The sequence below is a fragment of the Roseateles sp. genome (genome assembly GCF_039929605.1).
GTDB lineage: Bacteria > Pseudomonadota > Gammaproteobacteria > Burkholderiales > Burkholderiaceae_C > Pelomonas.
This window is the reverse complement of sequence record NZ_JBDSQX010000033.1, coordinates 55,790-100,477: the sequence shown is the minus strand read 5'-3', so window position 1 is coordinate 100,477 and position 44,688 is coordinate 55,790. Positions and strand designations below refer to the sequence as shown.

The following is a 44,688-nucleotide window of genomic DNA, read 5'->3' as shown; positions in this document are numbered from 1 at the left end:
CGAGACGTCCCTCGTCTTCAGCATCAGCAAGACGTTCGGGCTGATCAAGTAGGAGTACCACCCATGAAACTCATTACCGCCATCATCAAGCCGTTCAAGCTCGACGAGGTGCGTGAGGCCCTGAGCGCCATCGGCGTGCAGGGACTGACGGTCACCGAAGTCAAGGGCTTCGGCCGCCAGAAGGGCCACACGGAGCTGTACCGCGGCGCCGAGTACGTCGTGGACTTCCTGCCCAAGGTCAAGATCGAAGCCGCCGTGAACGACGACGTCGTCGACCGCGTCATCGAGGCGATCGAGTCTTCGGCCCGCACCGGCAAGATCGGCGACGGCAAGATCTTCGTGTCGCCGCTCGACCAGGTCGTTCGCATCCGTACCGGCGAAACCGGCAACGACGCGCTCTGAGCGCGTCCATAACAACCGTTTGGAGAACACTCAAATGAAGAAACTCCTTGCCGGCCTCGCCCTTGCGGCGGGTCTGCTCGCGCCGGCCGCCTGGGCGCAGGACGCTGCCTCGGCACCGACCGCCGCTGTCGCGGCCACTGCCACGGCCGATGCGGCCTCCGCGCCTGCCGCCACTGCTCCGGCTTCTCCGGCTGAAGCGGCTTCTGCTCCCGCAGCTCCCGTTCCGCAGCCCAACAAGGGCGACACCTCGTGGATGATGTTGTCCACGTTGCTCGTCATCCTGATGACGGTGCCTGGCCTCGCGCTGTTCTACGGCGGCCTGGTGCGCAGCAAGAACATGCTGTCGGTGCTCATGCAGGTCACGGTCGGCTTCTCGCTGATCATCGTGCTGTGGGTGCTGTACGGCTACAGCTTTGCGTTCACCGAGGGCAACAAGTTCATCGGTGGCACGGATCGCTTGTTCATGAAGGGGCTGTGGGACAACGTCGCCGGGACCTTCGCCCTGGGCGCGACCTTCAGCAAGGGCACGCCGATGTACGAGATCGTGTTCGCGGGCTTCCAGGCGACCTTCGCCGGCATCACCGCCTGCCTGATCATCGGCGCCTTCGCCGAGCGCATGAAGTTCTCCGCCGTGCTCGCCTTCCTGACGCTGTGGTTCACCTTCAGCTACCTGCCCATGGCTCACATGGTCTGGTTCTGGATGGGCCCGGATGCCTACGCCAGCGCCGCCGTAGCGGACGAGATGAACAGCAAGGCCGGCATGCTCTGGCAATGGGGTGCGCTGGACTTCGCCGGCGGCACGGTGGTGCACATCAACGCGGCCGTCGCCGGCCTGGTGGGTGCGTACATGGTCGGCAAGCGCGTCGGCTACGGCAAGGAGCAGTTCACGCCGCACAGCCTGACGCTGACGATGGTTGGCGCTGCGCTGCTGTGGGTGGGCTGGTTCGGCTTCAACGCCGGCTCCGCGCTGGAAGCCAACGGCTTCGCGGCTCTCGCCTTCTTCAACACGATGGCTGCCACGGCTGCTGCCGTGCTGGCCTGGTGCGTGGGTGAAGCGCTGCTGAAGGGCAAGGCCTCGATGCTGGGTGCTGCGTCGGGTGCCGTCGCCGGCCTCGTCGCCATCACGCCGGCTGCCGGCAACGTCGGCATCGGCGGTGGCCTGGTCATCGGTCTGGTGGCTGGCTTCGCCTGCCTGTGGGGTGTGTCGGGCCTGAAGAAGTTGCTGGGTGCGGACGACTCGCTGGACGTCTTCGGCGTCCACGGTGTCGGCGGCATCGTCGGCGCGCTGCTGACGGGTGTGTTCGCCTCGCCCAATCTGGGTGGCCCCAGCGCCATGGGCGACTGGGTCACGGCAACCATGGTCACGCCGGATGCCTACTCCATCGCCGGTCAAGTCTGGATCCAGGCCAAGGCTGTCGCTGTGACGCTGCTCTGGTCGGGTGTCGTCTCCGTCATCGCCTACAAGCTGGTCGACCTGACCATCGGCCTGCGCGTTACCGAAGAGGAAGAGCGCGAAGGCCTGGACATCTCGTCGCACGGCGAGACGGCCTACCACAAGTGATCTGATTCACTGCAACCGCAGTGCCGAGCCGCCCTCCGGGGCGGCTTTTTACTGGGCGCTGCGACGTCTGAATAATCGCCCGCCATGAACCTCCGCTCTCCCGCATGACCGACCCCGAGGTGCTGGAGTTCCGCTTCCCCGTCCGGCTGAACAGCTGCGTCATCCGCCCCGGCACCGGCGGCGCCGGGCGAGGACGGCGTCTTGTGATCCCCGCAGCAGCCCCCAAGTGGCCGGCCTCTGTCGAGTTTGAGATCATTCGGTCATGGTTCCCCATCTGATCACCGCCCTGAACGGCCCCATCAACGAGCTGGAGGCCCGCGTGCTGGAATCCATGCCGGCCACCGAACGCTGGTTCAGGCTCGAATGGATGGAGCACACGCCCACCTTCTACGCCTCGGTCGACCTGCGCAACGCCGGCTTCAAGCTGGCGCCGGTGGACACCAACCTCTTCCCCAGCGGCTTCAACCACCTGACGCCGCAGATGCTGCCGCAGGCCGTGCAGGCGGCCATGGCGGCCATCGAGAAGATCTGCCCCGAGGCGCGCAACCTGCTGCTCATCCCCGAGCCCGGCGCGCGCTGCAGCTTCTACCTGGACCACCTCGCCACGCTGGTGCGCATCTTCACGCAGGCCGGCCTGAACGTGCGCCTGGGCGCGCTGGACCCGGCTCAGACCGAGCCCGTCGAGCTTCCCCTGGCCGGCGGCGGCAGCCTCGTCATCGAGCCCCTGCTGCGCAAGCGTGGCCGGCTCATGCTCAAGGGCTTCGACCCCTGCACCATCCTGCTCAACAGCGACCTCGCCAGCGGCACGCCGCCGCAGCTGATGGGCCTGCACGAGCAATACCTGCTGCCGCCGCTGCATGCCGGCTGGAGCGTGCGGCGCAAGAGCCAGCATTTCCGCGCCTACGAGGAAGTGGCCAAGCGCTTCGGCAAGCTGCTCGGCATGGACCCGTGGCTGGTGACGCCGATGTTCCAGAGCGTCGACCTGCGCGGCAGCAAGGGCCTGGAGGCGCTGCAGACGGCTGCCGACGCCCAGCTCACCAAGGTGCGCCGCAAGTACAAGGAATATGGCATCAACGAGAAGCCCTTCGTCGTCGTCAAGAGCGACATCGGCAGCTATGGCCGCAGCGTGCTGACGCTGCGCGACGCCAAGGACATCGAGGCCCTGGCCGGCCGCCTGCCCGAGGACCTGGGCCAGGAGGTCATCGTGCAGGAAGGCGTGCCCACCCACGAGCGCGTGCACGAAGCGGTGGCCGAGCCGGTCGTCTACATGATGGACCGCTACGTCGTCGGCGGCTTCTACCGCGTGCACGCCAGCCGCGGCATCGACGAGAACCTCAATGCTCCCGGCGCCAGCTACGTGCCGCTGGCGTTTGCCGAGTCGCTGAGCCTGCCGCGCCCCGGCGAAAAGCCCGGCGCCAGCGCGCCCAATCGCTTCTACATGTATGGCGTCATCGGCCGGCTGGCGATGCTGGCGGCCAGCTACGAGCTGGAAGCGACCGACCCGCAGGCCGAAGCGGAGGCGGCCTGACCGCGCAGGCTTCGGCAATACGCCGAGGCCCGAGGGGCGTCAAGCCTTTGAGTTGCGGGTTTGCTGCACTGCACAAAAACCCAAAACCGAGCGCAGAATCCCCACTTTCGAACAAACGCCACCCCAAGCCGGTGGCCCTCACGCAGTGAGTTCTTCCCACGCGGCTCGCAGCCCCTCGGCAATGGCGGGCCTCACCCTCGGCGCGCTCGGGGTGGTTTATGGCGACATCGGCACCAGCCCGCTGTACGCCCTCAAAGAAGTCTTCCACGGCGGCCATGTCGCCACCACGCCGGACAACATCCTCGGTGTGCTGTCGCTGCTGTTCTGGACGATGACCGTCATCGTCTCGGTCAAGTACGTGCTGCTCATCCTGCGCGCCGACAACAACGGCGAGGGCGGCCTCATCGCCATGCTGGCGCTGGCCACCAACGCGGTGAACGACAAGCCGAGGTTGCGTCGGGTGCTGATGGTGGTGGGCCTGTTCGGCACGGCCATCTTCTTTGGCGACGCCGTCATCACGCCGGCCATGACGGTGCTGGGCGCCATCGAGGGCATCGAGGTCTACGCACCGCAGTACCACGACGCCGTGCTGCCCCTGACGCTGGTCGTGTTGGCCGGCTTGTTCGCCGTGCAGCGCTTCGGCACCGGTGGCATCGGCAAGGCCTTCGGCCCCGTCATGCTGCTGTGGTTCGCCAGCCTGACGGTGCTGGGCCTGCCGCACATCATCGAGAACCCGCGCGTGCTGGCGGCCGTCAACCCGATCTATGCGCTGCATTTCTGCCTGGAGTACGGCTGGGTCGCCTTCATCGCCTTGGGTGCCGTCGTGCTCGTCGTCACCGGCGGCGAGGCGCTCTACGCCGACCTGGGCCATTTCGGCAAGAAGCCCATCCGCATCGCCTGGTACGGCATCGTCATGCCGTCGCTGGTCATGAACTATTTCGGCCAGGGCGCGATGCTGCTGGACAACCCGGCAGGCATCAGGAACCCGTTCTACCTGCTGGCGCCGTCCTGGGCCGAGATCCCGCTGTTCCTGCTCGCCATGGCGGCGGCCACCGTGGCCTCGCAGGCCCTCATCACGGCGGCCTTCTCCGTCACCAAGCAGGCCATCCAGCTGGGCATCATGCCGCGCCTGCGCATCGTGCACACCAGCGTGCGCGACACCGGCCAGATCTACGTGCCCTTCATCAACTGGAGCCTGTTCGCGCTGGTCATCGTCGCGGTCGTGTTCTTCGGCTCATCCACCAAGCTGGCCGGCGCCTACGGTGTGGCCGTCACCATCGACATGACGATCACGACGGTGATGACCTTCTTCGTCATCCGCTTCGGCTGGAAGTACCCGCTGGTGCTGTGCATCGCCGCGACGGGCATCTTCTTCGTCATCGACGCGACCTTCCTCGCGTCCAACCTGCTCAAGCTGATACACGGCGGCTGGTTCCCGCTGCTGATCGGTGTCTGTGTGTTCACGCTGATGCTGACGTGGAAGCAGGGCCGCAAGCTGCTGTCCGACAAGCTGCGCGAGGACGCCATCGAGCTGCCTGTCTTCCTGGAAGCCGTCTTCATCAACCCGCCCACGCGCGTATCCGGCACGGCCGTCTTCCTGTCGTCCGAGAAGGGCTCGACGCCCAATGCGCTGCTGCACAACCTCAAGCACAACAAGGTGCTGCACGAGCAGAACCTCTTCGTCACCGTCAAGCACCACGAGGTGCCTTGGGTCGCCGCCGAGAAGCGCTGCGAGGTCGAGGCCCTGGGCCACAACTGCTGGCAGGTGGCGCTGCATTTCGGCTTCAAGAACGAGCCCGACGTGCCCGAGGCGCTGGAGCAGTTGAAGAAGCAGGGCGTGCAGCTGGAGGAGATGGAGACCAGCTATTTCCTCAGCCGCGACATCGTCATCCCCACCATCGGTTCGGGCATGGCGCTGTGGCGCGAGAAGCTGTTCGCCAGCATGCACCGCAACGCCGCCGCGGCGGCCGACTTCCTGCATCTGCCGACCAATCGCATCGTCGAGCTGGGCAGCAAGGTCGAGATTTGAGCCCGCACCGATGAAAGAGAAAACGGCCCCGCAGGGCCGTTTTCCGTGAGCGCGTTCTTGATCAGACCGTCGAGACAAACTGCTCGGTTGAGCGGCGCACCTTCTTCAGGTTGACCAGCCAGTCGCCATCAGGCTGGCGGTAGCCCAGCGGCAGCAGCAGCACCGAGCGCAGGCCGCGCGCCTTCAGCCCCAGGACCTCGTCGACCTCGGCGGGCGAGAAGCCTTCCATCGGCGTGGCGTCCACCTGCTCCTCGGCGGCGGCGATCAGCGCCGTGCCCAGGCCGATGTAGGCCTGGCGGGCGGCGTGCTGGTAGTTCACTTCGGTGCCGCGCGGCGGGTAGGTGGCCAGTACCTGCTGGCGGTAGGCCTCCCAGCCTTCGTTGCGCGCGCTGCGCTGCTCGTTGACGAGGTCGAACGCAGCGTTGATGCGCTCGGCCGTGTAGTCGTCCCAGGCCGCGAACACCAGCAGGTGCGAGGCTTCGGTGACCTGCGCCTGGTTCCACGCGTGCACACGGATGCGCTCGCGCAGCGCGGCGTCGTTGACGACCAACACCTCGTACGGCTGCAGGCCGCTGGAGCTGGCGGTCAGGCGCACGGCCTCGAGGATGCGGTCCACCTTGTCCTGCGGCACCGGCAGGGCGGGGTTCATCTTCTTGGTGGCGTAGCGCCACTGGAGCTTGTCGATCAGTGTGGTCATGGGTGAGGGCAAAGAGAAAGTGGCGACATGGTGCGGATTTATCCCCAGGCGTGCTTGCCGTCGCTGCGGTGCCCTTGCGACGCGCCGGCTTTTGGCGGCCTCCAACCTCAGACGGGCGCAGGCGTAGTAGCCCGCTAAGCCGAGCCGCGAGCGCCTGGCGCACCCGCTGCCCATGCGCGCTGATGGCTATGCTGGCCGCATGCGCCCATTGCTGAAGGATTTCGCCCCCTCCACCCTCGTCGCCGGCTTCGTCGCCGTGCTGGTGGGCTACACCAGCTCGGTGGCCATCATCTTCCAGGCGACCGTCGCATTAGGTGCCACGCCCGCGCAAACGGCCTCGTGGCTGTGGGCCCTGGGCCTGGGCATGGGTATCACCACGCTGGCCCTGAGCCTGTGGACGCGCCAGCCCATCCTGACGGCCTGGTCCACGCCCGGCGCCGCGCTGCTGGCGTCCAGCTCCGGGCTGGACATGCCCGAGGCCATTGGCGCCTTCATCGTCTGCGGCGGGCTCATGGCCTGGGCCGGCGCCAGCGGCTGGTTCGAGAAATTGATGGACCGCATCCCCGTGGCCATCGCCTCGGCGCTGCTGGCCGGCGTGCTGGCGCGCTTCGGGCTGGACGCCGTGGCCAGCGTGAAAACCGACCCCGGCCTCGTGCTCGTGATGGCCGTGGCCTACCTGCTCGGCCGGCGCTGGTGGCCGCGCTATGCCGTGCCCGGCGTGCTGCTCGTTGGCATCGCCTACGCGCTGGGCGAGGGGCGGCTGAGCTTTGTCGGCCTGGACACCCGCCAGGTCTGGGCGCACCCGGTCTGGACGACGCCCACCTTCACCTGGCATGCGGCAATAGGGGTGGCGCTGCCGCTGTTCATCGTCACCATGGCCTCGCAGAACCTGCCCGGCGTGGCGGCCCAGCGCGCCAGCGGCTACACCACGCCGGTGTCCGCTTCCATTGCCGTCACCGGCGCCGCGACAACGCTGCTGGCGCCCTTCGGCGGCTACGCCTTCAATCTCGCCGCCATCACTGCCGCCATCTGCATGGGCCGCGAGGCGCACGAGGACCCGGCGCGGCGCTACATGGCGGCCATCGCTGCGGGCCTGTTCTACGTGCTCATCGGCCTGGCAGGCGGCGCCGTCGCGATGCTGTTGACCGCCTTCCCGCCCGAGCTCGTCAAGGCCATCGCCGGCCTGGCCCTGCTGGGCACCATCGCCGGCGCGCTGGCTGCAGCGCTCAAGGACGAGGCCAACCGCGACGCCGCGCTGCTCACCTTCCTCGTCTGCCTGTCGGGCTTCGCCCTGTTCGGCATCGGCGCTGCCTTCTGGGGCGCGGTGGCCGGTGGGGCGGCAAGTTTGGTTGCGACCTGGCGGCGGCGCGTGTCGTAACCGCGCGTCTGAGCGGGTGGTTGTGATTTCTCAGGCGCGGGCGCGGCTATTGCTAGCTTGTTCGGCAGCTGTCGACAACGACGTCGACAGCCTTGCCTCGGGAGCCCCCTGTGAATCCCACCGCCGTTTTCGAGTACGCCCGCACCCCGCCACCCAGCAGCCTGCAGCTGCTGGGCCGCGTGGCGGGCCATGCCTGGCAGCAGACCCGCACCGAAGGCCTGGCCGACGGCGTGCGTGCGCTGTGGGGCGCCGGCCGCATGCTGGGCGAGCGGTCGGTGCTGGCCGAGCTCTTCGCCATCCCCGCCTTTGCGCAGCTGATGGCTGCCCAGCCGCAGGCCGACGCGCTCTTCTTCATCAGCCACCGGCACTTCCTGTCGCGCGAGTTCGACACCGCCGCGCGCGTGGCCAGCGTGCTGGCGCACTTCAACTTCGAGCAGGCGCATTTCACGCCCGCGCTGCTGCAGGCCCTGCACGGCGACGGCCTGCGCCTGTGGGGGCAGGCCGCCGGCTGCGAGATCCGCCTGCGCGCCAATGCCACCGCGCGCCACGAAGGCCCGCTCAGCCTGGTGCTGCGCCGAGGCGGCCAGACGGTGCACGAACTCTCCTTCGCCTGCATCGACGCACAACAGCTGGGCGCCGAGATGGGCAGCGGCCCGGTGCTGTTCGCCACGCGCAACCAGTCCCTGCCGCCAGACGCACCCGAGGCGGCGGGATTTCGCGCTGACTTCCCGCAGAACTCGCCGGCCTGTTTCGCGCTGGCGGCGTTGCAGGGCGTGGCCGCCGCCCTCGGCCAGCAGCGCATCGTCGGCGTACAGGGCGACCGCCAGATCGCCTTCGAGCCCTGCCACGAGGCCAGCTTCAAGCGCGCCTATGACGACCTCTGGCGTGGCTTGGGCGGGCGCCCCGTCGGCGGCCACGGGCTGGAAATGGCGATGCCCGCCGCCCTCGCGCCGGTGGAGCAGCTGCAGGCCAAGCATCGCGCCCGCGCACACCAACGGCGCGAGCACTGGCGGCAGATTGCCGAGGTTGCCGAGGCGGCACTGAGCCCCTATCTGAAACGCTGAAAGCAGCCCTGTGCAACACTGGCCGATGCCTTCCCAGACATCGCCCAGACCATGAAGCTGCTCTTCGTCTCCGACCCGCTCGCCACCTTCAAGACCTACAAGGACTCGACCTTCGCGATGATGCGCGAGGCTGCGCGGCGCGGGCACAGCATCCTCGTCTGCGAGCCGCAGCAGCTCGTCTGGCTGCGCGGCGGCCGCGTCACCGCGCGTGCTGCCGTCGAGATCACGCTGACCGGTGACGCCGTGGACTGGTTCAAGGTCGAGTCCACGGCCGACCTGGCGCTCGCCGACGTCGACGCCGTGCTGATGCGCAAGGACCCGCCCTTCGACAGCGAGTTCTTCTACACGACCCACCTGCTCAGCCAGGCCGAGCGCGAAGGCGCCCGCGTCTTCAACCGTGCCAGCAGCCTGCGCGAGCACCCCGAGAAGCTGGCCATCCTCGAGTTCCCCGAGTTCATCTCGCCGACCCTCGTCACGCGCGACCCGGCCGAGATCCGCGCCTTCCACGCCGAGCAGCGCGACATCATCCTCAAGCCGCTGGACGGCATGGGCGGCATGGGCATCTTCCGCGTCAAGGACGATGGGCTGAACCTCGGCAGCATCATCGAGACGCTGAACAAGGAGGGCACGCAGACGGTGATGGTGCAGCGCTTCATCCCGGCCATCACCGAGGGCGACAAGCGAATCCTCATCATCGGCGGCAAGCCCGTGCCGCACTGCCTGGCGCGCATCCCGCAGGGCAATGAGGTGCGCGGCAATCTCGCCGCCGGCGGCAAGGGCGTGGCCCGCCCGCTGACCGCACGGGACCGCGAGATCGCCGACTACCTGGGCCCCATCCTCGCCGCGCGCGGCCTGCTGCTGGTGGGCCTGGACATCATTGGCGAGAACGTCACCGAGATCAACGTGACCAGCCCGACCTGCTTCCAGGAGATCACCGACCAGAGCGGCTTCGACGTGGCGAAGATGTTTGTGGATGCGTTGGAAGAGGCGCTGGCGGCGGCGCTGGCATGAGGCGCCGGGACTTCGCTGCAGCTGGCCTGGCCGGCCTGACCCTGCCCGCCTTCGCCCAGGACGCTGGCTTCGACCGCCAGGCCGAGGCCTTCATCGAGGCGCTGTGGCAGCTCGACCCCGATGCGGCCATCGCGGCCGGGCGGTTCGAGTTCGCGCAGCGGCTCACGCCGCCCAGCGCCGCGCAGCGCGACAAGCGCCGCGCCTTTATGAAAGGCTGGCAGTCGCGGCTGGAGGCGGTGTCGGACGCAGGCCTGTCACCCGCTCAGCAGATGGACCGCGCCATGCTGCTCGCCAAGGTCCGCAGCGACCTGTGGCGCCTGGACGTGCTGCGCGAATGGGCCTGGAACCCCGCCGAGCACAACCCGGCCGGCGCCATCGACCTCATCCTCACCACCGACTGGGCGCCCGAGCAGCAGCGCGTGAAGGCGCTGCACCACCGCATCAAGCGCCTGCCGGCCTTTTACGCCGCAGCGCGCGCCAGCCTGGCCGACGTGACACGCGAGCACACCGAACTGGCGCTGCAGCAGGCGCCGGGCGTGCTGGCGGTGCTGGACGATGTCGAGTCTCACGCGCAGCAACTGGGCCTGGGCTCGCTGATGCGGCCCGACCTGCACGCCGCCCGCCAGGCCGTGGCCGGCTACCAGGCGCACCTGAAGCTGCTGCTGCCCACGGCCAGGCGACCGTGGCGGCTCGGCGCCTTGTACGAGGCCAAGTTCGGCCACGACATCCAGTCCGCCGCGACCGGCCGCCAGACCTACGAGCTGGCGCTGGCGCGCCGCGAGGAGGTGCTGGCCAGCATGCAGACGCAGGCGGCGGCGCTGTGGTCCGCCGTCATCGGCGCCGAGGCGCAACCCGCCGACCGCTTTGCGCTGATCGGCCGCGTCATCGCCAAGCTCAGCGAAAGGCACGTCGCCCGCGAGAAGTTCGTCGACGAGATCCGCGCACAGATCCCGCAACTCGAAGCCTGGGTGCGCGACAAGGACCTGCTGACGCAGGATGCGAGCAAGCCGCTCGCCGTGCGCGAGACGCCGGCCTACCAGCGCGGCGTGGCCGGTGCCAGCATCGATGCGCCCGGCCCCTACCGGCCGCAGGACCGCACCTTCTACAACGTCACGCCGCTGGACGAGCTCACGCCCGAGGAGGCCGAGAGCACGCTGCGCGAGTACAACCACTGGATCCTGCAGATCCTCAACATCCACGAGGCGATTCCCGGCCACTACACCCAGCTCGTCTACGCGAACAAGTCGCCGAGCAAGGTGAAGGCGCTGTTCGGCAGCGGCTCCATGGTGGAAGGCTGGGCCGTCTACGGCGAGCGCGTGATGATCGAGAGCGGCTACGAGGCCTCGCCGGAGATGACGTTGATGTGGGGCAAGTGGCATCTGCGCTCGGTCACCAACACCGTGCTCGACTACAGCGTGCATGTGCTCGGCATGGCCGAGAAGGATGCGCTGGACCTGCTGGTTAGGCAAGCCTTCCAGACCGAGCGCGAGGCCAAGGAAAAGTGGCGCCGCGTGCAGCTCACGTCGGTGCAGCTGACGAGCTATTTCAGTGGCTATAGCGAGATCTTTGCGCTGCGCGAGCAGTTGAAGTCAAAGCCCGGCTTTCAGCTCAAGGCCTTCCACGAGCAGTTCCTCAGCTACGGCAGCGCGCCGGTGAGGCTGATTGCGGCGGAGATGGGCAGGTAGCTATCTCAAATCACTCGATTGCCGCAGCGAGTTGCTGGATGTTCGGGACTTGCTTATCAAGTTGGCTCTGATTCACTACGACTTGTTTTCCTAGCACCATTCGCTTTCCTGAAGTCAGGCTTGCAATCGGTATTCCGCTGGCGCCAGAGACTACCGAGGCCGTGTTGGCATCGTTGACCTCGTACTGAAACATTTGCTTGAATGCGCGCTTGTTGGCGGGCACAGGCGCTCCATTTGGATGGATGCAAAACAATCCTGCATTGGATTGCCAAACGGCATGAATCTCATCACCGATCTCGTTCACGACACTCTTGAACGCCGCAGCAGACGATCCGCTTGCCTGGGTAAGACGGTTGCCTACGTACATGTAGAGCTGCGGTGACGACATGCGGTACCGCTGAGTGTTCAAGAAGAATTCAGATTGAGCTTGGCCGGGGTAGCGCTGTACGCCGTAAACGAGCGAAAGAACAGCTCGCACGGCTCGCTTCGATGAACCGTCAGCCGAGAAGGGAACGATCAGGCGATCCGATGCAGACAAAGCCAGCTCGGTGTAGATGGAGAAGCTTGGATTGCAGTCAATGAAGACGGTGATCTGCTCCTGATCCCAGGCATGCTGGATATCAGCGATCAGATCGCTAATCCAAGTGTGAACAATCCGCCATGCGTCCTGTGGGCCGGGATTCGTCGCAGCAGTAATCCGGGACGCCTGTATTTCGAGCTGCTCATCGCCAACAACCAAATACAAGTTGTCAGGCACCATGTTGTTGAAGTCATGGACCCGCGTTGAAAAACGACCGCCAGAGCGCGGATTTGCATAGGGGCTGAAGATTCGCTCTTCCATGTAGCCCGAGATCGTCGAGCGCTGGTTCCCTTGGTGTATTTGGCTCAGATGATGCTCACCTGCCAATATGCCGCCTAGCAACATGGACGAGGAGTTCGCCTGAGGGCACAGGTCGATCACGAGCACTCGCTGGCCTCGATGAGTCCTTGCGTACTCGGACGCTACTTGAAAGGTGAGATAGCTTTTGCCAACGCCACCTTTGTTGTTCCAGACCGAGTAGATGGCCATGTGAATGCGCTCCAACAGTTGAACGGCGCGGATCGTAGCCGACAGCTATGCCTTACTGGTAAGGCGCGTTTGCCCAGCAGCCGAATCCGCTCGCGCATGACCCGAAGCTCTGCATCACAGGCCGAACTTGTCCCGCACCCTCGGCGCCGTCGCCTCCTCGTCATCCGCCACCCACACCGGCCCCGACCCCTCATTGCGCCGCCACTTTCGAGGCACCCGGTCCAGCGCAATGAACCACGCTGTCAGCCCGCCGTCCTTGTCGATGCGAAAGCGCAGGAAGCCCTTGTGGTCCTGCCCGTCCAGCGCCGAGTAGCCGTTGTTGGTCAGGTAGCCCAGCCGCGACATCAGCGCGAGGTAGGCGCCGAAGACGCCCGCGCCCACCAGGCCGCCAATGCTGAACACGCCCAGGCCCACCAGGCAGGAGTGCACGATGAGGCCGGCGGGCTCGGTGCGGTCCCCTATCCAGCCCAGTTCGCCCACCAGTTGGTGGCCCCAGAACTCCAGGCTGTAGACGGCCAGCACATGCACCGCCGCGTGCAGTGCGCCGATGCCCCACATGATGATCCAGCGGCAGATGGGGTTCACTGTCGGCGGCAGCTCGTCGACCGTCTCGCGACCCATGACCATGCAGCCGAAGGCCATCAGCAGGTTGATCAGAAAGCCCAGCGGGCTGAACACCATGGCCTTGAGCCAGAGCATGAAGACATGCCAGTAGTCGCCCATATCGAAGCGCCACATCGCCTTGAAGCCGTCGGGCTCGAACGAGTCGACGAAAGGCATGGAATTCAGATAGGCGTTGAACCAATACAGCGCGCCCAGCAGCACAGCGAACCAGGCATTGCCGCCGCCGCCGCTGGCGTCGCGACGGAACAGCGCCAGCAGGTTGCCGATGCAGCCGGCCCGTGAGGTCTCGATGTCCGGGTAGGCGGTGGCCTCGATGCGCTCGAACTCGCAGCCCGCATGCGCCTTCTCCGTCAGGCCGATGGCCAGCGCCGGCTGAGATGTGAAGGGCTCGGGCGGAATGCAGTCCTGCGTGTCGAACTCCTGCAGCCGCACGGGGCGCTTCGTCGGCTTGGTGTGCGTGGGGTGCGTGAACGCGCCGCCCGTGCCGCAGATGACGGCGCGGCCCCAGTTCACAGAATCCCAGCGCAGGTAGTGGTGCAGGTCGCCGGCCAGGCGCAGCTTCACGCGGCCACGCAGCAGGCCTTCCAGCGTCTGGTAGCGCTTGGGGTGGCTGTCGTCGGCACCGTCGCCGATGGGCCGCGTCCAGTAGGGCTCGGGGTAGATCAGCAGCACGCGGTCTTCGGGCTCGATGTGATATTCGTGCCCGTCGTCGGTGACGAGGCCGCGCTCGCTCAGCAAGGCTTCGAACTGCTCGTACTGGTCACGGTCGATGTCGTGGTCCAGCGCAAAGTCCAGCCCCAGCGCCCACCAACCGCCGGGCAGCCTGATGCAGAAATAGGTCTGGCGCTGGGGGATCTTGGCGCCCAGCAGCGGCGCGGAGTCATTGCGGCGCGTGAAGTAGCGGCTGAAGGTGGAGGCCGAGTCCATCCAGTCGTGGTTCTGCGGAATGGCGGCCAGCGTCAGCCGCCGGCCCCGCACGATGGTCGGCTCATGGCTGTTGCGCACGGCCTCGAACATCTCGACGAAGCGGTAGCGGTAGTCGTGCGTGCTGGCGGCCGGGTAGGCCAGGTCGCCGCCGAACATCAGCAGGCTGCCGCGCGGCAGCGTCTGGCCGCTCAGCTGCAATTCGTCCGCCAGCGCCGCGTTCGCAACGGCGTAGCAGGCGTTGCCGCCATCGCCCGTGTCGGCGATGAAGTCGAACCAGCACTGCCCCTTGAAATCACCGCCTGCCTCGGGTTCGCTGCGGTCGATGACCTTCATCGGCAGCGGCTGGCTCTCGCGGCCGTCGCGGTTGCGCAGCTCGTCCAGCGACGACAGCGCCTGTCGCGCCGCCGTCCACAGCACGTCGGGCTGATACCAGGCGACGGGATGGCGTTCGTGCGGCGGGACGGAGCGGCCGAGCTTGGGTAGTGGCATGGGCCGGGATGATCGTCGGCTGGGCGGCGGCGTCAATAGGCCACGACAGGGGCCGACCTAGTTCAGCGTTGCCTTAGCATCCGCGCTCCACTTCACGGAGCCCGAATGCCCTGGCGCCGACTGGCCATTGGCCTGGTTCTCAGCCTGACCCTGGCCGCGCAAGCGTCTGCCGATGCGACCCGCCTGCAGGCCCTGCTGACCGAGCAGCAATACGCCGCCGCCCGCCCTGCGCTCGATGTGCTGCTGCGTGCGCCCAAGCCGAGTGCCGACGAGCGCGCCGTCATCTACCAATGGCTGTTCGCCCGCGACGACGGCGCCGCCGTTGACCGCCGCACGCTTGGGGTGTTGAAGGCCACCGAGGTGGACGCCGTCGACCTGCTGGCCGCCGGCCGCCTGGCGCTGGACCGGCGTGATTTCGAGCGCGCGAAGCAATGTTTCGAGCGCGCACTGCGCAAGGCCGTTCGGCCCATCGACCAGACCCATGCCCTGCGTGGCCTCGGCCAACGTCACTACCAACTGCGCGAGTTCGACGCCTCGCTGCAGAAGCTGGAGCAAGGCCTCGCCGCCGAGCGCACCGCCGACGGCCTTTCGGCCCTGGCCGACACGCTGATCCGCCTCGGCCGCACCGAGGACGCCATCGCTGCGGCCGAAGCTGCCATCGCGCTGAACCCCCACCACGAGGCGGCCCACTACCTGCTCGGCAACGGCTACGCCCGCGAGAACTACACCCAGCTCGCCGCGCGGCTGGGCCCCGCATTCGCGCCGCTGCTGGCCGACGTGCGGCGCGCGTCCGATGCCTTCGAGCAAGGCGACTTCGACCACGCGCTGGCCGTCAGTCTGGCCGTGCTGGAACGCTGCCCGCAGCTCGGCCGGGCGCATGCCATCGCCGCCAAGGCGCTGGAGTCGCAACGCTTCACGGTGGACGTGCACCGCGCCGCCTATGAGCGCCGCTTTGCCGCCACGCCCATGCCCGCCGTGCCCGGCATCGAGCGCTATGTGCTGAACTGGCAAGACCTGTCGCCGCGCCACCGCAAGCGCGTGGCGCTGTCCGTCGCGCCGTGGCGGGCCTTCATCCCGGTGCTGGTGGAAGGCGGCGCGAGGCACTTCATCAAGCCGATGTGGATGCGCCTGTCCGAGACGCCCGAGGCCCACGCGCTGAAGGACGCACGCATCGACTACGACTCGCGCCTGTGGGACGACGTGCGCGGCATGGGCGGCCACTTCACCGTGACCGGCATCGAGGATGTCGAGCGCAGCATCTTCGACAAATACAACACCGTGCTGCACGAGCTGACCCACCAGGTGCACGGCGTGCTGACGGCCGATCAGTCGAGGGGAATCGAGGCGCTGTACCAACAGGCCAAGGCGCGAGACGCGAAGACGGCTGACAAGGCCAATGCGGGCTTTTTGTCGCGCTACGCGGGCGGCTCGGTGTGGGAGTACTTCGCCGAGGGTGCCAACGCCGAGATGTCGCCACGGCGCGATGCCTACGACGGCCGCGAGATCGTGCGCGAGCGCCTCATCGCGATGGACCCGGCGCTGCGTGCATCGGTCAAGCGCTTCTTCGCCCAGCGCGACACGCGTGCCAGCCTGCCGATTGCCCTCGTCAAGGCCGGCCAGCAGAAGCTGGAAGACGGCAAGCTGGCGGACGCCGCGCCGCTGTTCGAGCGCGCGCTGGCTCTGGCGCCCGATGACGAAAGCGCGCTGGCCGCGCGGCTGAGCGCGCTGGCGCTGGAAGGCAACGGCGCCGCCGCCCGCGAGCTGGCCGGCCGTGCGCTGGCCAGCCACCCGCACAGCGGTGCGCTGCGGGTGGCGGCGGCCGATGCGCTGTGGCATGGCGGCAGCCCGCTGGCCACCGAGGTGCTGCCGGGCCTGTCGCGCGGCATCGCGCAGTTGAAGGGCGAAGACCGCTTCCGTGTCGACCTCGCACTGGCCGACCACCACCGGCGACTGGGCGATGTGCCGCGCGCACTCGCCAGCTACGACGCCGTGCTGGCCTACCAGGGCGATCAGCCCGACGCGCTCTGGGGCCGCGCCGCCACGCTGGCGCTGGACGGCCGCTGGGACGAAGCCTTCACGCAGTACGAGGCCGTGCTGCGCCTGCGCACCGGCCTGCTGGCGCTGCGCCGCGACTACGCGCTGGACCTGCTGCGCGCCGGCCGCCGCGAGCCGGCGCGGGCGCAGATCAAGGCCGCGTTGCTGCTGGACCCGCGTGACCCCGACACCCTAGCCCTGCAGGCCTGGCTGGGCCTGGCCGATGGCGACGCCGCTGCCGCCCAGCGCGCTGCCACCGAGGCGCTGGCGCTGGGCCCCTGGAGCGACCTCGCCCTCATCGTGCAAGCCGGCGCGCTGCGGGCGCAAGGGCAGGGTGATTCCGCTCAGGCCGCCCAGGCCGCACTCGCGCCGCTACGCCAGCGCATCGCCGCTGGAACGCCGCCGGGCTATGTCTACCGGGCCGACAAATCAGAGTGGCTGTCGGTGCACGAACTGCCGGCGGTGCAGCGCCGCGTCATGGAGATGTTGCTCAAGTGAGAGCCTTGCTGCGCCGCCTGGAGGCGACCCATCTGAACGGCTTGGGCGTGGCGCTGGGCGTCGCGACGACGCACCTCGTCATCAGCGCGCTGTTTGGCGAGACGGCCGGCCTCGCGGCGGTGGGCGGGGCCGTCTGCGCCAGCCTGCCCGACGTACCCAACCCGCCGCAGCGCGTGCTGCCCCGGGTGCTGCCGGCCGCGTTCGCTGCCGCCCTCGTCACGCTGCTGGTGGGGTTGGTGGACGGCTCGCTGGCCTTGACCGTGGCGCTGGTCGCCTTGGTGACCTTCCTGTCGCTGATGACGCTGGCCTGGGGGGCGCGCGCCGGGCCGATGTCGTTTTCGCCGGTGCTGGCCATGGTGTTCGCCATGGCCTGGGACCGCACGGCCGGCAGCACCTCGCCGGTCGAGCATGCGCTGTGGGTGGGCCTGGGCGGCTGCGTCTACGCCGGCTGGGCGCGCGGCGCGGCCGTCGTGCTGCGCCACCGGCTGCGTGAGCTGGCCCTCGTGGAGGCCTTGCGCGCCAGCGAGCGGCGCGTGCGTTCGCGCGCCCAGCGCATCGCGCTGGCCGTGGGCGCCAACGAAGCCCGCATCCGCGCCTCCATCGCCGATGACGTCGTGCTGGCCGACGCCCTGCAGGCCGCGCGCGACCAGGTCTTCGCCGCTCGCCGCTCGCCGCGCAGCCGCCGCCAGACCGACCTCGTGCTCGGCCTCATCGAGCTGCGCGACCTGTTGCTCGCCAGCCGCCTGGACACCGAACTGCTGGGCCAGGACTTCCCCGGCCGCCAGTGGCGCGCCGCGTTGGCCGACTCGCTGCGCCTGCTGGCCGATGTGCTCGGGGCCCTGGCCGACACCCTGGCCTCGGGCGCGCCGCTGCCCGAGGTTTCGGCCGAAGCCTGGCGCAGCCAGCTCGCCGACCGCCTGGCCGCCATCCGCGTGCCGGCCGGTGACTCGCGCAGCCACCTCGTGTCGGCGCTGGAATCGCGGGTCGGCCACATGCTGGACGACGTCTGCGCCATGGTTGCCCGCCAGGCCCGGCGCGACGACGTCGACAGCCCCTGGACGCCGCAAAGGCTCGCCCCCTTCATGTCGCCCGAGGGCTGGCCGCTGGCCGCGCTCAGGCCTCACTTGAGGCTGCAGTCCAGCGTCATGCGGCATGCGCTGCGCTCGGCGCTGGCACTGTCGTTCGCCTACGCGCTGGGTGCCGCGCTGCCGTGGGCGGCCCATCCGTTCTGGCTGATGCTGAGCGTGGCCGTCGTGCTGCGCGGCAACCTGGAGCAGACGCTGGCGCGCCGCAACAACCGCATCATCGGCACCGTGCAGGGCTGCCTGCTGGTGCTGCTGCTGGCCCATGTGGAATGGGTGCCGGCGCTCAGCGTCATCTTCATCGCGGCGGTCGGCACGGCGCACGCCTACGTGAACCGCCGCTACCGCGTCGCCGCCACGGCCGCCACGCTGATGGCCCTGCTGCAGCCACTGATGCTGGACCCGACCAGCAGCCCGGCCATCGGCGAGCGCCTGGCCGACACCTTCATCGGCGCCGGTCTCGCGTGGCTGTTCAGCTTCGTGTTGCCGAGCTGGGAGCGGGCCGCCGTGCCGCGCCTGGGCACGCAGTTGCGCGGCGCGCTGGCGCGGCACGCGGCCAGCATGCTGCGCTGGGCGCCCGATGCCGACGCGCAGCTCGCCCAGCGCGTGTCGCGCCAGCAGGCCTACAGCGCGCTGGCGGCCCTGGCCGGCGCCGGCCAGCGCACGCGTGTCGAGCCCGAGCGCGTGCGCCTGCCCGACGCCCAGATCGAGGCCGCCCTGAGCCACGGCTACCGCCTGATGGCGCTGCTCGGCGCCGTGCAGCAGCAGGTGCAGCGCCGCGCCGGCAGGCTGGACGCCAGCAAGGCCGAAACCGCGCTGCCGATGGCCCTCAAGGCCTGCGTGGACGTGCTCAATGGCGAGCCCGCCACGGGCACCGACCCCGCCGAAATCCCCGACGCCGATGCCGGCGCCTGGCCCGAGCATCTCGGCCAGCAAGACCTGACGCCGTGGCTGCTGCGCCGCCTCAGGCTGTGTCGCATCGAGGCGCGCGAATTCGTCACCGCGCTCGACGGACTGTCAGCCCCTCGCCCAGTCTCGCCCCGCTGAACGCGGGCGAGTCTGGGCGGTCCCCCGTGGGGACGGCGATGCTCGCGGCATTGAGCCGCGAGCACATCGCCCGCGGTCCGGCTTGGGGCGGCCCGGCGCGCGGCTCGCGGTTTAATGCATCGCAAGTCATCGCGTAGGAGTAATTGACATGAGCATTCAGACCCGCGCGGCCGTTGCCTGGAAGGCCGGCCAGCCGCTGAGCATCGAAACGCTAGACCTCGAAGGCCCAGCCGATGGCGAAGTTCTCGTCGAGATCAAGGCCACCGGCATCTGCCACACCGACGACTTCACGCTGTCGGGTGCCGACCCCGAAGGCCTCTTCCCCGCCGTGCTGGGCCATGAGGGCGCCGGTGTCGTGCTGGAGAGCAAGGTGCCCTGGCTGAAGCCCGGCGACCACGTCATCCCGCTCTACACGCCCGAATGCCGCGAGTGCAAGTTCTGCCTGAGCCGCAAGACCAACCTCTGCCAGGCGATCCGCTCGACGCAAGGCAAGGGCCTGATGCCCAACGGCACCTCGCGCTTCTCGCTGAACGGCGAGCCGATCTTTCACTACATGGGCACCAGCACCTTCGCCAACCACATCGTCGTGCCGGGCATCGCGCTGGCCAAGATCCGGCCGGACGCGCCCTTCGACAAGGTCTGCTACATCGGCTGCGGCGTGACGACCGGCGTGGGCGCCGTGCTGTTCACGGCCAAGGTGGAGGCGGGTGCGACGGTGGTGGTGTTCGGCCTTGGGGGCATCGGTTTGAATGTGATTCAAGGCGCCAAGATGGTGGGCGCCGGCAAGATCATTGGCGTGGACATCAACCCGGCGCGCGAGGCGATGGCGCGGCGCTTCGGTATGACGGATTTTGTGAATCCGAAGGACCATGCCAACGTCGTCGACCACATCGTTCAGCTCACCGATGGCGGCGCGGACTATTCGTTCGAATGCGTCGGCAACGTGCAGCTGATGCGCCAGGCGCTGGAGTGCACGCACAAGGGCTGGGGGCGTAGCATCATCATCGGCGTGGCACCGGCGGGGGCTGAGATCTCGACTCGTCCTTTCCAGCTCGTGACCGGCCGCAAGTGGGAAGGCTCGGCGTTCGGTGGGGCGCGTGGGCGCACGGATGTGCCAAAGATCGTCGACTGGTACATGGAGGGCAAGGTGCACATCGACGAGCTGATCACGCACAAGCTGAAGCTGGAGCAGATCAATGAGGGGTTTGAATTGATGAGGCGAGGGGAGTCGATCCGGTCGGTCGTGGAGTTCTAAGGTTGCTTTGGCGGCTGTCCTGATGGACTCGGTGCATTGCCGGGAGTCCGCCCCGGCGGCCGGGTAACTTTGGCTTCGTCGAAACCTTCGGTTTTCTTCTGCGGGGCCAGAAGAAAGTCACCAAAGAAGAGGCCCTGAATCCGCACTCCAGCGGGGTGGCGGGCTTGGCACTGGATTGCGCTTAGACGCGACCCGCTGCTGTCCTTGTGAAGAGTGTTACTGCCCGCGCCAGCACGCCGCTTAACGCCGGCTGCACGCCGAGCTCACCAGGAATGCAAACTGCCGCGTTCCCGTCGAGTTCTGCCTTGCATGTGCAAACCGGAAGCGCGCGCACAAGCCACCCGCCAAGCCCTGGCTTGGGGCAAGAAGCCGTGCTCCGAGAAAGACCGGGCACGGCAGCTGATCACGTCAAGCCGAGGGAGCTTCGCAGCGCGGGTCCCAGCGGCGGTCGACGTTGGTCAAGTCGGTCTTGGCCTCGCCAGTCTCGGTGAAGCGCCACGCGCAGTAGCCGTACTGGAACCAGCGCCTCGCCGGGACACGCGTCATAGACGAGAGTTCCTCCGGAGTGTGGTGCCAGTGCGGGGGTATGAGCGCGAAGAAGACGTCGTTGGACACGCGCCGGAATCTCAGGCGCATGGACAGCAGCGCATGCCGCATCGAGCCTCGTGGCGCAAGCCGATCGCAATCTGGGTGCGAAGCGAAGTAGCGAATGCCCTGCAGCGCTTGGCCGAGGTTAAGGATGGTGTGCTTGAAGTATTCCTCTAGGAATTGAATCATGTGAGGTATGGAGGTCGAGGTCGTCGTAGACCGCCTGGCGCAGCTTGTGCGTGGCGGCCGGCTCTTGGGGGCTATGGATGGCGTACCTCATGATTCGTTCCTTACCGCGTGCAAATGGGCGCGTGGTCTGCATTGTGCGGACACGCTACGGTGCCCGCTGCGGCCGGCCGCGCTAAACCGTTGCAGCCGCCTCGCGAACCAGCCCGTGAACCGCATCAGCCCCTTGCGCTGGGGCAGCAGAACTGGCTGTTCGCCGGCAGCTTGCGCAGGGGCAAGCTTGCTGTGGCCGTGATGACTTTGATCCACTCGGCCAAGCTCAACGGCCCGGAGCCTTACGCCTACCTTCGCGACGTGCCGCAGCGCTGGTCGCCACCAGCTTAGCGCCGTCATCCACGGCCGTGTCTGTCAAGGTGAGTTGGGCAGACGCTTACGCCGCGTCGCCCGAGCGACGCTGTCTTGGGCTGTTCTCGTGAGCACGGCGTGCAGCCGGCGTTAAGCGGGCTAACGGTGCGATGGATGGTGCTCTTCACAAGGACAGCAGCGAGAGCGCAGCGGGTCGCGTCTAGGCGCAATGGCACCGGTCGTTTTCGCGCGCCGCTGATGGCAGCGCCGCGCTCGAGTGCGGTTCAGGGCCTCTTCTTTGACTTTCTTCTGGCCCCGCAGAAGAAAACCGAAGGTTGCGGCGAAGCCAAAGTTACCCCGCCGCCGGGCGGGACTCCCGGCAATGCAGCGAGCAGACGCACTGCCTGCAAAACGCGGCACCCCCCACGTTTGCAATTCATGTGGGAAGCCACACCCCCACGCCACACGATCAAGCCTAAGCTGCCGCCCAACCCAGCCACTCGCAGAACTGCCCGGAGACGCGCATGCAAGCCATAGCTACAACCACCGGCAAACAGCCCATCTACAAATCGCTGTACGCCCAGGTCATCATCGCCATCGTCATCGGCGTCCTCGTCGGCCATTTCTGGCCCCAGACCGGCGAGGCGCTCAAGCCGCTGGGTGACGGCTTCATCAAGCTGATCAAGATGATCATCGCGCCCATCATCTTCTGCACGGTGGTGGTGGGCATCGCCGGCATGGAGGACATGAAACGCGTCGGCAAGACCGGCGGCTACGCGCTGCTGTACTTCGAAGTCGTGTCGACCATCGCCCTCATCGTCGGCCTCGTCGTCGTCAACCTGCTGCAGCCGGGCGAGGGCATGCATGTCGACCCCAAGACGCTGGACACCAAGGGCATCGCTGCCTACACCGGGCCCGGCAAGCTGCAGGACACGGTGAGCTTCCTGCTGGCCATCATCCCGACGACGGTGGTGGACGCCTTCGCCAAGGGCGAGATGCTGCAGGTGCTGCTGATTGCGCTGCTGTTTGGCTTTGCGTTGCACCGCTTCGGCGGCCGCGGCACGCTGGTGTTCGACGGCATCGAGAAGACCTCGCACGTGCTGTTCGCCATCGTCGGCATGATCATGAAGGTCGCCCCCATCGGTGCCTTCGGCGCCATGGCCTTCACCATCGGCAAGTACGGCCTGGGCTCGCTGGTGTCGCTGGCCAAGCTGATGGGCGCGTTCTACGCCACCTGCCTGATCTTCATCTTCATCGTGCTCGGCACCATCGCCAAGGCGCATGGCTTCTCGGTGTGGAAGTTCATCAAGTACATCAAGGAAGAGCTCTTCATCGTGCTGGGCACCTCGTCCAGCGAGTCGGTGCTGCCGCGCATGATGGCCAAGCTGGAGAACCTGGGCGTGCGCAAGTCCACGGTGGGCCTGGTCATCCCGACCGGCTACTCCTTCAACCTCGACGGCACCTCCATCTACCTGACGATGGCCGCCGTCTTCATCGCGCAGGCCACCGACACGCCGATGACGCTGATGCAGCAGATCACGCTGCTCGGCGTGCTGCTGCTGACCAGCAAGGGCGCTGCGGGCGTGACGGGCAGCGGCTTCATCGTGCTGGCGGCCACGCTGTCGGCCGTCGGCCACGTGCCGGTCGAGGGGCTGGCGCTGATCCTGGGCATCGACCGCTTCATGTCCGAGGCGCGCGCGCTGACCAACCTGATCGGCAACGGCGTGGCCACGGTCGTCGTCGGCAAGTGGACGGGCGACCTGGACACGGCCCGCCTGCAGGCCGTGCTGAACAACGAAACGCCCGCCGAGGCGGAAGAGCCCGAGGAAGTCCTGGATAAAGTCGACCGACACATGGCGACTTGAGGGTTGGAATGGAACTGTTGTCGGAACATGGCTGCTTTGGCGGCACCCAGCGGTTCCACCGCCACGAATCGGCCGAGATCGGCCTGCCGATGCGCTTTGCGCTGTTCCTGCCGCCGCAGCCGAAGGCGTTGCTCGTCTTCCTCGCCGGGCTGACGTGCAACGAGGAAACCTTCACCACCAAGGCCGGCGCGCAGCGCCTCGCAGCCGAACTGGGCCTGGCGCTGCTGATGCCCGACACCAGCCCGCGCGGCGCGAATGTGGCTGGCGAGAGCGAATCATGGGACTTCGGCGTTGGCGCCGGCTTCTACCTCGACGCGACGCAGGAGCCCTGGGCCAAGCACTGGCGCATGGAGAGCTATCTGCTCAACGAGCTCCTGCCGCTGGTGCAGCGCGAGACCGGCCTCACCAAGACGGGCCTGTTCGGCCACTCCATGGGCGGCCACGGCGCGCTGACGCTGGCGCTGCGCCACCCGGGCCGCTTCGCGTCGCTGTCCGCCTTCGCCCCCATCGCCGCGCCCATGCGCTGCCCCTGGGGCCGTAAGGCCTTCGCCGGCTACCTGGGCGAGGACCGCGCCGCCTGGGCGGGCCACGACGCCAGCGAGCTGATGAAGGCCCGACACGCACCGCCCTACCCAGGCGGCATCCTCATCGACCAGGGCCTGGCCGACAAGTTCCTGGCCGAACAACTGCACCCCGAGGCCTTCGAAGCCGCCTGCGCCGCCGCCGGCCAGCCGCTCAACGTCCGCCGCCACGCCGGCTACGACCACGGCTATTACTTCATCGCCAGCTTTGTCGACGACCACCTGCGCCACCACGCCAGCGCCCTGATTTGACGAGTCCTGCGGAGCCGTCGGGGACAATCGCCCGATGGCAGTCCTCTCCCTCACCAACGCCCACCTCGCTTTTGGCCATGTCGCCTTGCTCGACGGTGCCGGTTTCTCGCTCGAAGTCGGCGAACGCGTCGGCCTCATCGGCCGCAACGGCACCGGCAAATCCTCGCTGCTGAAGATCCTCGCCGGCCTCGAGAAGCTCGACGACGGCCTGCTGCAGCAGCAACAGGGCCTCACCAACGTCTACGTGCCGCAGGAACCCATCCTGCGTGGCGACGCGACCATCTTCGACGTCATCAGCGAGGGCGTGGCCGAGGCCAAGGCGCTGCGCGAGCGCTACGAGATCCACGACGAGAACGACGACCTGGCCTGGGTGCAGGAGCGCATCGAGCACATCGGCGCCTGGAACTGGGAGCAGCGCGTCGAAGAAACGCTGCACCGCCTGGACCTGGACGGCGAGCGCCTCGTCGGCAGCCTCTCCGGCGGCCTGAAGAAGCGCGTGGCGCTCGGCCGCGCGCTGGTGGCCCAGCCCGACGTGCTGCTGCTGGACGAGCCGACCAACCACCTGGATCTGGACGCCATCACCTGGCTGGAAGGCCTGCTGAACGACTTCAAGGGCTCGCTGCTGCTGATCACCCACGATCGCGCGTTTCTCGACAACGTCGCCAACCGCATCGTCGAGCTGGACCGCGGCCAGCTGCGCGGCTACCCCGGCAACTACGCCGCCTTCCAGGCCGCCAAGGCCTACGAGCTGGAGAACGAGGCGCTGTTCAACGCCCGCTTCGACAAGCTGCTGGCGCAGGAAGAGATCTGGATCCGCAAGGGCGTGGAAGCCCGCCGCACGCGCTCCGTCGCGCGCATCCAGCGTCTGGACGTGATGCGCCAGGCCCACGCGGCGCGGCGCGACGTGCAGGGCAAGGTCAGGCTGGACATCGACACCGGCGGCGCCAGCGGCAAGATCGTGGCCGAGCTGGAAGACGTGTGCAAGAGCTACGGCGACCGCGCCATCGTGCGCGACTTCACCGCCACCATCCTGCGCGGTGACAAGGTCGGCCTGATTGGCCCCAACGGCGCCGGCAAGACGACGCTGCTGAAGATGATCCTCGGCGAGCTGGCGCCCGACAGTGGCTCGGTGCGCCAGGGCTCGAAGCTGACGGTCGCCTATTTCGACCAGATGCGCGACACGCTCAACCTCGACGCGACGCTGGCCGACACCATCAGCCCCGGCTCGGAGTGGATCGAGATCGGCAACCAGAAGAAGCACGTCAAGAGCTACCTCGGCGACTTCCTGTTCTCGCCGGCACGGGCTAACTCGCCCGTGCGCACGCTGAGCGGCGGCGAGCGCAACCGCCTGCTGCTGGCGCGCCTGTTCGCGCGGCCGGCCAACGTGCTGGTGCTGGACGAACCCACCAACGACCTCGACATCGAGACGCTGGAACTGCTGGAGGAGCTGCTGGCCGAGTACGACGGCACCGTCTTCCTCGTCAGCCATGACCGGCGCTTCCTGGACAACGTCGTCACGTCCACGCTCGTCTACGAGGGCGATGCGCGCTGGCGCGAGTACGAGGGCAGCGTGCAGGACTGGCTGACGCAGTCCAAGCGTGCTGCGGCCCTGCAGGCCCAGCAGCCCAAGGCCGCCGCGCCCACGCCTCCGCCGGCTGCGCCTGCGCCCGCGCCGGTCGTCGCCAGCAAGCGCAAGCTCAGCTACAAGGAGCAGCGCGAGCTGGAGGAGATCCCCAAGGCCATTGCCGCTCTGGAGGCCGAGCAGAAGCAGCTCCACGCGCTGCTGGCCGGCAGCGAGCTCTACGCGCAGGGCGCCGCCCGCATCGCCGAGGTGACCGACCGCGCCGCCGATATCGACGGCGAGTTGCTGGAGCTGATGGCGCGCTGGGAAGTGCTCGAAGCGAAGTGAGGCTGCACCTCGCCCAGTCTCGCCTCGCTGAACGCGGGCAAGCCTGGTCGGTCCCCCAGGGGGGCGGCGATGCTCGCGGGGAAGGCCCCGCTCGCACATCGCCCGTGGGCCGGCTTGGGAGCGGCCCAGCGCTCGGCCCGCGCGCAAGTCGTCAACGCACCATGGAACACTGACATGAACGCCTTGCATCACGAATGGCTGGCGCTGCAGAGCCAGCACGAGCGCTACGAGGCCTTGGCGCTGGGCGTGAAGCTCAGCGGCTTTGCTGCCGTGGTGCTGGTGCCGGACCCGCGCGTCACGCTGCCGCTGCTGGCCCTGCTGTGGCTGCAGGAGGGCGTGCTCAAGACCTTCCAGGGCCGCCTTGGCGACCGCCTGCTGGCTATCGAACCGGCGTTGAAGTCAGGGGCTGCCGACGCCGCAGCCATGCAGTTGCACAGTGACTGGGCCGCCCGCCGTCCGCGTGGCCTGGGCTTGGTGGCCCAGTACCTGAAGAGCGCGCTGCGGCCGACGGTGGCGCTGCCGTATCCGCTGTTGATGGCGGTCAGTCTCTGGGCCTGATCAGGCCGGCTGGAGCTGGTCCAGCGGGATCAACGCCGCCATGCCCTTGAGCTGCACGACGGTCTCGCCGGGACGGTGCACGACGTACTGCGCCACATGGCGCTGGCCCTTGTAGCGCACGCTGTCGCCGGGCTTGATGACGGGCAGCGGCGCGATGGCGGGCAGGGCCACACGCGGCGCCGGGCGGGCCTGGCGCATCACGTCGCGAACCTGGCCGTGCAGGCCGGGTGAGTTCTTGGCCAGCGCTTCGAGCGAGCGCGTCATCTGCGCCTTCAACTGCTCGGCCGTGAAGGGTTTCTTCAGCAGGAAATGCGCACCGTGGGCCTCGGCTTGCAGCTCATGCTCGGGCGTGACCTCGAAGCTGAGCAACGACAGATGCAGGCGCGGCTGCGATTCCTTCAGGCGTTGGAACAGCTGGATGCCGGTCAAGGGCGCCCTAGGGAACCAGTCGGTGATGAGGAAGTCGGGTTTGAACAGCAGGCCTTGCGCGAGGGCGCTGTCTGTGTCGGCGCAGCACAGGATGCTGTCGGCGGAGAAGCCCTGGCTTTGCAGCAGCTGGCGGGCGAAAGACTGGACACCGGAGAGCGGGTCGACAACAAGAAATTTCAAAGGTTCGGTCATGGCCAGATCGGATCGCCGCCCGTGGCGATCAACGCGCATTCTGCGGGCGGCCGCAGTGCCGCCCGGCCAGCAAAGGCGCGCCGGCGTGACCTATTCGTCAGCCTTGCAGGCGACAGAAATCGGCGCGCAGGCCGAGTGGCGTTCGGGCCAGATAAAGCTGCACCGCGTCGGTGCCGGCACGGCTCAATGTGTGCAGGCCGTCGCCCAGACTGGGCGGTAGCACGCCGGTGAACGCGAGGCTGAACTGCTCGCCCGGCTGGTGGCTCGCCAGCGGCTGCACCGCCTGCAGCGTGACGGCGTGGCCGTCCACTTCGAAGGCCTGGCCGAGGTGGGCTTGCCAGCTGGCTTGGCCGGACAGATCCCCCAGGCTGGGGCGCACGGCGGCCAGCGCGGCGGTCGTGCCGGCCGCAGCGACGACGGCGGTCGCACCGCTCTTCAGGAAATTGCGCTTGTTCATCATGGCAGGCACTCCTCGGGCTGCAGGGCGGGTCGCAACATGGCCTGGTAGAGGCCTTGGGGCTCGCCCTCGGGAACAAAGCCCAGCCGCTCGTAGAGCCGCCGGGCGGGGTTGTGGGTCTCGACCTGGATGCTCAGGCGCCGGCCACCCTCGGCCAGCGCCCGCAGGCAGCGCGTGCCCAGGCCCTGGCCGCGCCAGGCGGGCAGCAGCGCGATGTCGAGGATGTGCAGGCGGTCGCCGCGTTCGTCCAGCCAGAGGCGGCCGGCCACGTCCTCGCCATTGACGACGATGAGCTGGCAGACCGAGCGCGGGAAATGCCGTGCGTAGTGCTGCTGTTGAGCGCCGTGCTGCTGGCGCACGAAGGCTTCGCATTGCTCGGCCGGCCAGCCCGTCAACGCCAGCTCGTCGGCCCGCGTGCTGGCGTAGATGGCGAGCTGCCGGCCGTCGTCCGCCGGTGTCGCCACGCGCAAGCGGTAGTCCATTCGCGACCTCAGTTACGGGAGGGGAAGATGCCCTGCAGCGCGATGCAGAACGTCAGCGCCAGATAGGGCTGGCGGTTCTCATGCGGCTGGCCGGCGCCCGCCACGCCGATTGCCGAGGCGGCCATGGGCGCGGGCGCGCCCGGTGCGCGGTAGGCGTTGCCGCCACCGATGGCCGTCGGCGCCATCATGTTGCCGACCGGGCTGGTCGATGCGGGCGTGACGCTGGCCATCAGCGCATGGTTGTGGCCGGGCATTTCGCTGGGCTGCAGCGCGACGCTGGCCTGGCCGATGGCCTCGCCCAGGTAGCGCTCGCTGAGGCCGGGACCCTGGCCCGCGCCCATCGCGAAGCGGCCGCCCAGGTTGGGCAGGCCGAAGGTGCTTTTGCCGTCGCCGCCGTAGTAGGTGCCGATCAGCGAGAAGAGGGCGGTGTTCTGGCTGATGGGCATCAGCTGGCCATCGCAGCTCGCCCAGCCCGTGGGCGCGAAGTTGAAGGGCAGCACGCGGATCTCGGCGACGAAGGGGTCGGACATGGTGTGCTCCTCAGAACTGTGACGGGTAGATGCCGTACAGCGAAATGATGTAGTTCACCGCCAGCGTCGGCGCCATGTTCTGGTGCGGCTGGCCGCCACCGGCGCTGCCCACGGCACTCGCCGTCATGGCCGTTGTGGCGGGCGCCGGGCCGTAGCTGGCCACGGTGGTGGCCGCCAGCACGGCGCCGCCGGGTGCCGTGCCGCTGGCCGTTGCCGCGCTGGCCTGCAATGCGTGGGTGTGGGCGGGCATTTCGTTGCGCACCAGCGTGATGGTCTCGGTGCCGCCAAGCTCGCCGAGCGTGCGCGCCGACGTGGCCGGTCCCAGCCCCTGGTGCACCGGCACGCGGCCGCGCAGGTCGGGCAGCGCGAACGTGTTCTGGCCGTCGCCGCCATAGGTCGTGCCGATCAGTTGGAACAGCACGTCGTTCTCGGCGATGGACACGAGCTGGCCCTGGCAGAGCATCCAGCCGGTGGGCGAGAAGCTGCCGGCAAACAGGCGAATTTCGCCCACGTAGGGGTTGGACATGGCAGCTCTCTCCTCGTTCAGTTGCGGCTGGGGAAGATGCCCTGCAGCGCGATGACCCAGCTCAGCACCGTGAACGGCTGCATGTTGAGGTGGGGCTGGTTGCCGCCGCTGAGCGCTAGCGAGGCACCGGCCATCGCCGTGCCGCTGCCGGCCGGGGCATAGCGGCTCATGCCGCCGCGCGCCTTGGCGGCCGGCACGGCGCCGGCTGGCACGCTGGCATTGGCCAGGTCGCTGGTGGCCGTCAGCGTGTGTGTGTGCGAAGGCATCTGCGCCGCCGTCAGCGTCACGGCCTCCTGCCCGGCCTTGTCGCCCAGGGCGACGCCATCACCGCTGTGCAGCGGCGCGCGGCCACGCAGGTCGGGCAGCGCGAATGTGGTCTGGCCGTTGCCGCCGTAAGTGGTGCCGAGTAGCGCGAACAGCGCCTGGTTCTGGTTGATGGGCAGCAGCCGGCCGTCGCACAGCGCCCAGCCCTTGGGTGGGTAGGCGAAGCTCATCAACTTGAGTTCGCCGAGGAAGGGGTCCGACATGGTGGCTCCTAGTTGAAGACGGCTTCGTACTGCAGGCCGGTGGCGGTGCGGCCCACGGGCACGAGGAAGATGTCCATCGCGTCGAGCTGCGGGTGTTCGAGGCGGTAGATGCGCTGCGGCAGCGCCGGCTCGGGCGAGGCCGCGAAGGTGAGGCTGAAGGGCTGGCGGCCGCCCGGCGCAGCACTGCGGCCGGCGCGGGCGTCGATGAGTTCGGCGGGCAACTCGGCCGCGTCGTCCAGCCGCAGCGTGAAGCGGCTGCCGACCAGCGGCTCGAAGCGGGCCAGCGTGGCCTCGCTCATGATTTGCGGCTCCGGCGCAGCACAGCCAACAGGCCGCCGGACAGCAGCAGCCAGGTCGCAGGCTCGGGCACAGGCGTGGTCAGCAGATCGATGCGGAACTCGGCGTAGTTGTCGGTGTCGCCCGCAAAGCGGCGCGCGAAGACGATGCTGCTGACGTCGAAACTGATGGTGCTGGCGTTCACCCACTGCACCAGGCTGCCCGCGCTGGCCGGGCTTTGCAGGCCTGTCGCGCTGCTCGTGCCTGAGGTGGCAAAGCCGTCGAAGGCATAGGCCATGAAGCCGGTGATGGTTTGGCCGGTGACGCTCAGGCCGCTGATCTCGTAGCGGGCCGGGCTGCCACCGGCGCCGAGATAACCGGTCACCAGATCGCCGCCGATCACGTCGCCGGCGGCGGCGCGGATGAGGATGGAGTTGCCCGAGAAGAACACCCGCTCGTTGTCCAGCATGAAGTCGCTCACTTCGCCCGAGCCGCCCAGGTTGCCGGCGAGCACGCCACTGGCGAGGTCAGCCGACGCGACGGTCTGCGACAGGCTGATGGGCGTGGCATCGCCGGTCAGCCCACCGGGGGCGATCAGCTTGACCGTGATGTCGCTGGCGAAATCGGCCTGGGCCGACAGCGAGGCCAGGGCCAGACACAGCGCGCCGATCTGTTGACCGAGGCGCAAACGAAAACTGGACATGACCTTCTCCCCCGTGCGTTGAGCGGGGCCCAGTGGACGCCCGCCGACCCCCCGGCGCCAGAGGGTTTTCAAGAACGTCGGGGGTGCGAAGCTAGGGGGTCACCGCAGGGCCGCGAATGGCGTCCACGCTCGCGCGCAACTGGCGCCAGAAGGCGGGGTCCTGCGATGTGGCCACGTTGACGCGCATCAGCGAGCCGGGGCAGCGGGTGGCGCTGAAGAGGGCGCCGGGCGCCGTCAGCCAGCCGGCGTCCAGCAGCGGCTGAGCCAGGCGCTCGGTGTCGACGCCGGCATCCAGCCAGCCGAACAGGCCGTCCGGCGGCGCGGCCCATTTGAAGCCCTGCTTGGCGGCCAACGTGGCCACGCGTTGACGAGCCTGGGCGAGGCGCTCGCGCAGGCGCTGGGCGTGGCGGCGCAGGCGGCCCTGCTCCAGGCACAGCGCGACGGCGCGCTCCAGCACGGCCGAACTGGTCAGGCCGTCCAGCAGCTTGGTGTCGGTCAGCGCGGCCAGCCGCTCGGGCGCGGCGGCCAGGTAGCCCACGCGCCAGGCTGGCGTCAGCACCTTGGAAAAACCGCTGACGTAGACAACGCGGCGCAGCCCGTCCAGCGCGGCCAGGCGCGGCAGATGCTCGGGTGCGAGGAAGCCGTAGCTGTCGTCCTCGACGATCATGAAGTCGTGCTCGTCGGCCAGCCGCAGCAGGCGGTGGGCGGTGGCGAGGTCGATGCTGTGACCGGTCGGGTTGTGCAGCACCGAGACGGTCAGATAGGCGCGCGGCGCGTGTTCCTTGGCGAGGGCGGCCAGCACGCCGAGATCGGGCCCGTGGGCATTGCGTGGCACGGGCAGCAGCCGGATGCCGGCCTGCGTCAGGCGCGCAAAGATGACGGCCCAGCCCGGGTCGTCGACGAGCACGGCGTCGCCGGGCTGCATGTGGGTGCGGATGAGCAGGTCCAGCGCGTGCGTGGCACCGTTGGTGGTCAGGATCTGCGCCGGGCTGGCGTGGATGCCGAGGTCGGCCAGGCGCTGCGACAGCGCCTCGCGCAGGCGCTCGTCGCCGCTGGGGTCGCCATAGCTGACCTGCAGCGGCAGCGAATCCGCCAGGCTCAGCCGGCGCAGGGCCGACTGCAGCAGCACCGGGTCCAGCCAGTCGGCCGGCAGCGTGCCCAGGCCCGGCGAGCGCGCGGCATCGGCCTCGAACATGCCGCGGATGAGCGCCGTCGCGTCCACTGGCGCCTGGCGCGGCATCGTGCCGGCCGGGCGGCGCGCGGTGGCCGGTGCGGGCCGCGTGTCGCGCACGAAGAAGCCACGCTGGCGGCGCGCCTCCAGCATGCCGGCGGCCTGCAACTGGTCGTAGGCGGCAACGACGGTGTGCGGGCTGACGCCGTGCTGGCGCGCGCAGTCACGCACCGAGGGCAGGCGGGCGCCGGGCAGCAGCAGGCGTTCACGGATGCGCTGGGCGTAGCGCTCGGCCAGTTGGCCGGCCAGCGGTTGGCTGGCATCGCGCTGCAGCGGTGGGTGTGTACCGGTGGGCATGGCAGTACAGATTCAAAGTGTGAGCGGGCTGACTGTACTGGTTCTGTATCGGCGTCTGTCCCTAGACTGAGCTCATGCAAGGGTCTTCCATCTCCACCACCACGACGTCTGACGCCACGCGTGGCCTGTTGCTCGGCCTGGCCGGCGTCGTCATGTTCGCGCTCAGCCTGCCGATGACGCGGCTGGCCGGCGGCAGCGTCGAGGCGCCGCAGCTTGACCCGGCCTTTGTTGCCTTTGGGCGGGCCGCCGTCGCCGGGCTGCTGTCGCTGATCTATCTGGTCGCTACCGCCGCACGTCGGCCGCGCGGCGAGGAATGGCGCTGGCTGGCCTTCACGGCGGGCGGCGTCGTCTTCGGCTGGCCGCTGCTGTCGGGCCTGGCCGTGCGGCAGGTGGACGCGGTGCATGCGGCCGTCATCTCCGGCGTGCTGCCGCTGGCCACTGCCGTCATCGCGGCGCTGGCGTTGCGGCAGCGGCCCAGCCCGGCCTTCTGGGCCTGCGCCTTTGCCGGGCTGGGCCTGGTTGTCGGCTTCGCCGCTTGGCGCGGCGCGGGCGGGCTGGAGATGGCGGACGGCCTGCTGCTGGGCGCCGTGGTCTGCGCGTCAGCGGGTTATGTCAGCGGGGCGCGCTTGTCCAAAGACCTGTCTGCCGAGCAAGTGATCTGCTGGGTGCTGGTGCTGAGCCTGCCCATCACCGTGCCGCTGACCGTCATGACGCAGCCGACCGCGCCGGTCGCGCCTTCCGCCTGGGCCGGCTTTGCCTACGTGTCGCTGTTCTCGATGTGGATCGGCTTCTTCGCCTGGTACCGCGGCCTGGCGCTGGGCGGCACGTTGCGTGTCAGCCAGGTTCAGGTGTTGCAGCCTTTCCTGTCCATGCTGCTGGCGGTGCCCTTGCTGGGCGAGACGCTGGACGCGATGACGCTGGTCTTCGCCGTCGCGGTGCTCGCGGTCGTCTGGCTGGGCAAGCGGCAACCGATCAACACCCGGGAGGCGACATGAAGGACCGATTCACCACCCAACTGAGCGCCGGCCAGGCGCTGACGCTGGCCGCCGTGCGCGGGCCGCGTCGCCTCGTCGTGATCAGCGGGCGGCTGTGGCTGACGGTGAGCGGCGGGGTCGACGATCACTGGCTGTGCGCCGGCGAAGGCCTGACGCTGGCGGCCGGTCATGAGGCTGTGGTCGAAGCCTGGCCCGAGGCCGCTTTCCAGGTGCTGCAGCCCGTTGCACAGCGCCGCACAGCGCGGGCTGATGCCGGCCGTCGTCTGGCGTTGGCGGGCGCATGAGAACGCTGGGCATCCTCGGCGGCATGAGTTGGGAGTCCACCCAGCATCTGTACGCACTCATCAACCGCGGTGTCGCGGCGCGGCTGGGCGGCCTGCACAGCGCGCAGTTGCTGCTGCACAGTGTGGACTTCGCACAGATCGTGGCGCTGCAGTCGGCCGGCGACTGGGCCGAGGCCGCGCGCGTGCTGGGCGAGGCCGGTGCGGGGCTGAAGCGGGCCGGCGCCGAGGCGCTGCTGATCGCGACGAACACCATGCACCTCGTCGCCACAGAGATCGAGCAGGCGGCCGGCCTGCCGGTGCTGCACATCGTCGATGTGACGGCCGAGGCCCTGCGCGCTGCCGGCGTGAAGCGCGCCGGGTTGTTGGCCACGCGCTTCACGATGGAGCAGGGGTTCTACCGCGAGCGCATGAAGACGCGCTTCGGCATCGACGTCATCACGCCCGACGAGGCGGGTCGCGCCGAGGTGCACCGCCTGATCTACGACGAACTGTGCCGTGGCCGCTTCGAGCCTGCGTCGCGCGAGCTGCTGCGCGCCCAGGTGGCGCAGCTCGCCGACCGCGGCGCGCAAGCGGCCATCCTCGGCTGCACGGAGCTTGGCCTGTCGCTCCCGCCCGGTTCGCCGGCCGCGCTGCCGCTGTTCGATTCCACCGACTTGCAGGCCCGCGCCGCAGTCGACTGGATGCTAGGCTGACTCCTTTGAAATCCACCATCACCACCATGAGCAGTGTCTGGACCCAGGCGCGCCGCGCCGCGCGCATGAACCCGTCCATCATTCGCGAGATCCTCAAGGTCACCGAGAAACCGGGCGTGCTGTCCATGGCCGGCGGCCTGCCGAGCCCGGACACCTTTCCCGTCGACGAGATCAAGGCCGCCTGCGACCGCGTGCTGACCGACACGCCGCGCGAGGCCCTGCAATACGCGGCCAGCGAGGGCTTTGCGCCGCTGCGCGAGTGGGTGGCGGCGCGCGTCGCCACGCTGGGCATGACCGTCAGGCCCGATCAGGTGCTGATCACCACCGGCTCCCAGCAGGGGCTGGACCTTGTCGGCAAGATCCTCTGCGACGCCGGTGCGCCGGTGGCCGTCGAGACGCCCACCTATCTCGGCGCGCTGCAGGCCTTCACGCCCTTCGAGCCGCTGTTCGCCAGCCTCGCCAGCGACCACGAGGGCCCGCGCCCCGAGGCCATTGCCGCACTGCCGCATGACGCCCCCGGCACGCGCTTCAGCTATCTGCTGCCCAACTACCAGAACCCGACGGGCCGAGTCATGGGCGCCCAGCGCCGCATCGATGTGGTCGAGGCCTCGCGCCGTGCCGGCGTGCCCATCGTTGAGGACAACCCCTACGGCGACCTCTGGTTCGACGAGCCGCCACCGCCCGCGCTGAGCAGCCTGTGGCCGGAGGGCTCGCTCTACCTGGGCTCCTTCTCCAAGGTGCTGACGCCGGGCTTCCGCCTCGGCTACGTCATCGCGCCGCCCGAGCTCTACCCCAAGCTGCTGCAGGCCAAGCAGGCCGCCGACCTGCACACGCCGGGCTTCAACCAGCGCGTCGTGCACGAGGTCATCCGCAACGGTTTCCTGGACGGCCACGTGCCCAAGATCCGCGCCCTCTACAAAGCCAACCGCGACGCGATGGCCGTGGCGCTGCGCGAGCACATGCCGCCGGGCTGCGAATGGCAGAACCCGCAAGGCGGCATGTTCTTCTGGATCCGCCTGCCCGCGGGCCTGGACGCGATGGCCCTGCTGCCCCGCGCGGTGGATGCCGGCATCGCCTTCGTGCCCGGCGCCGCCTTCTATGCCCACCAGCCCGACCCGCGCACCCTGCGCCTGTCCTTCGTCACGCTGACGCCGGGCCTCATCGTTGAGGGCGTCGAGAAGCTCGGCCGCCTGCTGCACGAGGCGCTGGAGCCGGCGGCGGAGCACGCGCCCTGATGACGCGGGAAGGCTACCGGCTCAGCTTCGCACCTGCGGACATCGACGCTCGCGCCGCGCATGCCTTCCTGACCGACGCCTATTGGTGCGAAGGCATCCCGCTGGCCACGGTGGAGCGTGCGATTGCCGGCTCGCTGTGCATCGCGCTTCATGCTGGCAGTGAAGGCCAGGTCGGCTTCGCGCGAGTGGTGACCGACCGCGCGACCTTCGCCTATCTCTGCGATGTCTACGTGCTCGGCGCCCACCGCAGCCGTGGGCTGGCGACGTGGATGCTGGAGGCGCTGTTCGCCCACCCCGACCTGACCGGCCTGCGCCGCTTCATGCTCTTCACCCGCGACGCCCAGGCGCTCTACACCGGCCACGGCTTCGGGCCGCTGGCCACGCCGAAGCGCGGCATGGAGATCGTGCGGCCCGGGCTCTACCTTCAACCTGCCGCTTCACCATGACCCAACTGCGCCGTTTTGCCCAGGTCGATGTCTTCACCGCCACGCCGCTGAAGGGCAACCCCTTGGCCGTCGTCATCGACGCGGGCGGCCTGTCCGACGACGAGATGGCCGCGTTCGCACGCTGGACCAATCTGTCCGAGACCACCTTCCTGCTGCCGCCCACGGACCAAGGATCGGCACAAGGGGCCGACTACCGCGTGCGCATCTTCACGCCCGGTGGCGAGCTGCCCTTTGCCGGCCACCCGACGTTGGGCAGCGCCCACGCCTTCCTGGCCAGCGGCGGCGATGCGAAGAAGCCCGGCGAGGTCGTGCAGGAGTGCGGCATCGGGTTGGTGCGGGTGAAGCGCGACGGCCCGCGCCTGGCCTTCGCCGCGCCGCCGCTCAAGCGCAGCGGGCCTGTCGATGTCGCTACGCGCGCGCAGGCCATCGCGTCATTGCGCATCGCGCCTGAGGCGGTGCTCGATGTCGTCTGGTGCGACAACGGCCCCGGCTGGCTTGCCGCCCGCCTGTCCGATGCGGCCAGCGTGCTCACCTTGCAACCCGACTTCGCGGTGATGGGCAAACTCAAGCTCGGCGTCGTCGGCGCCTACCCCGATGGCAGCGAGTGCCAGTTCGAAGTGCGCGCCTTTGTGCCCGACATCGGCGTGCCGGAAGACCCCGTCACCGGGAGCCTCAACGCCGGCCTGGCGCTGTGGCTGCAGGAGAGCGGGCTGGCGGGCGACAGCTACGTCGCCGCCCAAGGCGCCGCCCTCGGCCGCGCCGGCCGCGTGCACGTCAGCCGCGACGCCGAGGCGACGTGGATCGGTGGCGACGTGACGCCGTTGATCCATGGCCAGGTGAGGCTTTGATGAGGACTGACGACCTGTTTGTCGCAACACCGCCGAGACCGGCGCCGTGGTCGTGACGAAGCTTGAGGAGAAGAGCGCCAGGACCCGCCGCGTGGTCTTGGGGTTTGCCAGCTGAAACGGCTAGCTAAACTGCGCCGCCTATGGTCGGTCCCGACATCCAGCTCATCACACCCGAGTCCGCCGAGGACTGGCAGGAAACCCGCCTTGTGCTGCGCGACTACGCCAACAGCCTCAACTTCGATCTCTGCTTCCAGGGTTTCGAGGAAGAACTGGCCGGCCTGCCCGGCGCCTACGCCCAGCCCGGCGGCCTGATGTTGTTGGCGATCGTCGACGGCGCCGTGGCCGGCAGCGGTGCCTTCCGCCCGCTGCCCGATGCCGACTACCCCAACGCCTGCGAGATGAAACGCCTTTTCGTGCGCCCGGCATTCCGCCGCTTCGGCCTGGGCCGCATGCTGGCCCAGGCGCTGATGGACCGCGCCACCGAGGCCGGCTACTCGTCCATGCTGCTCGACACGCTGGACGATATGGAAGCGGCACGCGGGCTCTACGAAAGCCTGGGCTTCGTCAACGTGCCGCCGTTCTACTTCAACCCCATCCCCGGCGCTCACTACCTGAAGGCTGAACTTGGCGCCTTCCGGCCGAGTTACTTCGGATAACCGCCTAGAGTGGGCGGATGCCTCAAGACATCCAGCCCCTCGGCTCCCACCGCTGCCTGCTCGGCGAATCGCCGCTCTGGCATCCCACGGAACAAGTGCTCTACGCGGTCGACATCCCAGGTCGCCAGGTGCTGCGCTGGCGCGCGGGTGTCGATGCGCCGGACGTGTGGCCGCAGGCGGCCGAGCCCGGCTGCATCGCCGCCCGCGCGAGCGGCGGCCTGCTCGTGGCGAGGCGTGACGGCTTGTGGACGCTCGACACCGCGACCGGCGCGCAGGCGTTGGTCAGCGCACCGCCTTACGACACGACGCGGCTGCGCTTCAACGACGGCAAGGTCGACCCCGCCGGCCGGCTCTGGATCGGCAGCATCTCCGACGCACGTGAGCCGGAGGCCGCGCTCTACCGCTTCGACGGCGCCGCCTTCGCCGCGCAAGTGCCAGGGCTGACGACGTCCAACGGTCTGGCCTGGAGCCCCGATGGCCGCCGCGTGCATTGGTCGGATACCAAGGCCCACCGCATCTACGCCGCTGATTTCGATGCAGCGACGGGCACGCTGTCTGCGCCACGCGTCTTTGCCGAGTTCAAGCCCCGCACACCCGGCGAGGCCTACGGCGGCCGGCCCGACGGCGCCGCCATGGACGCAGAAGGCCACTACTGGGCCGCCATGTTCGAAGGCGGCTGCCTGCTGCGCATCGCGCCGACCGGCGAGGTCGTGCAGCGCGTCGAACTGCCCGTGACCTGCCCGACGATGCCCACTTTCGGCGGCGCCGACCTGCGCACCCTCTTCATCACCACGGCCCGCGAGAAGCGCCCCGCCGAAGAGCGTGCACGCGAGCCTCTGGCCGGTGCCGTGCTGCAGCTGCGCGTCGATGTGCCGGGCTTGCCCGCGACCCTGACAAGCGCCTGAATGCCGTTTGATCGAGGGGACAGGTTTACCCAGGTGTGACTCGTCACATATAATGACTGGCTTTGTGGATGGCGCTCATGCGTCATCTTGGTGCAACCAACGCCTGTCACTTTGAAGGGGTTGAGCCGCCCACCCCAGGATCTGGCGCCATGACCGACACCGGCCCCCGAAAGACCTGGCCCCCCGCGCTTGTCGCGACCGGCGGCTGGGACGACGAAAACGAGGAGCCGCCCGTCAAGGCGCTGAGCCCGGAGCAGGCGGCGGTGGTCAAGTCGGCATTGCCAATGCTGTCGCCCTGGCGTGTGCTGGGGATGCAGCTGGTGGTGGGTTTGCTGTGCGTGGCCGTGATCTGGCTGTGGACGGCATCCGGCGTGGCCATGGCCTCGGCGCTTTACGGCGTCGCGGCAGTGGTGCTGCCCAACATGCTGCTTGCGCGGGGTATGACAAAGCGAGTGAGCTCTGCAACCGGTGCGGCGGCAAGGTTCATGGGTTGGGAATTTTTAAAAATCGGTGCATCAATCGCGATGCTGGTGCTGGCGCCAAAGGTGGTGCCGGGCCTCAGTTGGCCAGCCTTGCTGGTCACCCTCGCGGTCTGCATCAAAGTGAACTGGCTTGCGCTTGCATGGCGCGGCCGCAGATTGAACTGACGAGGCAGAAAGAAACATGGCAGCAGAAGGCCACGAAACAGCAGCCCCGACCGCTGGTGAATACATCATTCACCACTTGAACCACGCGCAGAGTGGCAAGCAGCAGGGCATCGTCGACTTCTCCGTCGTCAACCTCGACTCCATCTTCTTCAGCGTGCTGCTGGGCTTGGTGGGCAGCTTCCTGCTCTGGCGCGCTGCGAAGTCCGCCACGTCGGGCGTCCCGGGGCGGTTTCAAGCCGCTGTCGAAATCCTCGTCGAGATCGTTGCCGATCAAGCCAAGGGCATCGTGCACAACGCCAACAGCCGCAAGCTGGTGGCTCCGCTGGCCCTGACCGTGTTCGTCTGGATCTTCCTGATGAATGCGATGGACCTCTTCCCGGTCGACCTGTTCCCCTGGATCTGGCAGAACATCACCGGCGATCACCACGCCTACCTGCGTGTCGTGCCCACCGCTGACCTATCCATGACCATGGGCTTGTCGCTGGGCGTACTGGTCACCTGCCTGATCTACAACGTCAAGATGAAGGGCGCTGGCGGCTGGGCTCACGAGCTCGTCGCGGCACCGTTCGGCGACAAGGTCTACCTTTACCCGATCAACCTCGCGATGCAGCTGATCGAGTTCGTCGCCAAGACCGTGTCTCACGGCATGCGACTGTTCGGCAACATGTATGCCGGCGAACTGATCTTCATGCTGATCGCCCTGATGGGCGGCGCCTGGAGCCTGTCGGCCACCGGCATCGGCCTGGCTATCGGCCACATCATTGCGGGCTCGGTGTGGGCGATCTTCCACATCCTGATCATCACGTTGCAAGCCTTCGTGTTCATGATGTTGACGCTGGTCTACATCGGCCAAGCCCACGACGCGCACTGATCTCGATCAGGCGTCACCCGTTTCCCCAAGCAGTTTTCCTCAACCGTTTCTCTCTCTAAATCTCTCAAGGAGTCATCGTGGAAGTTATTAGCTTTGTTGCTCTCGCCGCTGGTCTGATCATTGGTCTGGGCGCTTTCGGTGCTTGTATCGGTATCGGCATCATGGGCAGCAAGTACCTTGAGTCCGCCGCTCGTCAGCCTGAGCTGATGAACGAACTGCAGACCAAGATGTTCCTGCTGGCCGGCCTGATCGACGCGGCCTTCATCATCGGCACGGGTATCGCCCTGTGGTTCGCGACTGCCAACCCCTTCCTGGGTCAGATCGCCACCGCCCTGGCTGCTGGCGCCAAGTAATTCGGTGCTGTCGACCCGCCGTGGCCATGGTTGCCCCGGCGGTTTCCGCACTCGAAACTTTGTGAGGCACCAAGGTGTTTATTAACGCATCGCTCATCGTTCAGATGATCGTGTTCCTGATCCTGGTCGGGTTCACGATGAAGTATGTGTGGCCGCCGATCACCAAGGCGCTCGATGAGCGCGCCGAGAAGATCCGTGCAGGCCTGTCCGCAGCCGACAAGGCCAAGGCCGAGCTGGCCGGTGCCGAGGCGCAGATCGCCCAGGAACTGGCTGCGACCAAGGCCGAGTCCGGCAAGCTGATCTCGGACGCTGAAAAGCGTGCCGCGGCCATCGTCGACGCCGCCAAGGGCCGCGCCGAGGAAGAAGGCGCCAAGATCCTGGCCGCCGCCAAGGCCGATGCCGAGCAGCAGGTCTCCCGCGCTCGCGAAACCCTGCGCGAGCAGGTCGCTTCGCTGGCCGTCAAGGGCGCCGAGCAGATCCTGCACAAGGAAGTCAACGCCGGCGTTCACGCCGAGTTGCTGGCTCGCCTGAAGACGGAGCTGTAAATGGCTGAACTCGCCACCATCGCCCGGCCCTACGCCGAAGCCCTGTTCCAGGTTGCGAAGCAGCACGATCTCGCGGCCTGGGGCCGTCAGCTCGACGCGCTGGCCCAGGTGGCGCAGGACGCCGATCTGCGCCAGTTCGCCGATCACCCCAAGGTCCAGTCCGAGCAGGTGCTCGCGGTCATCGCCGCCGCCACCAAGCAGGACCTGGCCCCGGGCGTGCAGAACTTTCTGCGCGCCGTGATCGAGAACGGCCGTCTCGCCGCGCTGCCTGAAGTCGTTGCCCAGTACCACGTGCTGGCCAATGCCGCTTCCGGCGTGTCCGACGCGCACATCTACAGCGCCTACGAAATCAACGACGCCCAACTGGCCGAGCTGAAGACGACGCTGGAAAAGCGCTTCGGCCGCAAGCTCGATACGCATGTGCAGATCGAGCCGGCGCTGATTGGCGGCGTGCGCGTGGTGGTCGGCGACGAGGTGCTGGACACCTCCGTCAAGGCCCGCCTTGAGCGCATGAAGGTCGCCCTGACTGCCTGACGGCTGCCCGAGCCACCGCAAGACATCCCACCGATTCACCCTGCGACTGACCCGCCACATGGCTGTGGTTTGGCGCTGACGGGTACTGGAGACCCAGCATGCAACTCAATCCCGCTGAAATTTCCGAACTGATCAAGAGCCGCATCGAGGGTCTTGGTGTTGGCTCGGACATTCGCAACCAGGGCACCGTCGTGTCCGTTTCCGACGGCATCGTCCGCGTCCACGGCCTGTCCGACGTGATGCAGGGCGAGATGCTCGAATTCCCCGTCGCCAAGGACGGCAGCCAGACCTTCGGCCTGGCGCTGAACCTCGAGCGCGACTCCGTCGGCGCCGTGATTCTGGGTGCCTACGAGCACATCTCGGAAGGCGACACCGTCAAGTGCACGGGCCGCATCCTGGAAGTGCCGGTCGGCCCCGAACTGATTGGCCGCGTCGTCAACGCGCTCGGCGAGCCGATCGACGGCAAGGGCCCGATCAACGCCAAGATGACCGACGTCATCGAGAAGGTCGCGCCGGGCGTGATCGCCCGCAAGTCGGTCGACCAGCCGGTGCAGACCGGCCTGAAGTCCATCGACTCGATGGTTCCCGTCGGCCGTGGCCAGCGCGAACTGATCATTGGTGACCGTCAGACGGGCAAGACCGCCGTCGCCATCGACGCGATCATCAACCAGAAGGGTCAGAACATGACCTGCGTCTACGTCGCGATCGGCCAGAAGGCCTCGTCGATCAAGAACGTGGTGCGTGCTCTGGAGCAAGCCGGCGCGATGGAATACACCATCGTCGTGGCCGCCTCGGCGTCTGAATCCGCAGCGATGCAATACGTGTCGGCCTACTCGGGCTGCACGATGGGCGAGTACTTCCGCGACCGCGGCCAGGACGCGCTGATCGTTTATGACGACCTGTCCAAGCAAGCCGTGGCCTACCGCCAGGTCTCGCTGCTGCTGCGCCGCCCGCCGGGCCGCGAAGCCTTCCCCGGCGACGTGTTCTATCTCCACAGCCGCCTGCTGGAGCGCGCCGCGCGCGTGAACGCCGACTACGTCGAAGCGTTCACCAAGGGTGAAGTCAAGGGCAAGACCGGTTCGCTGACGGCCCTGCCGATCATCGAAACGCAAGCCGGTGACGTGTCCGCCTTCGTGCCGACCAACGTGATCTCGATCACCGACGGCCAGATCTTCCTGGAAACCAGCCTGTTCAACGCCGGTATCCGCCCCGCCATCAACGCCGGTATCTCGGTGTCGCGCGTCGGTGGTGCTGCTCAGACCAAGCTGATCAAGTCGCTGTCCGGCGGTATCCGTACCGACCTGGCGCAATACCGTGAGCTGGCTGCGTTCGCGCAGTTCGCTTCCGACCTGGACGAAGCCACCCGCAAGCAGCTGGACCGCGGTGCCCGCGTGACCGAACTGCTGAAGCAGGCCCAGTACTCGCCGCAGCCCATCTCGCTGATGGGCGCGTCGCTGTACGCCGCCAACAAGGGCTTCATGGACAGCATCGAAGTGAAGAAGGTCCTGGCCTTCGAACACGGCCTGCATCAGTACCTGAAGACCAGCCACGCTGCCCTCCTTGCCAAGCTCGAAAACGACAAGGCGATGGACAAGGACGCGGAAGCTGAGTTGAACGCCGCGATCACTTCTTTCAAGAAGTCCTTCGCTTAAGCCACGGAACACGCGGGTCTGAGCTTCAACTTAGCCCTGCACTGACTAGGAGTTCGAATGGCTTCAAGCAAAGAAATCCGCGGCAAGATCAAGTCGGTCGAGAACACCAAGAAGATCACCAAGGCGATGGAGATGGTCGCCGCGTCCAAGATGCGCAAGGCGCAGGAGCGGATGCGGTCGGCTCGCCCGTACGCCGAGAAGATCGGCAACATCGCCGCTGAGCTCGCCAAGGCCAACCCCGAGTACCGCCATCCCTTCCTCGTGAAGAACGAGGGCGTGAAGACGGTCGGCATGGTCGTCGTCACGACGGACAAGGGTCTGTGCGGTGGTCTCAACACCAACCTGCTGCGCGCGGCCACGGCCAAGCTCAAGGAAGTCGAAGCGGCGGGGCACAAGGCCGAAGTCGTTGCCATCGGCGGCAAGGGCCTGGGCTTCATGAACCGCATTGGCGCCCGCGTTGTTGCTCATGCAACGCAGCTCGGCGACCAGCCGCACATCGAGGCCCTCATCGGCCCCGTCAAGGTGCTGCTCGACCAGTACGCCGAAGGCAAGCTGTCCGCTGTCTACCTCTGCTACACGCAGTTCATCAACACGATGAAGCAAGAGGTGAAGGTGCACCAGCTGCTGCCGCTCAAGGCGAGCGACATGGCAACGGACAAGGCCGGCCACTCGTGGGACTACATCTACGAGCCCGACGCCGCCACCGTCATCAACGAGCTGTTGGTCCGTTACACGGAAGCGCTGGTCTTCCAGGCCGTAGCCGAGAACATGGCCAGCGAGCAGTCTGCCCGCATGGTGGCCATGAAGGCAGCGACCGATAACGCCGGCACGCTGATCGGTGAATTGAAGCTGGTCTACAACAAGACCCGCCAGGCAGCCATCACCAAAGAGTTGTCCGAGATCGTCAGCGGCGCGGCCGCGGTGGGCTGATCAAGCCTGCGCATTGCGGACATCAAGAGTCAAGTGGAATGGAGAAATCAATGTTTGTGGCATTTCAACGCGCCTGCGCAGTTCTGGTGGCCGTAATGCTGACCGCATGCGCGTCTGGCGTTACCCGCATGGATTCCGACCTCAAGGAATCAATGCCGCTTGAGCGCAACGTCAGTTCGGTCACTCTGCGTCTTTCCGACGAAGCCAAGAAGTTGGTCGCTGACAACCTCAAGTTCAATCAGGAAACACTGAAGGGCACGATCGAGCGGTCGATGAATGCACAGAACCTCGTCCAGCCCGGTAGCAAGCAAACGCTTGAAGTGGAAATCACCAGCTTTCGCGTTCGCTCTGCGTTCACCGCGGTGATGTTCGGTTTCATGGCCGGCAACGACAACGTCGAAGGCGTCGTGACGCTCAAACGTGCTGACGGTTCAGTTGCCAAGAAGGCCAAGGTCAGCGCGTCATACGCGCTTGGCGGCCTAGCCGGTGGACAAGACGAGAGCCGTATGTCGTGGCTGTACGAAGAGTTCGCGAAGCTGACTGTCGCCGAACTGACTGGCACTCCCATCAAGAAATAAGCGACGCTCAATAGGACGACCAACATGACTCAAGCAACTGGCAAGATCGTTCAGTGCATCGGCGCTGTCGTTGACGTGGAATTCCCGCGCGACCGCATGCCCAACATCTATGACGCACTGAAGATGGAAGGCACCGCCCTGACATTGGAAGTCCAGCAGCAGCTGGGCGACGGCGTTGTCCGCACCATCGCGCTGGGCTCGTC

Annotated in this window: 45 protein-coding genes and 3 pseudogenes (1 of these 48 running past the window's edge); 35 read left to right on the top strand and 13 right to left on the bottom strand. The window is 67.8% G+C overall.

The genetic code is table 11. The features are described 5' to 3' along the window. Positions 1 to 63: 63 nt before the first annotated feature. The 5 genes and pseudogenes from glnK to ABIS05_RS05240 all read left to right on the top strand — a co-directional run bounded on the left by glnK (position 64) and on the right by ABIS05_RS05240 (position 5,520). Positions 64 to 402, top strand: a complete 339-nt coding sequence (glnK, locus tag ABIS05_RS05260) for a P-II family nitrogen regulator (protein WP_348013291.1) — start codon at positions 64 to 66, stop codon at positions 400 to 402. 34 nt (positions 403 to 436) lie between these two features. Then, entirely contained in the window at positions 437 to 1,963 is a 1,527-nt protein-coding gene (amt, locus tag ABIS05_RS05255) for an ammonium transporter (RefSeq protein ID WP_348013290.1), read from the top strand. 98 nt (positions 1,964 to 2,061) lie between these two features. Next, positions 2,062 to 2,160 (top strand): annotated as a pseudogene (locus ABIS05_RS28175) (hydantoinase B/oxoprolinase family protein); the annotation flags it as partial. A gap of 65 nt (positions 2,161 to 2,225) precedes the next feature. Then, the gene (gene gshA / locus ABIS05_RS05245) at positions 2,226 to 3,491 is read left to right on the top strand and encodes a glutamate--cysteine ligase (RefSeq protein ID WP_348013288.1); all 1,266 of its coding nucleotides are present in this window, start codon (positions 2,226 to 2,228) and stop codon (positions 3,489 to 3,491) included. 181 nt (positions 3,492 to 3,672) lie between these two features. Continuing rightward, on the top strand, positions 3,673 to 5,520 hold the full coding sequence (locus tag ABIS05_RS05240) for a potassium transporter Kup (RefSeq protein WP_348013287.1): 1,848 nt from the start codon (positions 3,673 to 3,675) through the stop codon (positions 5,518 to 5,520). A 61-nt stretch (positions 5,521 to 5,581) separates the two neighbouring features. Here the strand turns inward: ABIS05_RS05240 and ABIS05_RS05235 are convergent, their stop codons facing one another. Further along, complete coding sequence (locus ABIS05_RS05235; protein ID WP_348013286.1) at positions 5,582 to 6,217, bottom strand: NAD(P)H-dependent oxidoreductase; 636 nt, start codon at positions 6,215 to 6,217, stop codon at positions 5,582 to 5,584. 199 nt (positions 6,218 to 6,416) lie between these two features. On the opposite strand from ABIS05_RS05235, the gene ABIS05_RS05230 reads away from it, so the two are divergent. The 4 genes from ABIS05_RS05230 (at position 6,417) to ABIS05_RS05215 (ending at position 11,355) form a co-directional block, all read left to right on the top strand. Continuing rightward, a complete protein-coding gene (locus tag ABIS05_RS05230) occupies positions 6,417 to 7,595 on the top strand; it encodes a benzoate/H(+) symporter BenE family transporter (RefSeq protein ID WP_348013285.1) in 1,179 nt (392 codons plus the stop codon). A gap of 110 nt (positions 7,596 to 7,705) precedes the next feature. After that, positions 7,706 to 8,659 carry a DUF535 family protein gene (locus ABIS05_RS05225; RefSeq protein ID WP_348013284.1) on the top strand — a complete coding sequence of 318 codons (954 nt, stop codon included), beginning with the start codon at positions 7,706 to 7,708 and terminating at the stop codon, positions 8,657 to 8,659. 51 nt (positions 8,660 to 8,710) lie between these two features. Further along, positions 8,711 to 9,670, top strand: coding sequence for a glutathione synthase (gshB, locus tag ABIS05_RS05220; RefSeq protein WP_348013283.1), 960 nt, complete (start codon positions 8,711 to 8,713; stop codon positions 9,668 to 9,670). Beyond that, the gene (locus ABIS05_RS05215; RefSeq protein ID WP_348013282.1) at positions 9,667 to 11,355 is read left to right on the top strand and encodes a DUF885 domain-containing protein; all 1,689 of its coding nucleotides are present in this window, start codon (positions 9,667 to 9,669) and stop codon (positions 11,353 to 11,355) included. Before gshB ends, ABIS05_RS05215 begins: the two co-directional genes overlap by 4 nt. Before the next feature lie 10 nt (positions 11,356 to 11,365). On the opposite strand, the gene ABIS05_RS05210 is transcribed toward ABIS05_RS05215, so the two are convergent. Beyond that, positions 11,366 to 12,424, bottom strand: a complete 1,059-nt coding sequence (locus tag ABIS05_RS05210) for a ParA family protein (protein WP_348013281.1) — start codon at positions 12,422 to 12,424, stop codon at positions 11,366 to 11,368. A gap of 114 nt (positions 12,425 to 12,538) precedes the next feature. Beyond that, positions 12,539 to 14,464, bottom strand: coding sequence for a hypothetical protein (locus tag ABIS05_RS05205; protein WP_348013280.1), 1,926 nt, complete (start codon positions 14,462 to 14,464; stop codon positions 12,539 to 12,541). 105 nt (positions 14,465 to 14,569) lie between these two features. Between ABIS05_RS05205 and ABIS05_RS05200 the strand changes: the two genes are divergently transcribed. The 3 genes from ABIS05_RS05200 to ABIS05_RS05190 all read left to right on the top strand — a co-directional run bounded on the left by ABIS05_RS05200 (position 14,570) and on the right by ABIS05_RS05190 (position 20,380). Further along, positions 14,570 to 16,996, top strand: a complete 2,427-nt coding sequence (locus ABIS05_RS05200; protein WP_348013279.1) for a tetratricopeptide repeat protein — start codon at positions 14,570 to 14,572, stop codon at positions 16,994 to 16,996. Between the two features lie 5 nt (positions 16,997 to 17,001). After that, positions 17,002 to 19,125: an FUSC family protein gene (locus tag ABIS05_RS05195; RefSeq protein ID WP_348013278.1), complete on the top strand. Its 2,124-nt coding sequence runs from the start codon at positions 17,002 to 17,004 to the stop codon at positions 19,123 to 19,125. A gap of 154 nt (positions 19,126 to 19,279) precedes the next feature. After that, on the top strand, positions 19,280 to 20,380 hold the full coding sequence (locus ABIS05_RS05190; RefSeq protein WP_348013292.1) for an S-(hydroxymethyl)glutathione dehydrogenase/class III alcohol dehydrogenase: 1,101 nt from the start codon (positions 19,280 to 19,282) through the stop codon (positions 20,378 to 20,380). 408 nt (positions 20,381 to 20,788) lie between these two features. Here ABIS05_RS05190 and ABIS05_RS05185 read toward each other — a convergent pair whose 3' ends face one another. Beyond that, positions 20,789 to 21,157 (bottom strand): hypothetical protein, encoded by a 369-nt coding sequence (locus ABIS05_RS05185; protein ID WP_348013277.1) that lies wholly within the window; start codon positions 21,155 to 21,157, stop codon positions 20,789 to 20,791. Between the two features lie 216 nt (positions 21,158 to 21,373). Between ABIS05_RS05185 and ABIS05_RS05180 the strand changes: the two are divergent. The 5 genes and pseudogenes from ABIS05_RS05180 to ABIS05_RS05160 all read left to right on the top strand — a co-directional run. Then, positions 21,374 to 21,538, top strand: a pseudogene (locus ABIS05_RS05180) (IS66 family transposase); the annotation flags it as partial. Between the two features lie 485 nt (positions 21,539 to 22,023). Then, a complete protein-coding gene (locus ABIS05_RS05175) occupies positions 22,024 to 23,364 on the top strand; it encodes a dicarboxylate/amino acid:cation symporter (RefSeq protein WP_348013276.1) in 1,341 nt (446 codons plus the stop codon). Between the two features lie 8 nt (positions 23,365 to 23,372). Continuing rightward, a complete protein-coding gene (gene fghA, locus ABIS05_RS05170) occupies positions 23,373 to 24,197 on the top strand; it encodes an S-formylglutathione hydrolase (protein WP_348013275.1) in 825 nt (274 codons plus the stop codon). Positions 24,198 to 24,231: 34 nt separating this feature from the next. Beyond that, entirely contained in the window at positions 24,232 to 26,106 is a 1,875-nt protein-coding gene (locus ABIS05_RS05165; protein ID WP_348013274.1) for an ATP-binding cassette domain-containing protein, read from the top strand. Positions 26,107 to 26,280: 174 nt separating this feature from the next. After that, positions 26,281 to 26,664, top strand: coding sequence for a hypothetical protein (locus tag ABIS05_RS05160; RefSeq protein ID WP_348013273.1), 384 nt, complete (start codon positions 26,281 to 26,283; stop codon positions 26,662 to 26,664). On the opposite strand, the gene ABIS05_RS05155 is transcribed toward ABIS05_RS05160, so the two are convergent. The 9 genes from ABIS05_RS05155 to ABIS05_RS05115 form a co-directional block, all read right to left on the bottom strand. Next, complete coding sequence (locus ABIS05_RS05155; RefSeq protein ID WP_348013272.1) at positions 26,665 to 27,285, bottom strand: response regulator; 621 nt, start codon at positions 27,283 to 27,285, stop codon at positions 26,665 to 26,667. A 97-nt stretch (positions 27,286 to 27,382) separates the two neighbouring features. Continuing rightward, complete coding sequence (locus tag ABIS05_RS05150; RefSeq protein ID WP_348013271.1) at positions 27,383 to 27,745, bottom strand: DUF6916 family protein; 363 nt, start codon at positions 27,743 to 27,745, stop codon at positions 27,383 to 27,385. Beyond that, the gene (locus tag ABIS05_RS05145; protein ID WP_348013270.1) at positions 27,742 to 28,224 is read right to left on the bottom strand and encodes a GNAT family N-acetyltransferase; all 483 of its coding nucleotides are present in this window, start codon (positions 28,222 to 28,224) and stop codon (positions 27,742 to 27,744) included. Before ABIS05_RS05145 ends, ABIS05_RS05150 begins: the two co-directional genes overlap by 4 nt. An 8-nt stretch (positions 28,225 to 28,232) precedes the next feature. Further along, complete coding sequence (locus ABIS05_RS05140) at positions 28,233 to 28,754, bottom strand: tail fiber protein (RefSeq protein WP_348013269.1); 522 nt, start codon at positions 28,752 to 28,754, stop codon at positions 28,233 to 28,235. Positions 28,755 to 28,764: 10 nt separating this feature from the next. Beyond that, positions 28,765 to 29,280, bottom strand: coding sequence for a tail fiber protein (locus ABIS05_RS05135; protein WP_348013268.1), 516 nt, complete (start codon positions 29,278 to 29,280; stop codon positions 28,765 to 28,767). A gap of 17 nt (positions 29,281 to 29,297) precedes the next feature. Beyond that, entirely contained in the window at positions 29,298 to 29,807 is a 510-nt protein-coding gene (locus ABIS05_RS05130) for a tail fiber protein (RefSeq protein ID WP_348013267.1), read from the bottom strand. 8 nt (positions 29,808 to 29,815) lie between these two features. Continuing rightward, positions 29,816 to 30,106: a DUF6916 family protein gene (locus ABIS05_RS05125; RefSeq protein ID WP_348013266.1), complete on the bottom strand. Its 291-nt coding sequence runs from the start codon at positions 30,104 to 30,106 to the stop codon at positions 29,816 to 29,818. Beyond that, entirely contained in the window at positions 30,103 to 30,786 is a 684-nt protein-coding gene (locus ABIS05_RS05120; RefSeq protein WP_348013265.1) for a PEP-CTERM sorting domain-containing protein, read from the bottom strand. The genes ABIS05_RS05125 and ABIS05_RS05120 overlap by 4 nt, the downstream gene beginning before the upstream one ends. Before the next feature lie 91 nt (positions 30,787 to 30,877). Next, entirely contained in the window at positions 30,878 to 32,314 is a 1,437-nt protein-coding gene (locus tag ABIS05_RS05115) for a PLP-dependent aminotransferase family protein (RefSeq protein WP_348013264.1), read from the bottom strand. 74 nt (positions 32,315 to 32,388) lie between these two features. Here ABIS05_RS05115 and ABIS05_RS05110 point away from each other — a divergent pair, with 74 nt between their 5' ends. The 18 genes and pseudogenes from ABIS05_RS05110 to atpD all read left to right on the top strand — a co-directional run. Further along, entirely contained in the window at positions 32,389 to 33,309 is a 921-nt protein-coding gene (locus ABIS05_RS05110; RefSeq protein ID WP_348013263.1) for a DMT family transporter, read from the top strand. Beyond that, positions 33,306 to 33,593: a DUF2917 domain-containing protein gene (locus ABIS05_RS05105; protein ID WP_348013262.1), complete on the top strand. Its 288-nt coding sequence runs from the start codon at positions 33,306 to 33,308 to the stop codon at positions 33,591 to 33,593. The genes ABIS05_RS05110 and ABIS05_RS05105 overlap by 4 nt, the downstream gene beginning before the upstream one ends. After that, complete coding sequence (locus ABIS05_RS05100; RefSeq protein ID WP_348013261.1) at positions 33,590 to 34,285, top strand: aspartate/glutamate racemase family protein; 696 nt, start codon at positions 33,590 to 33,592, stop codon at positions 34,283 to 34,285. Before ABIS05_RS05105 ends, ABIS05_RS05100 begins: the two co-directional genes overlap by 4 nt. A gap of 26 nt (positions 34,286 to 34,311) precedes the next feature. After that, entirely contained in the window at positions 34,312 to 35,520 is a 1,209-nt protein-coding gene (locus ABIS05_RS05095; protein ID WP_348013260.1) for a PLP-dependent aminotransferase family protein, read from the top strand. After that, entirely contained in the window at positions 35,520 to 35,966 is a 447-nt protein-coding gene (locus tag ABIS05_RS05090) for a GNAT family N-acetyltransferase (protein WP_348013259.1), read from the top strand. Before ABIS05_RS05095 ends, ABIS05_RS05090 begins: the two co-directional genes overlap by 1 nt. Then, positions 35,963 to 36,814, top strand: coding sequence for a PhzF family phenazine biosynthesis protein (locus ABIS05_RS05085; RefSeq protein WP_348013258.1), 852 nt, complete (start codon positions 35,963 to 35,965; stop codon positions 36,812 to 36,814). Before ABIS05_RS05090 ends, ABIS05_RS05085 begins: the two co-directional genes overlap by 4 nt. 25 nt (positions 36,815 to 36,839) lie before the next feature. Beyond that, positions 36,840 to 36,929 (top strand): annotated as a pseudogene (locus ABIS05_RS05080) (alanyl-tRNA editing protein); the annotation flags it as partial. A gap of 25 nt (positions 36,930 to 36,954) precedes the next feature. Beyond that, on the top strand, positions 36,955 to 37,470 hold the full coding sequence (locus tag ABIS05_RS05075; RefSeq protein WP_348013257.1) for a GNAT family N-acetyltransferase: 516 nt from the start codon (positions 36,955 to 36,957) through the stop codon (positions 37,468 to 37,470). A 17-nt stretch (positions 37,471 to 37,487) separates the two neighbouring features. Continuing rightward, entirely contained in the window at positions 37,488 to 38,375 is an 888-nt protein-coding gene (locus ABIS05_RS05070; protein WP_348013256.1) for an SMP-30/gluconolactonase/LRE family protein, read from the top strand. A 149-nt stretch (positions 38,376 to 38,524) separates the two neighbouring features. Beyond that, positions 38,525 to 39,022: an ATP synthase subunit I gene (locus ABIS05_RS05065; RefSeq protein WP_348013255.1), complete on the top strand. Its 498-nt coding sequence runs from the start codon at positions 38,525 to 38,527 to the stop codon at positions 39,020 to 39,022. 16 nt (positions 39,023 to 39,038) lie between these two features. Then, positions 39,039 to 39,893 carry a F0F1 ATP synthase subunit A gene (gene atpB / locus ABIS05_RS05060; protein WP_348013254.1) on the top strand — a complete coding sequence of 285 codons (855 nt, stop codon included), beginning with the start codon at positions 39,039 to 39,041 and terminating at the stop codon, positions 39,891 to 39,893. Positions 39,894 to 39,970: 77 nt separating this feature from the next. After that, on the top strand, positions 39,971 to 40,246 hold the full coding sequence (gene atpE, locus ABIS05_RS05055) for a F0F1 ATP synthase subunit C (RefSeq protein WP_056205553.1): 276 nt from the start codon (positions 39,971 to 39,973) through the stop codon (positions 40,244 to 40,246). A 74-nt stretch (positions 40,247 to 40,320) separates the two neighbouring features. Then, on the top strand, positions 40,321 to 40,791 hold the full coding sequence (locus ABIS05_RS05050) for a F0F1 ATP synthase subunit B (protein WP_348013253.1): 471 nt from the start codon (positions 40,321 to 40,323) through the stop codon (positions 40,789 to 40,791). Next, a complete protein-coding gene (locus ABIS05_RS05045) occupies positions 40,792 to 41,325 on the top strand; it encodes a F0F1 ATP synthase subunit delta (protein ID WP_348013252.1) in 534 nt (177 codons plus the stop codon). A 98-nt stretch (positions 41,326 to 41,423) separates the two neighbouring features. After that, positions 41,424 to 42,977 (top strand): F0F1 ATP synthase subunit alpha, encoded by a 1,554-nt coding sequence (gene atpA / locus ABIS05_RS05040; protein ID WP_348013251.1) that lies wholly within the window; start codon positions 41,424 to 41,426, stop codon positions 42,975 to 42,977. A gap of 57 nt (positions 42,978 to 43,034) precedes the next feature. Then, the gene (atpG, locus tag ABIS05_RS05035; protein WP_348013250.1) at positions 43,035 to 43,907 is read left to right on the top strand and encodes a F0F1 ATP synthase subunit gamma; all 873 of its coding nucleotides are present in this window, start codon (positions 43,035 to 43,037) and stop codon (positions 43,905 to 43,907) included. Positions 43,908 to 43,957: 50 nt separating this feature from the next. Further along, positions 43,958 to 44,485, top strand: a complete 528-nt coding sequence (locus ABIS05_RS05030) for a DUF4410 domain-containing protein (protein WP_348013249.1) — start codon at positions 43,958 to 43,960, stop codon at positions 44,483 to 44,485. A gap of 24 nt (positions 44,486 to 44,509) precedes the next feature. Next, positions 44,510 to 44,688, top strand: the 5' portion of a protein-coding gene (gene atpD / locus ABIS05_RS05025) for a F0F1 ATP synthase subunit beta (protein WP_348013248.1). 1,228 nt of this gene lie beyond the right edge of the window; the window shows 179 of its 1,407 coding nt (coding positions 1-179); its start codon is at positions 44,510 to 44,512; the stop codon falls past the right edge of the window.

Excerpts from the sequence above, each read along its gene's own strand:
- glnK (WP_348013291.1), top strand. The coding sequence starts at position 64 with ATGAAACTCATTACCGCCATCATCAAGCCGTTCAAGCTCGACGAGGTG.
- amt (WP_348013290.1), top strand. The coding sequence starts at position 437 with ATGAAGAAACTCCTTGCCGGCCTCGCCCTTGCGGCGGGTCTGCTCGCG.
- gshA (WP_348013288.1), top strand. The coding sequence starts at position 2,226 with ATGGTTCCCCATCTGATCACCGCCCTGAACGGCCCCATCAACGAGCTG.
- ABIS05_RS05240 (WP_348013287.1), top strand. The coding sequence starts at position 3,673 with ATGGCGGGCCTCACCCTCGGCGCGCTCGGGGTGGTTTATGGCGACATC.
- ABIS05_RS05235 (WP_348013286.1), bottom strand. The coding sequence starts at position 6,217 with ATGACCACACTGATCGACAAGCTCCAGTGGCGCTACGCCACCAAGAAG.
- ABIS05_RS05230 (WP_348013285.1), top strand. The coding sequence starts at position 6,417 with ATGCGCCCATTGCTGAAGGATTTCGCCCCCTCCACCCTCGTCGCCGGC.
- gshB (WP_348013283.1), top strand. The coding sequence starts at position 8,711 with ATGAAGCTGCTCTTCGTCTCCGACCCGCTCGCCACCTTCAAGACCTAC.
- ABIS05_RS05215 (WP_348013282.1), top strand. The coding sequence starts at position 9,667 with ATGAGGCGCCGGGACTTCGCTGCAGCTGGCCTGGCCGGCCTGACCCTG.
- ABIS05_RS05210 (WP_348013281.1), bottom strand. The coding sequence starts at position 12,424 with ATGGCCATCTACTCGGTCTGGAACAACAAAGGTGGCGTTGGCAAAAGC.
- ABIS05_RS05205 (WP_348013280.1), bottom strand. The coding sequence starts at position 14,464 with ATGCCACTACCCAAGCTCGGCCGCTCCGTCCCGCCGCACGAACGCCAT.
- ABIS05_RS05200 (WP_348013279.1), top strand. The coding sequence starts at position 14,570 with ATGCCCTGGCGCCGACTGGCCATTGGCCTGGTTCTCAGCCTGACCCTG.
- ABIS05_RS05185 (WP_348013277.1), bottom strand. The coding sequence starts at position 21,157 with ATGATTCAATTCCTAGAGGAATACTTCAAGCACACCATCCTTAACCTC.
- ABIS05_RS05175 (WP_348013276.1), top strand. The coding sequence starts at position 22,024 with ATGCAAGCCATAGCTACAACCACCGGCAAACAGCCCATCTACAAATCG.
- fghA (WP_348013275.1), top strand. The coding sequence starts at position 23,373 with ATGGAACTGTTGTCGGAACATGGCTGCTTTGGCGGCACCCAGCGGTTC.
- ABIS05_RS05165 (WP_348013274.1), top strand. The coding sequence starts at position 24,232 with ATGGCAGTCCTCTCCCTCACCAACGCCCACCTCGCTTTTGGCCATGTC.
- ABIS05_RS05160 (WP_348013273.1), top strand. The coding sequence starts at position 26,281 with ATGAACGCCTTGCATCACGAATGGCTGGCGCTGCAGAGCCAGCACGAG.
- ABIS05_RS05155 (WP_348013272.1), bottom strand. The coding sequence starts at position 27,285 with ATGACCGAACCTTTGAAATTTCTTGTTGTCGACCCGCTCTCCGGTGTC.
- ABIS05_RS05150 (WP_348013271.1), bottom strand. The coding sequence starts at position 27,745 with ATGATGAACAAGCGCAATTTCCTGAAGAGCGGTGCGACCGCCGTCGTC.
- ABIS05_RS05145 (WP_348013270.1), bottom strand. The coding sequence starts at position 28,224 with ATGGACTACCGCTTGCGCGTGGCGACACCGGCGGACGACGGCCGGCAG.
- ABIS05_RS05140 (WP_348013269.1), bottom strand. The coding sequence starts at position 28,754 with ATGTCCGACCCCTTCGTCGCCGAGATCCGCGTGCTGCCCTTCAACTTC.
- ABIS05_RS05135 (WP_348013268.1), bottom strand. The coding sequence starts at position 29,280 with ATGTCCAACCCCTACGTGGGCGAAATTCGCCTGTTTGCCGGCAGCTTC.
- ABIS05_RS05130 (WP_348013267.1), bottom strand. The coding sequence starts at position 29,807 with ATGTCGGACCCCTTCCTCGGCGAACTCAAGTTGATGAGCTTCGCCTAC.
- ABIS05_RS05125 (WP_348013266.1), bottom strand. The coding sequence starts at position 30,106 with ATGAGCGAGGCCACGCTGGCCCGCTTCGAGCCGCTGGTCGGCAGCCGC.
- ABIS05_RS05120 (WP_348013265.1), bottom strand. The coding sequence starts at position 30,786 with ATGTCCAGTTTTCGTTTGCGCCTCGGTCAACAGATCGGCGCGCTGTGT.
- ABIS05_RS05115 (WP_348013264.1), bottom strand. The coding sequence starts at position 32,314 with ATGCCCACCGGTACACACCCACCGCTGCAGCGCGATGCCAGCCAACCG.
- ABIS05_RS05110 (WP_348013263.1), top strand. The coding sequence starts at position 32,389 with ATGCAAGGGTCTTCCATCTCCACCACCACGACGTCTGACGCCACGCGT.
- ABIS05_RS05105 (WP_348013262.1), top strand. The coding sequence starts at position 33,306 with ATGAAGGACCGATTCACCACCCAACTGAGCGCCGGCCAGGCGCTGACG.
- ABIS05_RS05100 (WP_348013261.1), top strand. The coding sequence starts at position 33,590 with ATGAGAACGCTGGGCATCCTCGGCGGCATGAGTTGGGAGTCCACCCAG.
- ABIS05_RS05095 (WP_348013260.1), top strand. The coding sequence starts at position 34,312 with ATGAGCAGTGTCTGGACCCAGGCGCGCCGCGCCGCGCGCATGAACCCG.
- ABIS05_RS05090 (WP_348013259.1), top strand. The coding sequence starts at position 35,520 with ATGACGCGGGAAGGCTACCGGCTCAGCTTCGCACCTGCGGACATCGAC.
- ABIS05_RS05085 (WP_348013258.1), top strand. The coding sequence starts at position 35,963 with ATGACCCAACTGCGCCGTTTTGCCCAGGTCGATGTCTTCACCGCCACG.
- ABIS05_RS05075 (WP_348013257.1), top strand. The coding sequence starts at position 36,955 with ATGGTCGGTCCCGACATCCAGCTCATCACACCCGAGTCCGCCGAGGAC.
- ABIS05_RS05070 (WP_348013256.1), top strand. The coding sequence starts at position 37,488 with ATGCCTCAAGACATCCAGCCCCTCGGCTCCCACCGCTGCCTGCTCGGC.
- ABIS05_RS05065 (WP_348013255.1), top strand. The coding sequence starts at position 38,525 with ATGACCGACACCGGCCCCCGAAAGACCTGGCCCCCCGCGCTTGTCGCG.
- atpB (WP_348013254.1), top strand. The coding sequence starts at position 39,039 with ATGGCAGCAGAAGGCCACGAAACAGCAGCCCCGACCGCTGGTGAATAC.
- ABIS05_RS05045 (WP_348013252.1), top strand. The coding sequence starts at position 40,792 with ATGGCTGAACTCGCCACCATCGCCCGGCCCTACGCCGAAGCCCTGTTC.
- atpA (WP_348013251.1), top strand. The coding sequence starts at position 41,424 with ATGCAACTCAATCCCGCTGAAATTTCCGAACTGATCAAGAGCCGCATC.
- atpG (WP_348013250.1), top strand. The coding sequence starts at position 43,035 with ATGGCTTCAAGCAAAGAAATCCGCGGCAAGATCAAGTCGGTCGAGAAC.
- ABIS05_RS05030 (WP_348013249.1), top strand. The coding sequence starts at position 43,958 with ATGTTTGTGGCATTTCAACGCGCCTGCGCAGTTCTGGTGGCCGTAATG.